The organism is Novosphingobium sp. ERN07 (genome assembly GCF_012641335.1).
Classification (GTDB): domain Bacteria; phylum Pseudomonadota; class Alphaproteobacteria; order Sphingomonadales; family Sphingomonadaceae; genus Novosphingobium.
Map to the genome: position 1 here is coordinate 345,440 of NZ_JABAID010000003.1, position 56,954 is coordinate 402,393.

The window sequence follows — 56,954 nt, forward strand, 5'->3', positions numbered from 1 at the left end:
GAATTCTCGCCCGCGTTCAATCTCTTCGGACAGTTCGCCTATAGCAAGTACAACGGGCAGAGCTTTTACCAGCAGACCCCGACCACCGGCGTGACGATCCAGCGCGACAACGCCTTTCTGCCGGATTCGGTGCGCGCAGCGATGGTGACGAACAATCTCACGTCGATCCAGATCGGCACCAGCAACATCTTCCTGCCGCCGCAGGGCAGCGACAACACGCGCGAAGTCTATCGCTATGTCGCGGGTGCCAATGGCGAATTCGGTGCGATGGGCGCCGAATGGAAGTGGGACGGCTATTACCAGCTTGGCAAGACCAAGACCAACGAACTGCTGACCAACGCATGGAACATCGCCCGCATGGCGGCGGCGACCGATGCCGTGGTGGCGCAGGCGGGGAACGTGGGCGGATATGCCGCAGGCACCATCGTGTGCCGCATCAACGTGGATACCAACACCGCCAACGATGACCGCGCCTGCGTTCCGCTCAACCGCATCGGCACCAATGGCGCTTCGCAAGCCGCCATCGATTATGTGCTGTACAATGGCCTGCAACCGCTGCGCAAACAGGAGCTGAAACAGGAAGTTGCCGCGCTGAGCTTTTCCACCAACAACCTGTTCGATCTGTGGGCAGGCCCGGTTTCGCTGGCGTTCGGCGGTGAATATCGCAAGGAATCGGTGACCGGATCGGTGGACGATCTGTTCCGCCCGCGTGTGGCCAATGGCGTGACGACGGGCACTTGGATCTATGGCAACTACCTGCCCACCGTCGGTTCCTATAACGTGAAGGAAGGGTTCATCGAAACCATTGTGCCGCTGATGGATGGCATGGACCTGAACGGCGCGGCGCGCGTGACCGATTATTCCACATCGGGCACCGTCGCCACGTGGAAGCTGGGCCTGACCTGGCAGATCAGCGATGATGTGAAGTTCCGCAGCACGGTTTCGCGCGATATCCGCGCGCCCAACCTTTCGGAACTGTTCGCGCCGGGAACGGGCCGCACCAACACGGTCAACGTGCCGCAGCCCAATGGCACCGTGGCGGCCAACCAGTTCAACGAATCCACCGTGGGCAATCCCGATCTGAAGCCCGAAGTCGCCAAGACTTACGGCGCGGGCTTTGTGCTGACGCCGCAGTTCATCCCCGGTTTTGCGATGTCGGTCGATTACTACAAGATCGACCTTTCGGGTTCGATCGACTCGCTGACCGCGCAGACGCTGACCGATCAGTGCTATCTCCAGCAGATCGCCAGTTCGTGTTCGTTCATCTCCACCACCGGCGGGCGCGGGGTGACCACGCCGGGGCTGGCGGTGACCAGCATCGAGATCAAGCCAACCAACTTCGTCAGCCTCGAAACCAGCGGGCTTGATCTGGAAGCCAGCTATCGCCGCCAGATCGGCGCGGGCAACTTTACCCTGCGCGCGCTTGCCAGCCATGCCATCGAACTGGTGACCAACAATGGGGTGACGCTGCAAACGGACGCGGCAGGGCAGAACACCGGCTCGCTTCCCAAGTGGACCTATCGCCTGACCGCAGCTTATGAATTCGATAGCGGGTTCAGCATTCAGGGCGTGGCGCGCGGCGTTTCGGGCGGGGTTTACAACAACAACTACATCGTCTGTTCGACCGACTGCCCGCTTTCCACTGCAGACCGGCGCACGGTGAACCTCAATTCCATCCCCGGCGCGTTCTACTTCGACATGAACGCCAGCTACACGTTCGAAGTGGCGGGCGTGAACACGCAGGCGTTCCTTTCGATCCGCAACCTCACCAACAAGGATCCGGTGCTGGTGGCCAACGGCCCGACCGGAAACAATACCCCCGCCTATCCGCAGACCAACCGTGCGCTTTACGATGTGCTGGGCCGGGTGTTCCGCATGGGCCTGCGCATCAAGATGTAAGGCAAACGACGTTGTAAGTTCCCCCTGGAAGCGAGATGTGATGATGAAGAAGGCGGCTCTTTCCACTCTGGCCCTGTTGCTGGCCAGCACCCCGTTGAGCGTCGAGGCAAAGGCCCCTGCCGCGCTGAAGACCGAAGCATCGGCCCTGATCGACGGCAATGCCAAGCTGGTGCAGGAAATGGTGGATTCGGTGTTCAGCTTTCAGGAGCCGGGCTTTCAGGAATTCCAGACCGCGGAATACCTGACCGGCATTCTGGCCAAGAACGGCTTTACCATCACCAAGGGCGTGGCGGGCATCCCATCGGCATGGACCGCGACGTGGAGCAACGGCGATGGGCCGGTGGTGGCGCTGGGGTCTGACGTGGACGGGCTGCTGGGCCTTTCGCAAGTGCCCGGCGTCCCGCAGATCAAGCCGCTGATCCCTGGCGCGCCAGGGCATGGCGAAGGGCACAATTCGGGGATGCCGCTGATCGTGGCCGCAGCCCTTGCCACCAAGGAAGTGATGACCAAGCACGGCATCAAGGGCAAGCTGATGCTGTGGCCGGGCGTGGCCGAAGAATTGCTGGCAACCAAGGCGTATTATGTGCGCGCAGGCCTGTTCAAGGACGTGGACGTTTCGATCTTCACCCACGTCGCGTCCAGCTTTGGCACCAGCTATGGCGATTCCGGCAACAACGGGATGGTTTCGGTCGAATACAACTTCAAGGGGATCACGTCCCACGCAGCGGGTGCGCCGTGGTCCGGGCGCAGCGCGCTGGACGGGGTGGAACTGATGAACGTGGCGTGGAACATGCGGCGCGAGCATCTGCCACTGACGCAGCGTTCGCACTATGTGATCACCAACGGTGGCGGCCAGCCCAATATCGTGCCGGGTGAAGCGACGGTGTGGTATTACTTCCGCGAACAGACCTTTGATTCCATCCGCAAGCTCTATGAAACCGGCAACGAGATTTCGGAAGCTGCAGCAAAGGCCACCGGCACCACCGTTTCGCGCCGCGTGCTGGGCTATGCCGCGCCAAACTATGGCAACAAGCCACTGGCCGAGGCGGCTTATGAAAACATCAAGCTGGTGGGGATGCCCAAGTGGTCTGCCGACGATCAGGCCTTTACCAAGGCGGTGCAGGAATCGCTGAAGTTCAAGATCGCCCCGCTGAAAACCGAAGTCGATCCGCTGTCATCGCCCGAGACGCGCGAGAAATCGATGGGCGGCGGGTCTGACGATATCGGTGATATCATGTGGACCGTGCCGACAATCACCATCCGGTTCCCGTCGAACATTCCCAGCATGATCGGCCACAACGTGACATCGGCCATCGCGATGGCGACTCCGGTTGCGCACAAGGGCGCGGTGGCAGGCGCAAAGGCTGTGGCGCTGACCGTGCTCGACGTGATGACCACGCCCAAGCTGGTGTCCGACGCCAAGACATACTTCAAGACGGTGCAGACCAAGGACCAGAGATACGATCCGGTGCTGACGCCGGAAGATCAGCCCGCGATCCATCTGAACAGGGATCTGATGGAACGCATCCGGCCTGAGTTGAAGAAATACAACTATGATCCGGCCAAGTACCCGACCTATCTGGACCAACTTGGGATCAAGTACCCGACGTTGAAGCCGACGTCGTGAGGGGGAACTACGTGTTCACGATAGCCTGAACCACCTGATCGTTGCCCCGGACTTGTTCCGGGGTGACGTTTCTGTGAGCAACGTCCAAAGCCCACCCCCAGCGCAAGAAATGTCAAATCTCGGAACAGCCCGGTCTAAAGCCTGCGCGCCGTTGCGCGGCTAGTCTTGGCCCAAGAGGCTTATAAAAGCCGGTTCTTGGGAGAGACATACAATGGCATCAAAGCCCTTCGCCTGTGCTTTTGCGCTGGCCCTTTCGTGCACCGTTTCACCGCTGGCATTGGCGCAGGACGCGCTGCCCGACGATGACGGCAATGCCGATATCGTGGTGACGGCGCAGCGGCGCGAACAATCGCTGCTGGACGTGCCATTGGCGGTAACCGCGCTGGGCGGAGACAGTCTGGCAGAGCGTGGGATCACCAATTCGGCGCAGCTGGGCGATGCGGTGCCGAACCTGCAGATCAACAGCCCTTATGGCAACACCCAGCCCAACTTCTCGTTGCGCGGGATCGGGGTGGCCAACGAATACAACAGCAATCAGGCATCGCCAGTGGGCGTCTATCTGGATGACGTTTACCTTGCGCCGCGCACCAGCCACGGCATGGGGCTGTTCGATCTTGACCGGATCGAAGTGCTGCGCGGGCCGCAGGGCACATTGTTTGGCCGCAATACCACGGGCGGCGCAGTGAACTTCATCACGAAGAAACCCGATCTTTCCGGCAGCAACGGCTATCTCCAGTTGGGCTATGCCAATTTCGATACTTTCACCGCGCAAGGTGCCGCCGAAACCACGCTGAGCGAGGACAAGCTGGGCCTGCGCGTGGCGGCGAACTATGCCAAGGGCGATGGCCAGATCCGCAATGTCTTTCCCGGCGGGCGCGATGCGGCATCGACCGATACGTTGCAGGGCCGCGTTGCGCTGCGCGCGAAGCCTGCCGAAACGCTGGACATAACGCTGCGCGCCTATGGCGGGCGGGACCGGGGTACGCAAGCGGCGGTGCATGGCCTTGGCGCATTCCGCACCGGGCTGGGCTTCTTCGAGATCAACGAAAACCGCGTTGGCGTGAACCGGACCGACGCCTGGGGCTTTTCCGCAAACGTGAGCCTAGAATTGAGCGATACCTTGAGCTTAACGTCCATCACCAGCTACGACGGGGGCAGCCAGAACCTGCAGCAGGCAGCAGACGGTGCGCCGCTGGATATCCTCGATATCAACTGGCGTTCGCAATACCGCCAGTTCAGTGAAGAACTGCGCGCCAATTATGACGGCAACGGCGTGAGCTTCGTCGGCGGGCTGTTCTATGGCTGGGACAGCAACATTACCGACAACACGTTCAACCTGCCGCTGCCGCCTGCGGGCGGGTTCTTCCAGCATTACCGGCAGGTGCGCAACAGCTATGCCGTGTTCGGGCAGGCGGATATCGATCTGGCCGACAAGTTGGTGCTGACGCTGGGCGCGCGCTATACGCATGATACGTCGCGCTATGGTGATGCCCATGCCAATCTGTTCATCGGTGCAGTGGGCGCAGCGCAGACGCCGATTGCCACGACGGTCCCTTGCGCGGGCGTGGCCGGAACCTGCGCCTATGATCCCACCGCGCGCTTTGCGCTGTCGGACAAGAACGATGCGCTGACCGGGCGCGTGGCGCTGAGCTATACCTTCGACAGCGGCACGCTGGTCTATGCCAGCTACAACCGTGGGTATCGCGCGGGCGCGGTCAACGGCGGTGGCTATACCTCGTCCGCCGGCATCGGCTACATCAAGCCTGAGCGGGTGAACGCTTATGAAGTGGGCATAAAGGGCAGGGCCGGGGGCCGGTTGCTGACGTATGCGGCATCGGCGTTCTATTACGATTACACCAACCAGCAATTGCAGGACACGCGAGCCGGGCCGGTGTCGTTCCTTGTCAACGCGCCGAAATCCGAAGTCTATGGGCTGGAACTGGAAACGACGCTGCGCTCGGTGGATGGGCTGCGTATCGACGCATCGCTGGGCCTGCTACATTCCAAGTACAAGCAGCTTACGCTGCAAGGCGCGAACCTTTCTGGCAACGATCTGCCCTTTGCCCCACGCATGACCGCGCAGTTCGGATTCGAATGGGACATGGCGGATGTGGGTGGCGGCACGCTGACTTTTGCGCCGAACATGGCCTATTCCAGCAGACAGTTCTTCTCCCCCTTCAACGAGGACAATGCGCCGGGCACCGGGCAGATCAACAGCGAATTGCAGCAGGGGGCCAATGCCCGCGTCAATGCGGCGCTAAGCTGGGCCAGCGATGCGATCACCGTGCGCGTTTTTGCCAACAACCTCTTCAATCGCAAACTCTATGGCTATGGCCTTGATCTGCGCGGGGCGGGGTTCCCTTACAACTTCCTCGTGCCCGCTGCACCGCGCACATATGGCGCCAGCATCCGTTACAGCTTCTGACATGGTGGCGGCATCGATGATCGATCTGAAGAACCCCGATCTTTATGTCGGCGCGATGCCCTATGCCGGGTTTGCGGCCATGCGCGCCGCAGGCCCGGTCCACTGGAACCCTGAGGTTGATGGCGCAGGGTTCTGGGCGGTGCTGGGCTATGACGAGATTATGGCCGTATCGCGCCAGCCCGATCTGTTTTCATCCGCTTATGAAAACGGCGGACACCGCATTTTCAACGAAAACGAGGTGGGGCTGACAGGCGCGGGGGAATCCGCCATTGGCATACCCTTCATCTCGCGCGATCCGCCCACACATACGCAATATCGCAAGTTCGTGATGCCCGCGCTTTCGCCCGCGCGGTTGCAGGGGATCGAGGAGCGGATTGCCGAGCGGGTGACGCGCCTATTCGCGCAGGTTCCGCTGGGTGAGGCGGTCGACATCCTGCCGCTGCTGACCGTGCCCCTGCCCCTGCTGACGCTGGCCGAATTGCTGGGCGTGCCTGCCGAGATGTGGCACGATCTGCACCGCTGGACCGACGCCTTCGTGGGCGAGGACGACCCCGACTTTCGCCAGTCACCCGAAGCGATGCAGGCGGTGCTGGGTGAGTTCATGGCCTTTGCCGCCGCCCTGTTCGAAGATCGCCGGGCCAATCCGGGGCCGGATATTGCATCCTTGCTGGCCAACGCGGAAATCCGGGGAGAGCCGGTGCCGCTGGGCGATTTCATCGGCAATCTGATCCTTGCGCTGGTGGGCGGGAACGAGACGACGCGCAATTCGATCAACCACTCCATCATCGCCTTCGCCGCAAACCCGGACCAATGGGACACCTTGCGCGCCGATCCGGCGCTGCTGCCTGGCGCGGTGAAGGAAATGGTGCGCCATGCCAGCCCGGTGATCCACATGCGCCGCACCGCGATGCGCGATACCGAGCTTGGCGGAAAAGCGATCCGCAAGGGTGACAAGGTGGTAGTGTTCTATCCCGCCGGAAACCGCGATCCTGCGGCGTTTGCCGATCCTGACCGGTTCGATATCACCCGGCCCGTGCGGCAGCATCTCGCCTTTGGTTCGGGCACGCACGTTTGCGTGGGGTCGCGCCTTGCTGAGATGCAATTGCGGCTGGCCTTTGCCGAAATGGCGCGTCATGTTCGGGCCTTCGAGATCGTGAGGGAGCCGCGCCGGGTGCGGTCGAACTTCATCAACGGTTTCAAGCGGCTGGAGGTAATACTGGTGCCGTGATGGGTGAGGCGAACTGGGACAACAAGGCAATCATCTGCGACGTTCTGGGCCGCTCCCCAGACGTTGAGATGGGGTCCATCGGTGATGGCTGGTCGCTATGCCGGTGGCGGCAATTCGTCGGCGCCTATACCCTGCCAGCCCTGCCGCAGCCGATCTTCACCGTGCACATCGCGGGCAAGCCGCAGGTAAAAACGTGGGACAACGGTAGCTGGACCGAAACAAGTTCCATCCCGGGCTGCGCCACCATCGTGCCTGCAGGAATGCCCACCGGCTGGCTGGTGGACGGCGAACTGGACGTGGTAACGCTGTCGATGTCGTCAGACGTGCTGGCAGGGCAGGCGCATACCGACCAGTTCAACCGGATGCGCTTTGCCTTTGCCGATCCACTGGGCGTGGCGCTGACCCGGCAGATACTGGCTGAACTCTATGCCCCGCAGGCCGAAGAGCGCACGGCCTATGTCTCGGCAATGGTCAACGCGCTGAAGGCGCACATCCTTTCCGGCCCGCCCGCACATGGCAATCCTCTCGATATTCCAGTGTCGGATTTCTCCGCCTATCGCCTGCACAAGATCATGAACGCTATTCTGGCCGATCCGGCGGGCGAACACAGCCTTGAAGCAATGGCGGGAGTAGCAGGGGTTACGCCTTCGCACTTCTGCCGCCTGTTCAAGAAGGCAATTGGCATCACGCCGCACCAATATGTCATGAAAGCCCGCCTCGACCGGGCGCAGCAGATGCTGGTACAAACCGACCTGAGCCTTGCCGCCCTTTCAGAAGCGGCGGGCTTTGCCAGCCAGAGCCATTTCAGCCGGGCGTTTCGCGGATGGTACGGCATGGCACCAAGCGATTTCCGCCATCAGGAGCGGCGCAATCAGGAACTGGGGCATCAGGGTTAGGGAGAGGATAATGACCGAGGCCGTTGCAGCCGTGGTGCGCGAACCCGGCGGGGCGTTTTCGCTTGAGACGATTGATGTGGACGCGCCCCGCGCGGGCGAAGTGCGCGTGCGCATTGCGGGCGTTGGCCTGTGTCACACCGACCTGATCTTTCGCGATCAGTTTGCGCCTTTTGCCCTGCCTGGCGTGCTGGGCCACGAAGGGGCTGGCGTGATCGAGGCGGTGGGCGAGGGCGTGGACGGCCTTGCCGTGGGTGACGAAGTGGTCGTAGGCTTTTCAAGCTGCGGGGCATGCCCGCGGTGCGATGAGCACCTGCCAAGCTATTGCCAGACCTTTGTGCCGCTGAACTACGCCGGGATGCGGCTTGAGGATGGATCGACCGCTTACGCCAAGGATGGCGAGCGGGTGACGTCGCACTTCTTTGGCCAGTCCTCGTTTTCCGCATTGACGATTACGCGCGCACGCAATGTTGTTAAGGTGGATACCTCGAAAGTGGCTCTGGAATTACTAGGGCCGTTGGGGTGCGGGTTCCAGACCGGGGCGGGCGGAGTGATCAATTCGCTGGCTTGCCCGGCGGGATCGAGCATCGCGGTGTTCGGCGGCGGGCCGGTGGGACTGGCCGCCGTGATGGGTGCGGTGATTCAGGGGTGTTCGACCATCGTGCTGGTTGAGCCCGTGGCCGCGCGGCGCGACATTGCGCTGGAACTGGGCGCAACGCATGTGATCGATCCGGGGGCGGTGGATAATCTGGCCGAAGCGCTGCGGGCGATCGTGCCTGCCGGGCTGGACTTCGCGTTCGACACTTCGGGCGTTGTGCCGGTGATCGAGGCCGGGCTTGCCGCGCTGGGCAGCCACGGCGCCATCGGTCTGGTCGGTGTTCCAGCCAAGCCGGAAGCGGCGATCAACGTCAACATCGCCGCGCTGATGACACCGGGCCACCGCATCATCGGCATTATCGAAGGCGACAGTGATCCGCAGGCCTTTGTCCCTGAACTGATCGCGCATCACGCAGCGGGCCGTTTCCCCTTCGACCGGCTGATCAAGACGTTTCCGCTGGCGCAAATCAACGAAGCGCTGGCCGCACAGGCCCGCGGCGAGTGCATCAAGGTGGTGCTTATTCCTTAGGCGGCGTGAGGAACTTGGCTTTCAATGCTTCGATCTCTGCCGGGGTGAGGCCAAGACCTTTCGTCGCATAAGCATCGAGCGAGCCGTAGACGCGCTCAACCGCGGCAAAGGCGGCGTTGATATAGGCGGGTTTGACGGTCAGTACCGGTTCGAGGAAAGCCGGGTTGATCGGGTGGCCCGATTTGGCGACCGCCGCCAGCGTTGCCGCGTTCTTGGCTTCGAGCCGGGCGTTGCTGAGCAGGTAGTCCTGCATCACGGTTTCACGCGGCACGCCAAGCAAGCCAAGGACGACCGCGCTGGCCCAACCGGTGCGGTCCTTTCCGGCGGTGCAGTGATAGATCACTGGCCCATCGGCGGCGATCATCGTGCGGATCAGTGTGGCATAGGCGCGGCGGGCGCTGGGCAGCGTCACGAATTCGCGGTTGGCGGCGATGAGCAGCGCCTCGCCCTGACCGCTGGCGATCTGCGCCATTGCCTGCCGCATGTCTCCGCCAAGGGATTCGGTGCTGTCTGCCGCCACATCGAGCACCAGATAGGCTGCCCCCGCAGGCACCCGATCAGGTTCGCGCGTGCGTTCGGTATCGGTGCGCAAGTCTGCTACGGCAGAGGGGCGCAGCGCCGCGATCCGGGCGAGATCGGCATCGCTGAGCAGGTTCATCTGGTCGGACCGGAAAGCGAGGCCGGGCTTTACCATGCGCCCATCAACCGTGCGGTATCCGCCGATATCGCGGAAGTTGGGCGCGGTGGGCAGGGCGAGCGCAGGCGCGCTGACGGCGGCAGACGGCTCTGCCACCATAGGCGCGCAGCATGCCAGCAGCGTTCCGAGCAGCAGGGCGCAGGCAAGGCGTTTCATGGTCATACCCTTTGCGATGAGATGTTCCCGCCATCCACCACCAGTTCGGCCCCGGTGATATAGCTGGCTTCTGCCGATAGCAGAAAGCGAATGGCGCGTGCGACTTCTTCCGGGCGGCCCAGACGTTCGAGCAGGATGCGCTTTTCGAACCAGCCATCGGGCAAATTGTCTATCGCCGGGCGCGTCATCGGGGTGACGATCTGGCCGGGCGATACCGAATTGATGCGAATCCCATCGCGCGCCAGACGATCTGCCAACGAGCGTACAAGCGACAGCAGCCCGCCCTTGCCAGCGGAATAGACCGGATTGATCGCGTTGCCCAAGGTGGCATTGATCGATGTGACCGCCACCACCGCCGAGCCTTGCTGCGCGGCCATATCGGCGCGCATTTCCTTCACCAGAAAGGCCAGCGCGCGCAGATGGATGGCGATGCCGCTGTCCCAGCTTTCGGGCGTCAGGCCATCAATCGAATCCGTATCTACTGTGCCCGCCGAATGAACGAGGCCGCCAGCGGGGCCAAGCGCGGTGCGCGTTGCCGCAAGCGCCGTGGGAATGGCCGAAAGATCGCGCAGGTCGATGGCGATGCCGCAAGCGCGCACGCCACGCTCAGCCTCAATTTGCTGCGCAGCATCGCGTGCAGCATTACCGTTGATATCCCACAACGCCACCGGTCGCTCCACGGCGGCGAGCGCCTGTGCGGTGGCAATGCCGATACCCGATGCCCCACCGGTTACGATCACCGGCGAGGACGGAGTGGAAAGCTGGGTCTGGAAAATGTCGGTCATGGATAGCCCTCAATATTCGAAGCGGAGTTCAAGGCCGTAGCTGCGCGGATCACCGAAGAAGGCCGCCGGAAGCCCGGCCGAGAAATGGGCGAGGTAATATTTGGTATCGGTAAGGTTACGCCCATAGGCCGCGAGTTGCCACTTGCCGAAGCCGAGCGGAATTTCGGAAAGCGCGATGCGCGCGCCCAGAATGCCATAATCGCCAATCACATAGCGCGCATCGGTGGTGGAGGAGAACTTGGCGCTTTGCATGTAGTAATCCACACTGGCGCTGGGCAGGCCAAGCGGCGTTTCCGGCAGCGTCCATTCCGCGCCAACGGTAAGCGTGTGGCGCGGCGCTTCGACGAAATTGAAACGCCCGGCAATGTTCGCGCCGGTGACCTGATCGGTGATCCGGCGATAGCCCGCATCAAGGAAAGCATAGCTGGCATTGAACGTCAGCGCGCGCGATGGCTTGGCCGTGATATCGAGTTCGAGGCCCTGAATGCGCGCCTCGCCCGCGTTGAAGATGTCGGTAACGGCGGGGTTGTTGGGATCGGACTGGATGTTGACCTGAATATCGCGATAATTGGCGCGGAACAGCGCGATATTGGCGCGCAGGCGATTGTCCAGCCAACTGGATTTGACCCCCACTTCAAACGAATCGAGCCGTTCGGGACCATAACCTTCGGCAAAGCGGGCGAGCGTACTGGCGCGCAAGTTGTAGCCGCCCGATTTATAACCGCGTGACCATTTGGCATAGAGGTTCACGTCACGGCTTGCCTCGTAGCCGAGGATCACGCTGGGGCTGTAATCGGTGAACGTGTTGTCGCCCCGACCCTGCGGACGGGTGGTGACGGTGCCGTTCAGCGCAATGCTGCTTTGATCCAGCGTGGCTTCGCGATTGTCTTGCGACCAGCGCAGGCCACCAGTGAGATAGAGGCCTTCCAGCATGGCGGGACGCCATGTGGCCTGCCCATAAAGTGCCCATGCGCGGTTGTGGACCGTGGCGGTGCGCAGCGATGTGGCGCGGCCCGCCGGCACCGAGCTATCGAAGCTGGAAGCCTTTTCATCGAAGAAATAGGCGCCCAACGTATATTCAAGCTGGCTGTCGAAGGCAGAGCCGACGAGTTGCAGTTCCTCGCTCCACTGCCGCTGCGTCTGCTGGAATTCGGTCAGGAAAACCGGGAAGGGACCGGCCACCCCGGTCAGGTAGTTCTGGTTGGTGTAGTTCGCCAGTTTGCGATAGCCGGTGATCGATTTGATGGTGAGCGCATCGGATACGGTCCAGCTTGCGGTAAGACCATGACCTTGCGCGGTCACATCATTGGCCTTGAGACCGCGCACGGCGGGCGATCCGGCAGTGGGGCGTTGTGCAACCAGCGGGTGGAATGGTGTCGAAACCATGAAGGCCGGCGTATCGGCAATGTCCGAGCGGTCATAAGCATAGCGCAGTTCGAACGCGGGCGACGGCTGCCACAGCACTGCGGCCCTGTAGGCATCGCGGCGCTGATCGCCAAAGCGCGCAACACCCGTGCCGAGGTTGCGGACGAAGCCATCCTTCTGGCTGTGCAGATAGGCGAGTTCCACCGCCAGCGTATCGCCCACCGGCACGTTCACGCTGGTGCGCGAACGGAACTGATCATAGTTGCCATAGGCCAGCGTCTGGCGGACATGAAATTCGCCCAGTTCAGGCTGGCGGGTGATATAGTTGATCGCGCCGCCGGTGGCGTTGCGGCCATAGAGCGAACCTTGCGGCCCGCGCAGAACCTCGATCCGTTCCACTTCTGCAATTTCGGCGGCAAGGCCCTGACCGCGCGCCACGTAGACCCCATCAAGATAGATCGCGACGCTGGGGTCCACCGTGATCTGATCGTCATTGTTGCCCACGCCGCGCAGGAATACGCGGGCCGTGGTGGCACTATTGGGATGCGGGGTGATCTGAAGCGACGGCACCTGGCTGCGCAAGTCGGTGAGATCGGCGATGCCTTTGCGGGCCAGATCATCAGAGGTCAACGCGACGATGGAAAGCGGGGTCTTCTGCAACGGTTCGGCACGCTTCTGCGCGGTGACGACGATTTCGGCAATGCCACCGTCCTGCACTTGTTGCGCATCATCCTGCGCGTGGGCGGTGGTAGCAAACGCCATAGCCAGCAGGCCCACGCTGCCAAGAATTGTCGATTGCTGCATGATTCTCTCCCTATCTGCGCCATTTTCTACGCTCTGTTAGATTTTCTACCTACGTGAAGGTAGAATTGCAAGAGGTCTTGTGCAAAGGTGGGCAGCGATGGCTTGGGGACGCGGTTGTGGCCCGCTATGAGTGGTCCATCATCGGTTCGTGATTTTTGGGGATGCCAGCTTGTCCAATGCCAATCCGCCACCCGTTTTGAAGCCCGTTGCACGGCAGACACGCGGTGATGCCACGCGACAGGCCATCCTCAATGCGGCAGAGCAGGTGTTCGCGGATGTAGGCTATGCAGCCGCCCGGCTTGAGGATGTGGCGCAAGTGGTGGGCATTCGCCGCCCTTCGATTGTCTACTACTTTCCCGGCAAGCAGCAGCTTTACGATGCGGTGGAAGCGGAAATCTTTGCCGCGATGCACGTTTTCGTGACCGAACGCATGGTGGGAACTGAAAAGCCGCACGACCGGTTGCTGGCGCTGTTCGACGCTTGGCTGGATTTTCTGGTGCAGCGCCCCACCGCGGCCCGGATCATCCAGCGCGTGGTGGCCGACCCTGCACCGCGCGGCGATAATCCCGTGCTGTTTTCCGACACCGCGCTACGCGATCTCGAAGCGATTCTGGCCGCAGGCGTTGCCGATGGAAGTTTCCGTGCAATTCCGGTCATGCACATCCTGAACAGCGTGGCGGCAGGGGCGCTGTTCTATGTCTGCAACGCAAGGCAGCTTGGCGAAGGGCGGCAATACGATCCCGCCGATGCCGATACGCTGGCGGCGTTCCGCGCGATCATCCACCTGCAGGCGCGCAGCGTTGTGAGGCCATAGCCCTATCGGGTTATGCAGCGCGCGCGTGCGCAAGATATCTTCGGCGGTGGAACGACAACACGCCCGTCAACAGGGCGGCAGCCGGAGAGCCTCATGAAATTGTCGATCATCTATGAAGCGCAGATGGTGGATACCAGTCGCGAGAACGAGCGCGCGGTATTCCTCCAGATCGTCGAGCAGGCGAAACATGCCGAAGCGCATGGGTTCGATTGCATCTGGTGCGTGGAACACACCGCGCTGACCCAATACGCGCACATGTCGGCGCCCGAAACGGTGCTGGCGTTCATTGCAGGGGCGACGAGCCGCATTCACATCGGCCACGGCGTGGTCTGCCTGCCGCCTGCGATGAACCATCCGGTAAAAGTGGCCGAACGCATCGCCACGCTGGACATTCTTTCGCAAGGGCGGCTGCACTTTGGCGTGGGCAAAGGCGGCACGCAGCAGGAAGCGGGGACGTTCGGCTATGATCTGAACGAATTGCAGCCGATGATCGATGAATCTATGTACCTGATACCCAAGATCATGGTGCAGGACGAAATCGAGCACGACGGCCAGTTCATCAAGATTCCCAAGCGCCCGATCCATCCCAAGCCGTATCAAGACCCGCACCCGCCGATGTACATGGCCTGCACGCGCGAAAACACGCTGCAGGCGGCAGGCGCACGCGGCATCGGCGCGCTGGTTCTGGGCTTTTCCGGCCCGGACGAGATCGCCAAGAAAAACGCGGTGTATCGCGAGGCTTTCCGCACCCGCAAGGCAGAGGATCAGGTGGGTTTCCGCCCGACCGAACATCTTGCCGCGCTCTGCGCCGCCACCGTGCTGGATGACCGCGACGAAGCGCGGCGCATTGGCCTTCGTGGCCAGCGCTTCTTTGCCGAAAGCATCGCCTACTGGTATCAGGGCGGGCCGAAGCCGACGGTGGATGACAATCTGACCGCCGAAGATCATGCCAAAGTGCTGGAAAGCGGCAAGCAGGCGACCATCGCCTATCTTTCCGAAGAGGCGATCCCGGTGGGGGACGAGCATCTTTCGAACTACACCGTGGCGCAGGACGCCTATGGCACGCCGGATGATTGCATCCGTTATGTCCAGCGATTGAAGGATGCGGGCGCGGACGAAATTCTCTTTATCTTCCAGATGGGCGGCATTCCGCACGATGTGATCATGGAGACGATCCGCAACATCGGTGAAAAGGTTATCCCGCACTTCCGCGCTATAGAGGCGGCAGAGGCGCAGGAGATGGAAGCGGCTGAATAGGGCGGAAGCAGCCAAGTCCGACGTTATGAAAGGGTGCCATTACGGCACCCTTTCTTTTTGGCGTCAGAACGAGAAGCCCACTTCCACCCCGTAAGTCCGCCCGCGTTCATAGCTGCCGGTGAACAGCAGCACCGGTGCGCCGAAGCTGATGTAGCGTTTGTCGAGCAGGTTGTCCCCGAAAGCGGCGATGGACAGGCGGGAGCCGCCCAGCGGCATGTCGGCAAGGCCCAGCCTGCCGTTGACCAGCCAATAGGCGGGCTGGCGGTTGCGATCTTCCAGCACGACTTGCCCCGCCAGATTGCGCAAGGGGGTTGAGGTGAGGAAGTAGGCACTGCGATAGCGCGCTTCGAGCAGCGCGGTAACGTGCCCGCCCTGACTGGTGAGGTCGGACGAACTATAGGTGGCCGCGGCACGCCCGGTCCAGTTCGAGAAGTAGGTCGGTCGGGCAAAGGCGGCAACGTCCTGCCCGTTGAGAACGAAGGTGTCGTAATCGAAATCGGTGTAGCCGATGCTGCCCGACAGGTTCAGCCCTGCCGCCGGCACCACATCCAGTTCCGCTTCGAAGCCTTTGATCTTGGCCTTGCCAGCATTGTCGAAGAACTGGCGGCCATTGATGAAGTTCTGCGTCTGCAGATCCTTGTAATCGTTGTAATAGGCCGCAACATTCAGCCGCACGCGATTATCAAGGAACTGGGTCTTGGCGCCCACTTCATAGCTGGTCAGGTTCTCTGGCCGATAGGGAATGCCGCTGAGAATGCCGCCGGAGACATAGCCGGTGGCGACTTTGGCGAAGATCGTGCTCTGTTCGTTCGGTCGCCATGTGGCGATGCCGGTATAGGTCAGCTTCTTGTAGGTCTGTTTATAGGTGCCAATGCCAAGCGAGCCACCCTGCGCACCGGAAATGGCCGAGATCTGCAATTCGCGATCATCAATCGTGCCGCGCAGGCCTCCAGTAATGTCGAAGCTTTCCGAAAGGTGGACCGTAAGCTGGGCATAGCCCGCCATCGAATCGTTCACCCCCACGGTGCGGGTGATCCCGCTGCCGAACACCGCATCGAGCGGGCTGGGCACGATGGTGGCCGAGGGCGTGGGCGAAAGGATGCCAAGCACTTCGGTGCCAGGCGAGTTTTCGTGGAAGTAGAACAGGCCTGCCGTCAACTGATAGGCATCGTTGCTGAGCTGGAATTGCAGTTCCTGGCTGAACTGCGTTTGCCGCGTGGCGCGAGCCGACAGCAGCGGGAAGAAATAGTCGTTGGCCCCCGGAATATTGGCCGGATTGAACAGCGCGGCCTGAATTTGCTGCGGCGTAAGCCCCGGCGTGATCAGCGCGCCCAACTGGCCAAAGGTAAAGCGCATTCCGCCCGCTGACCCCAGATCGAAGATCACCGGGTCTTGCCGGAACTTGCGATAGGCGGTGATCGACTTGACAGTGAAGGTGTCGCTTGCCTCCAGCGTCAGCGTCAGGCTGTGGCCCTGAGTGACGGTGTGTTCTTCGCTGGTGGCCGCTGCCACTGAAGAGAGCGGGCCGTTCAGCCCTTCGTTGGTGGTGCCGCCAAAGAACGGCTGCAAAGCCACGATGGGAGCAAGCAACTGGCCAGAGGCATCGGGGATCACGCCAAGGCTTTGCATCGCGCGGCCCGATGCGCGGGTGTCGGTGTAATCGAAGCGGTAATCGGCGGTCAGCGCGCCAAATTCACCGCGCACAGCAACCTGCCCGCCATCGACATTGCGATGGCCCAGCTTCTTCACAAAGCGCTGCGTGCCGAATTCGGGCGCGCGCAGGGCGATGTTCAGCCCCTTGCCTGCCATCGTATTGCTCACATCGCCATCGATCTGGTCATGAAGATAGGACAGGCGGACAGAGAACGGGCCGATCTGCGGCAGATCGAGCGAGACTTTGCCGCGCCACGCATCATAGTTGCCATAAGAGCCGGTCGCGCGCACGCCCCATTCACCCTTGGGCGCGGCGGTGACGATGCTGATCGCGCCAGATGTGGCATTGCGCCCGAACAGCGTGCCCTGCGGCCCGCGCAGCACTTCGACGCGTTGGATATCGCTGAAATCCAGCAACGAACCGACCGCGCGCCCGATATAGACGCCATCGATATAGATGCCGACCTTGGGATCGACCGAATTGCTCGACGTGCCCGAAGCCACACCGCGAATGATGATCGTGGGGTTCGATTGCTGGCCCTGCGCGTTGAACTGCAGGCTGGGAGCCAGCCCTGCCAGATTGCGAACGCTGGTGACGCGCAGGGCGGAAAGCTGTTCGGCCCCGATGGCGGTGACGGCAACCGGCACCTTTTGCAGGCTTTCTTCGCGGCGCTGCGCCGTGACGATGATTTCCTGAACCGATGTCTGGCCGCCAGCAGCAGCATCTTGCGCTTCGGGTTCCTGTTCCTCTGCCCGCGCGGCGCTCGTCAGCGCGAAGGCGCCTGCCGCCAGCATCGAACCGCGCAACAGCGTTGAGCGGATATACCGTGCTTTCATCATCATTCTCCCTCCATTGTGTTATTTTTTGGGCGGACCGGCGTTTTCCGCCGTGACACTGCGCGCGCGGCCGGACGCATTGCGCCAAGCCGCTCCGGCATTTCAGATCATGCTTTGATAAGTGGAGCCGCCATCATTCGGCCGCTTCCATCAAAGGTTCGCCGTAGTGCGGGTCATCCTCGTTGCAGAGGCGGTTGGTCAGATCCCAGCGATTGTCGATGACCGGCGTGATGCCCAGTTCGCGGCGGATATCCTCGATCTGCACATCGGCATATTCGCGCCAGTCGACCAGCATCAGCGGATATTTCCAATTGCGGCCCTGCTGCGCGCCGAGGTATTCGGCCTCAAGGTTCACAACCATCGCTTCGGGATAAAACAGGCCGTCCTTCATCACCGTCTTGGCCTTCAGGTAAAAGGCGATGCGGCTGAAGAAGTTGCTCAGTTCCGGGTGGAAATAGACCGACTTGGCGTGCATGTTGGCCGAAAGCAGCGCCACTTCGCCACCGTGGTTGGGACCAAAGCCGCTGACCATATGTTCGATATCGTGCGAAAGCGCGGTCTGGCGCAGGTAATAGGTGAAATCGTTCACTACCTGAATTTCCTGAAAGAACAGATCGAGCTGGTAACCCGAATTGGCCATGAAATCATGGATCGCCGCGCCCAGCGTACCCGGTGCGCAGTCCCTGGTTTCGGCCAGCGTAAAGTTTGAAAGGCTGCGGCGCTCCAACCAGCGCTTGAACAGCGGCAGGCGGGCCTTTTCCATCTCGAACAGTTCGATGATCCGCGGCATGTCTTCCAGATCGTGCAGGATCTGCGCCACTTCGGGGATATAGGCGGTGTTCGGCAGATCAGGCCCGTTGCGGCGCAGCATTTCCTGCGCGATCAACGTTCGCAACCCTGCGTGGTTGAGGTATTTTGATGAGCTGACGAGGACCGAGCTTTCCGTCTCGATCCTGCGGATTGCACCGTTGAAATAGGCGCGGTCGGCTTCACCGATTTTGGCTTCGCTCATAGTTCGGCATCCTTTTAAGGTCTGTCTTCTTCGCGGGAATGCACAAGCGGGGGCGCCCGGAGGGATGGGCGCCCCCTTCGAGGAAGCTGGTCAGCACTTCCTCAATGTTGTTCCGGCACGGATCATTCGGCGGCCTGTGCCAGCGCCCCCACATCATTGGCGGGCGAAAGGAACTGTCCCGGCATCGCCCCGGTGAACGCACCATTCTCAAACGTGGGCACGCCATTCACCAGCGTAATGCGGGTGGGCATGGCCTGACGGGTGAAGCGCCAGGTGGTGCCGCCCCGGCCATCGGGCACGTCGAAGGCTTTTTCCATTTCGCGGCGCTGGATTTCGTCCATGTTGAACACGGCGATATCGGCGCGCTTGCCCACGGCGATCACACCACGGTCATTCAAGTTGAAGTGCCCCGCCAATTTGCCGGTCATCACGTGGATGGCCTGTTCCAGCGTCAGCTTCTGCTCTTCACGCACATATTGCGTAAGAAGCAGCGCGTTTTCGCCGCCGCCGCACAGCATCTGCAAGTGCGCGCCCGCGTCCGAGATGTTGCCCACCGTGCGCGGGTCGTTCATCAGTTCCAGTGTCAGCGCCTCGTCCTTGGGGAAGGGGGCCATGTGGACGGTTGACCGGGTGCCGTTCTTGATGATCCAGTCTGCCATCGCATCGCTGCGGTGCAGGCCAAGGCTGTCGGCATATTCCTTCAGTGTGATGCCGACCGGCCCGGTGCCGTTTTCGCTGTCGAGCAGAAACAGTTCCTGCGGATTCTTCAGCGGCGAATGGTCCCACGCATTATTGTCCCAGCTTTCACGAGCGCGGGCGCGCCAATCGGCATCGGCCAGCAGCGCAGCCTTCTTGTGGTGATCATCTTCAAGCACGACTTCGTGCCAGACATAATCGTTGGACTGCGCAAAGATCAGCGATTTGACGAGGCTGAGCGTGGACGTGGGCGATACGTGGGCATAGCCCGGCCACACATCGACGCCCGCTTCGCGCATCTTGCGCACCGATTCCTGCATCGCGGGCAGGATTGGCTTCTGGAATTCCAGCGTGGGCACCGCCCCGGCGATCTGCACCTTGATCTTGCGCCCGGCCAGCAGTTTTGACAGGCGTTCAAGGTTCGCCGGGCCGGTCATCCGCATGAAGGTATCGACGATCACCTGATAGCAGGAGCCGGGATAGCGTTCCATCACCGCGAACAGCGCTTCGAATTCGGCGTCGTTGGCCTTGAGCGTCGGGACGGGGCGATCCTGCCCGTCGTGGTCGTGCATGTTGTCCGACATGCCCAGCGCACCTGCGGCCAGCGCATCGTCGAGCAGGTCGGCCATCTTGGCGATCTCTTCGGGCGTCGCTTCACGCTCCCACGCCTCCACGCCCATCGCGGCAAGGCGGATGGCGATGTGGCCGACATAGGCGGCGTAGTTCAGCGGCACCTTGACGTTGCGCTCCACCGATGCACGGTATTCGCTCCACGAATTCCAGTCCCACGGCAGGTTCTGCATGAACGGGCCTTCGGGGATATCTTCAAAGAACGAGAAGATGCCTATCATCTCGCGCTGGGCGGGCATGTATTTGTGCAAGGGCGCGGGCGAAAAACCGCAGTTGCCAAGGATCATCGTCGTCGCGCCATAACCGGGAAGCGGATCGAGATCGGGCTGCCACCACATCGTGCCATCATAATGGGTGTGGCTTTCGATAAAGCCGGGCGTGACATGGCAACCGCTGGCATCAAATACCCGCTCGCCATTGGGGGCAAGATTTTCGCCCACTTCGGCAATCAGGCCATCGCGCACACGCACATCCGCCTTGAACGCAGGCGCGCCGGTTCCGTCCACGACAGTACCGTTCCTGATAAGAATATCGGACATCTCTTTCTCCCAATCTTCCGCACCATCCAGTCATTCATGCTGCGATTTGTGCAGGCACCGGCGGGCGGGTTGGGTGCAGCATATGCCGGTGTTTGAGTCGGCCGAAGGAGAGGCTTGCCAAAGGGATCATTTCGTTATCTGATGCAGATCATGACGCGATACGAATCTAGCGCATCTGTGATGCTGTCCGTTTTACGCCGCCATTTGCGCAAAGATGGGTGGACAATTTTGCGCCTTTCGCGGGAATTGAGCGTGGGCGAGGCGACCGTGAAACGCTGGCTCGTGGGTAAGGGGCTGACCATCGATCGGCTGGAGGCGATGGCGCGGTTGTGCGGGCTGGTGCTGGGCGATCTTGCCCGCGAAGCCGAAGATGCGCCCGGCGAACTGGCGCACGAACTTACGCTTGCGCAGGAAAAGGCGCTGTCCAGCAACATCTTCCTGTCGTTCCTGTTCATGACCATCGTGAACGGGGTACAGCCCGCCGAAACCGCCGCCGATTTTGCGGTGCCGCTGCGCACGATGGAAGCTGCGCTTGCCCGGTTGGAACGACTGGCGCTGATCGACCGGTTGCGCAGCGGGCGGGTACGTGCGCTGGTGGACCGGACGATGGTGTTTCGGAAGCTGCCGCTGCGTTCGCTGTTCGAACAGCACATGAAGCGCGTGTTCTTCGAACTGGACTACAGCGCGCCGGAGACAATCTACACTTCCGAAGTGGTCAAGCTATCGCGCGCGGGCCAGGTGCAACTGGCCGAACTGATGGATCAGTTTCGTGGGCAGGTTCAGGCACTGGCAGACCGCGATGCACAAAGTGCCGCACCGGGCCGCGAATGGATCGGGCTGTTGACCGTCATGCGCCAACTCGATCTTTCTCCCATCCGTGAAGCGGATTGGGATCTTTCCTGAATTTATCTACGCAAATATTGTCGTATACATTTCTGGATCGATATTTGCGTAATTTTCTTGACTCAAAACCTGCACGTTCTGAAACTCGTCCCGTAATGTCTGCGCAGTGCAGCGAAAGGGAGAGATCATGAAAGCCAATTTCCCCGCAGGGGCAACGATCGTGTTCGGCGGCAGCGGTGGCATCGGGCGCGGCGTGGCGCTGGAATTCGCGCGTGAAGGCTCCGACGTGGCCGTGGTCTATAGGTCCAAGCCCGATGTGGCCGAAGCGGTTGCCGCGGAAATCCGCACGCTGGGCCGCAAGGCATCGATCCACAAGGCCGACGTGCGTGACCGCGCGCAAGTGGCGGATGCCTTCGCGCAAGCCGTGGCCGCGCATGGCCGCGTGCACACCGTGGTATGGGGTGCCGGGCCGGTCGTGCCGCAAGTGCCGATTGCGGATTGGACCGAACAGATGTTTCGCGATTCGATGGAGATCGAAGCGTTCGGCTTCAACAATGCCGTCCACACCGCGCTGCCGCACATGCGCACAAATGGCGGTGGCAGCTTCGTGCATCTTGGCTCCGCCGGGCATGACTGGTGGCCAAAGCTCGATGGTCTTTCGGTGGCACCCAAGGCCTGCAACGAAGCGCTGGTCAAAGGCATCGCCAAGGAAGAAGGCATCCACGAAATCCGCGCAAACTCCGTCCTTGTCGGCGTGATCGACGCCGGGCAGTTCAAGATCGGGCAGGAAGCCGGCACCTTCACACCGGAATGGGAAGCGGCGGTCAAAGCCATGTTGCCTCTGAAGCGTTGGGGCACCCCGCAGGACATCGGGCAAGCGGCAGTCTATTTCGCATCACACCGGGGCAACTACGTGACCGGGCAGACGATATCGGTCGGCGGCGGCTTCGGTGTCTGATCTTCCTTCTCTCGCACCGCGCGCCATCGGGCCGGACGAACTGTTGGCCCGCGAAAGCCTGCGCCATCTCGTCGCGGCCTATGGTCATGCGATTGACCGGCGTGACTGGCACCTGCTGCGCACACTTTATCATGATGACGGGATTGATGATCATACGCCCTATTACTTTGGGCCGGTAGATGGTTTCGTCGCGTGGCTGCCGAGCATGATGGCAAACTGGCGCGCCACGATGCACACCGCCATGTCCTGCCTTTTCGCCATCGATGGTGACAAGGCGCAAGGCGAGATTGTGGCGCGGGCTTGGCATCTCACGCTGGATGGTACGCGCCAGTTCGTGGCGTGGGGCCGCTATGCCGATCACTATGCGCAGGTTGATGGCATATGGCGCTTTGCACGGCGCTCGTTCATCCTCGATTTTGCCGAGGATATTCCTGTCTCCACGGGCGATGACTTCGGCAGCGATGGTGTTGGCACCGGATCTGCCGGAGCGGACGATCCGGTTTACACGCGGCTTTACCTGTTCGGTAGAAGATAAAGCTCAAGCGGCGGCAAGGCTCGCCTTGTCCCGCTCAAGCGACCGTACCGCCCGCCACGCCGCCCATACGCCGATATAGCCGGTGGGGATCGCCACACTCAATCCAAAGCGCAGGCCATACGGGCCAGCGCCGGCGATCCAGTCGCTCAACTGGCCTGCCAGCACGGGACCAAGCACGGTGGCGAACATGCTGGAAATCAGCAGGACCAGCGCGGTGCCGGTGGCGCGGTGGGCGTTGGACAGCATATATTGCAGGCCCGCCAGCACGCCAACAGACCAGCCTCCGCCCATCAACCCCGCAGGCACCGCCAGAATCCGCGCCAGTGCCAGGCTTTCGCTCCACGTCACCAGCAGGATCGCGGTCGTCGCGCCGCCCAGCGCCAGTGCGGTCAGCCGAAGCTGCACGGTTGCATCGCCCTTGCCCAAACGGTCCGCCAGAAAGCCGAAGCCGAGCACGCCCAGCAGACCGGGCATCCCGAACGACAGCGCAAAGGTGGCCCCCGCAGCCTGCGTGGAAAGGCCATAGGCGCGCTCGAACAAAGCCGGTCCCCACATGCCGAAGGTGACGCCCGAAAGCGATCCCAGCGCCATGACCGTGGCCAGCAGCCGAACCGAAGGCGTGCCGATCAGCAGCCGCATGGTCGGCCCCAGCGGCAGGACGGGGGCAGCGTGGGCCACCGGATCGCGCGCCGGTTCGCGCACGATCAGCCACGTTGCCAGCGCCACGATAATGCCGATCATGCCCAGCACATGAAACGCGGTCTGCCACGTGCTGGCAGCGGCAATGGCCGGGCCACCGGCAAGACCGCCCATCTGCCCGATGTATATCGCCGTACCCATCAGCGCAAAAGCGCGGCCACGCTCTGCCACCGGGAAGTATGCGGCGATGAGCGCGGCGGCCGGGGCCTGATAGGCCGCCTCACCAATGCCCACGCCCACCCGCGCCAGGGCGAGCATCGTTGGCGTCGTCGCCAAGCCTGAAAGCAGCGTGAAGAAGCTCCAGAAAGCGCAGCCCCCAGCGATGATCGCAATGCGTGAGCGGCGGTCTGCAAGTCGCGCGATGGGCAGCGTGAACAGGCTGTAGAGCAGCGCAAAGGCTGGCCCCATCAACAGCCCCATCATCGCATCGCTGATCGCAAAGTGGGCCTTGATCGGTTGAGCAAGGCCGGGGATGAGGAAGCGGTCGGCGTAGTTGAGGATGGCTACCAGCACCAGCAGGCTGAGCGCGACCCAGCGATTGGTCAGCGGGCGTCCACTTGCGGTCATGGTGGCGACGAAGGGGAGAGCGGGCGCACCATCAGCACAGGGCGCGGGCGCAGCGATAGCGCCGCCGTTTGGACGGTTCATCTGATCTCTCCCAAATTCGATATTTGCGTATTATATTTTGCTTTGTATTGTGCAAATGATGGGTTTGAAAGATGAATTTTCGCGCAATCAGAATTTTTGGCTATCCAGCCTTATCGAAACATTGAAACGAATCATCCCGGAGAGCAAAAATGGCCGCCACACTGGAAGACATCAGCGCCCGCCTTGCCAAGCTGGAAGACAAGGAAGCGATCCGCGCGCTCAAGGCACGCTATCTGCGAGCCTGCGATCTGAAGCAGCCCGATGTGGTGCGCGATTGCTTTGCACCGGGCGCGATCCGCATCGCCTACCAGAACTTCCCCGAATTTTCTGATCGGGACGCTTTCGTCGAAGTGTATCGCCAGATGGGTTGCCAGCCCGGCGTCTATGACATTCACCACGCCACCAACTGGGAAATCGACCTGACCGGCACGGACCGGGCAACGGGCAAATGGTCGCTCAATTTCCGCACGATCCTCACCGGGCCACGTCAGGTGGTGCGGCTGGCGGTCGAATATGATGATGTCTATGCCAAGCGCGATGGCCGCTGGTGGATCGTCGAAACGGTCAGCCGCGTCACCTCGATGCTGACCGAACAGGTGGCCGAGGACGGCAGCGTGACGGTTCTGGCACTGGCCGAACCGCCCGCTGCCTGACGCTAGACGGATACAGTCGCAACTGGTGCCCGCTGCATTCCCCGCACCACTTTGCCGGGGCGATGCGGCGTTGGACCGTCATTGCGCCGGATCACCTGCCCGCTAACCAACGTAGCGACATAACCGGTCGCGCTTTGATCCAGTCGCCGCCCGCCACCCGGAAGATCGTGCCGCACCACCGGCGCGTGCAAGGTCAGCGCAGCCATGTCGATCACGTTGACATCGGCCTTGTACCCCGCACGCAGCAACCCACGATCTTCCAGCCCGGCAACGCGCGCGGGCCGTGCCGCCAGCATATGCACGGTTTCTGCCAGACCGAGCCGTTCGCCCGCCCGGTCGCGCACCCAATAGGTCAGCATGAAAGTGGGATAGCTGGCATCGCAGATCGCCGCATAATGCGCGCCGCCATCGCCCAGCCCGATCACCGTATCCTTGCGCCGCACCATTTCCAGCAGCGCATCCAGCCTGCCTTCGTGAAAGTTGCCCAGCGTGTTGAGGATCATGCCAGAGCCATCGCGCTCCATAAGAACGTCATAAGCAACGTCTTCTGGCGCACGGCCCTGCGCGCGGGCAAGCGCGCCGATGCTCTGGTCAGCCGATGGTTCGTACTGCGGCGGATCGGCAAACGGGAACATCCAGTCCCAGTTGCGCGTCAGCATCGCCAGCGGATGGCCGGGCTGCGGCATTTCGCCAATCAGCTTTGCCCGCATGGCAGGATCGCGCAACCGTGGCAATTGCTGCTCAAGCGGCAGGTTCGCCAGCGGTTGATAGGATGGGCACAGACAGAACGGATGGGTCGACAGCGGCCAGCCCGAAACCATGCCAATCGGGCGCGGCAGCACTTGCGGCCAGATTTCAAGGCCACGTTCCCGCGCATCATCGACCATGCGCAAGGGCGCGTCCCATGTGTTGGGGCCGCTGTTGGCCAGGGCCAGCGTGAACGTTGCCGGGCGGCCAGATGCCTGCGCAACGGCAATCACGCGGGCCAGCTCATCCTCCCACGTTTCGAACGGGGCATCCAGCACGGCCTGAAAAATCCCCGTCTCCGCTTCGGCCAGCGCACCGGTGATGGCGATCAGTTCGCGCATGTCAGCGCCATAAGTCGGGATGAGTTCGCCCGCCTTGGTGCGGTGGATATTCAGCCGCGACGTGGCAAAGCCGATGGCGCCTGCATCCAGCGCCTCGCGCGCAAGGGCTCGCATCTGCGCCAGATCTTCGTCCGTTGCCGCTTCGCGCGCAATCGCCCGCTGACCCATCACCCAGACGCGCAAGGGGCTGTGCGGCAGCAGGCAGGCCACATCGATATCGCGCGGGCGCGCGGCCAGCGCATCCAGATATTGCGGGAACGTCTCCCAATCCCACGGCAGACCTTCGGCCATGACCACGCCGGGAATGTCCTCCACGCCTTCCATCAACCGGATCAGCGCATCGTGATCCGCCTTGCGGCAAGGCGCGAACCCCACGCCACAATTGCCCAGCACCGCTGTCGTCACCCCGTGCGATGAACTGGGTGAAAGCGTGTCAGACCACACCGCCTGCCCATCGTAATGGGTGTGGATATCGACAAAGCCCGGAGTCACGATGCACCCAGCCGCATCAATGATGTCCTTGGCCGTCCCGGAATAATGCGTGCCGACAAAGACAATGGCATCCCCGCGCAGGGCCACATCGCCCACGAACGGCTCGCCGCCCGATCCGTCGACGATCATGCCCCCTCTGATCAAAAGGTCTGCGCCAAGGCCCTGTCCGGTCATTGTTTCTCTCCACCGTTTGACCGAACGGTACTCCATCGTTCGGCTAAGGGCAAGCGCTATGCCGGATTATGTCACGATGAAAATTCGCATATTACATACAATTTGATTCATTAATCGCCATTTGCGTTATACCATCCAGCATAGACTACGAAACATTAGAGAGGATTCGCAGCAATGATCGATTATGGCCTTCACGGCAAAGTGGCGCTCGTCACTGGCGCAAGCGGTGGCATCGGGCGCGCCGCAGCGCTGGTTTTTGCGCGATCGGGGGCCAGTGTCCTTGTCAGCGATGTGAACGAGGCGGGCGGTGCCGAAACGGTGTCCATGATCGAAGCGGCAGGCGGAAAGGCCGCGTTTCAACGCTGCGATGTATCGAAGTCGGATGAGGTAAAGGCAATGGTCGCCGCTGCCATTTCTACCTTTGGCGGGCTGGATTGCGCGTTCAACAATGCCGGGATCAACCGTCTGGGCGATGACGAATATGACGATGCGATCTGGGAACGCAACATGGGCATCAACCTGTCGGGCGTGATGCGCTGTATGCGCGAAGAAGCCGAAGTGATGATGGCGCGCGGCGGGGGGGCCATCGTCAACACTGCCTCGATCAACGGCATCGTCGGCAATGGCGGCCAGCCTGCCTATGTCGCGGCAAAGCACGGCGTGGTCGGCCTTGCCCGGCACGGCGCGCTGCGGTGGGCGCAGGCGGGCATCCGCGTGAATGCGGTATGCCCAGGCGTGATCGAAACGCCGATGACCGCGCCGCTCGTCGCCAGCCCGGAAATGAAGAAGGTGATCGATGCGATGACCCCGATGGGCCGCATGGGCACCGCCGACGAAATCGCTGAAGCGGTGGTATGGCTCTGCTCGCCCGCAGCCAGCTTCGTCACCGGCCATGCTATGATCGTGGATGGCGGCGCGACTGCGGTTTGAGCTATCGCCGGGCAGCTTCCATGCGGGGCTGCCCGGCTTGAACTACGGTCAGGCCAGCGCCGCCTTCAACCTTGCACCTGCCCGCTCGATAAACGGCATGGCATCGGGCACCGCTTCGAACATCGAAAAGAAGCCGTGGATCATCCCCGGTGCTTCCTCGCTCTCTACTTCAACCCCCGCCGCTGTAAGAGCATCGGCATAGGCCAGTCCTTCATCGCGCAAGGGATCGTATTGCGCCACCAGCACCGTTGCGGGCGGCAGCCCGGCAAGGTCTTCATGGCGCAGCACCGCCGCATGGGGATGCGGCGCGTCCACATCGTCAACATAGTGCGCCCAGAACCACTGCATCATCGCGGTCGACAGGAAATAACCTCCGCCACCATTCGCGGCATAGGAATCCCGTTCGAAATCCGCATCGGCCACCGGATAGATCAGCAACTGGTGCGCCAGCTTCGGCCCGCCTTCATCGCGTGCGCGGATCGCCACCGCAGCGGCAAGGTTTCCGCCCGCGCTATCACCTGCCACCGCCAGTTTGGCCGGATCGATGCCCAGTTCGCCCGCATGGGCCACCGCCCACAGCAGCGCGTCATAGCAATCGTCCAGCGGGCCGGGGAACTTGGTTTCAGGCGCAAGCCGGTAATCGACCGAAAGCACCGCCGCCCCGCTCGCCCGCGCCAGCGCCCGCGCGGTGGCATCGTGCGATTCCAGATTGCCGATGACCCAGCCACCACCGTGATAGAACAGCACCAACGCCGGATTTTCACCCGCTCCTTCGGGCACATAGAACCGCGCGCCAACCGTGCGCGCCGGCAGATCCAGTGTCAGATCGCGCACCTCGGCCACCGCTGGCGGCGGTCCCATCTGCATCGGGCGGTTCGCCTCACGCAGCGCTTCCGGGGTAATCGTATCATAATCCACCGGGGGCATCTGCGCAAAAAAGCCCAGCAGCGCCTCGACCTGAGGGTTAAGCGTCATCTTGTCTCTCTCCCGGTTCAGCCAAATTGCGCGGCAATTTCTGCCACGGCAGCCGCCACATCGCCACGACGATAGCCGAGCAGCGCGGTTTCGCCAGCGTCGGGTTCATAACTGATCGTATTGCCGCGCCCCTGCGGGATCGCCACATCGGGCAGCAACGGCAATTCCGCGTCGCGCTCCTCCAGCACCAAGGCACTGCCAACGGCGTTGAAGAACAACTGAAAATATTCGCGGAACGTCAGGTTTTCGTCCCCCACCAGATAGGCCTTGCCCGGTTCCCCCCGCAGCAGCGCCCCCTCTATCGCTTCGGACAGCGAACGGAACGACATGAAGTTGGTGCCGCCCGTGGGCGCAAAGAACGGGATCGGGATATTACCCTTGGCCCACTGCACATAAGGATCGAAGATCGCGCTGGGCAGGCCGGGCACCGTGCCGACCATGAACGGCGCATTTACGCTCACCACATCAAAGCCGGGTCGCCCCTGCGCACGCGCACCTTCGCACGCGGCAAGGCGTGACTGGATATAGACATTGCCTGCGATTAGTTCCGGCGCAGCCTGCGGATAAAAGCTGCCAAGCTGCACCGCACGCGCCACGCCAGCTTCGCGCGCGGCGGCAAACAGCGCGGGCACAGCCACATGGTTGGCCTTGTGCAACCAGGCGCCAAAGTCCTCACCCACCGGCACGTGGCGCGGATCGTTACCCGCCGCGAACACCAGCCAGTCGAACCCGCGCAGCCGGTCCGAGGTTAAATCGCCCGCCACATAATCGCCCTGCATAAAGCCCAGCGTGTTCAGCGGCGTGCCTTCTGGCGCACCCGTCCCGCGCCCGGTGATCGTCACAACATGGCCCTGCGCGGCCAGATGCAGCGCCGCATGGCCGCCCAGCGCGCCAGTGCCGCCAATTACCAGAATTTTCATGCGATTATTCCCTTCAAGGGCCGCAGCTCTTCCCAATCGACGATCAGGGCGCGGCGTGTGAATTTCCAGTGCCCGCCCTCACGCCGCCATTGGTCCTGATAGCGGATGGCCCAGACCAGCAGCCTGTCGCCCTCTGGCGTTGTCATCCGGTGTTCGGCGGTGGAGCGGGTTTCACCCTCGGCACTGTCACCATCCACCCGCACATCCATGTCGTGAACAATGTGCCGCGTGGCGGTGAAGGCGTGGGCCAGATGATCGATAGAACCCAGATTGGCGTCGATCCCGCTGATCGCAAAGCCGGGGCCGATGATCTCAACATCATCGGCCAGCACGTCACGCCACAGCGCCTTGTCGCGCCGGTCCGCACCTAGGGCATAGCGTTCCGCCGTGCGGCGCAGCGTTGCAAGGTCGCTCATGCCACGGTGCCGGGAATGACCAGCCCGTTGCCGGATATCAGCGGCACGTTGGTCCATTCCCCCTGCGGCGTGCGATACCAGCCTGCCGCCGCCAGCGCCCCGCCATCGACATTGATCGACGTGCCGGTCACCCACGCAGCCAGCGGGCTGGCCAGATAGAGCGCCGCTCCCGCGCAATCGGATGGCTGGCCAAACCGGCCCAGCGGAATCCACCGTTCCTCATGCGCGCGGTTTTCGGGCGGGATCATGTAATCGAGCGCCACTTGCGGCGTGTCGGTCGTCTCTGGCGCGATGGTGTTCACACGGATGCCCTCAGGCCCCAGTTCCAGCGCAAGGCTCTTGGTAAAACCGGTCACAGCCCACTTTGCCGCAGCATAGACGCTGCAATAAGGGATGCCGCGATGCGCCTCTATCGATGTCACATTGATGATGCTGGCCCCCGCACCGCCCTTGCGCAGCAGCGGGATCATCGCCCGCGTGATGCGCAGCAACTGGCCCAGATTGGTATCGACGATCTCGTCCGCCTCATCATCCTCCAGCATGGCAAAGGGCCGCGCGTGGACGAAGTGGCCGACATTGTTGACCAGCACATCCAGCTTGCCCGTTTCGGCCGCAATCCGCTCTGCCAGCATCGCGCCAACCCCGCGCTGGCGCACATCGCAGCGGATCACCCGCGCACCGGGCATGGCCGCTTCGGCCTGATCGGCGCGCGCCGGATCGATTTCCGCAATCACCACCTGCGCCCCGGCGCTGGCAAAGGCTTCGGCAATGGCCCGCCCGATGCCAACCCCGCCGCCGGTAACCAGCACGGTCTTGCCGGTAAAATCCAGCGCTTGCGCAAAAGATGCAGGCTGCCCGTTCGCAGTCATGGGATGCGTTCCTCTCACCACTGATAATGCAGCGACAAATCTATATATTATTTACGCATAGTGGTGGCGATAAAACGGACTGTCAACAGGATGCGCAATAAAATTGCCGCAGTTCTGCTACACTCCGGGCTGCTCCGCCGGAATGTGGACCACCAGCCCGTCCAGTTCCTCGCCCAGTTGCACCTGGCACGAAAGGCGGGTTTCCGGGCGTATGTCCACGCCCTCTATCGCCTCAAGCATCGCGCGCTCATCCGGGTGCGCCGCCCCGGTGCGGTCGAGCCATTCGGGGTCGATATAGCAATGGCAGGTGGCGCACTGCATCATCCCGCCGCACAGCGCGTCGATCCCGTCCACCAGATTGCCCACGGCAAGCTGCATCAGCGTCATGCCCTCGAAATTCACGCAAGTGCGCGCCGTCCCGTCGGGCTGGACGAAGGTTACCTTGGCCATTCAGCGCACCTCACGCATGGGCCGGGCAACCCGCCGCCTTGGCCAGCGCGGCAACATCGGCGGCGGCCCCGCCATCCAGTTTGCGCCGCTTGTAACGCACGCGGCAGGGCTGGGCGGGCCAATAAGTCGATGCCCCGGCTACCGGTTTCACCTCATCGATCAGTTCCATGTCGAAGTTCTGCAACAGGATCGCCACCAGCGCCTTCATCTCCATCCGCGCAAAGTTCACACCCGCGCAGCGATGCACCCCGCCGCCAAAGCCGATCAGCGAATTACTGGTGGTCTGCGCATCGGGGTTGGCCGGATTGAAGCGTTCGGGATCATAGGCATCGGGATTGCGGAACGTCTCTTCCATGCGATGGCTGACAGAGGGCGCCAGCAGCACGAATTCGCCCTTGCGGATGGTATAACCCTCACGCTCGATATCGGCATTGGCCTTGCGCGAAAGCATATAGGCCACCGGATGCAGCCGCTCCGTCTCGCGCAGGGCAAGGTCCATCTTCTCCATCGCAATGGCGTGTTCCCACGTCAGGTTTTGGCCATTACTGCCGCCCAGCAAGCCGCTGATTTCATCGCGCAGCACTTGCGCATAGCCCGGATTTTGCAGCAGATCGGCCAAGGCCCAGCTCACCTGCCCCGCGGTCGTTTCATGCCCGGCCCACACCAGCAGCAGGATCAGGTGGCGGATGATCTCGTCCGGCACCGGCCTGCCATCGGGATACTTCGTGGCGATCATCGTCTGAAAAAAGTCCGGCGGATCGAGCGGCGCGGCCCGGCGCTTGTCGATCCACGATTGCAGGATGGCGTGCAGCTTTTTCTTCGCGCGCTGCGATTTCACCATCTTGGGCGTGGGCAGCCACAGCGGCAGCACGAATTCCATGCCGCCCGAAAAATCGCGGAACAGATCGAAGAATTCGTGCCCCAGCTTCTCGTGGAATTCGCGCCCCATGAAGCTGTGCGCGGCAATGTCCATCACCACCGGTCCCAGCGTGGGGATCAGGTCGAACTCGCCCTCATCGCCCAACCGCTCCACCAGATTGAGCGATTCCTCCACCATTACCGGCACATATTGCTTCATCGATGCCGCCTTGAACCGGGGCATGATGATCGCGCGCTGGCGCAGGTATTCGTCCATTTCCGCAAACGAATAGAAATCGGGCGAAAACATCTTGAGGAAGAACGGCATCGATTCCCGAATCGACAGCAGCTTGTCCGTCTCTTCAAAGAAGAAGCGGTTGTGCTCCGGCCCAAGCATCACGTTCATGCGCTGGCCCATGAAGTTCATCGCAAACATCCGCCCGCGCGATTTGTAGCCACGCTTGAGCACCGAAACCGGATCGCGGAAAAACTGCGCCAGATGTCCAAGGAACGGCGCGCCGCCATCAAGCAGTGGAAGACCGCCAGCGGCATTTGCAGCACTTGCCATGCCATTTCTCCCGTCAACCGCCGGTTGGCCCGGCTTGAACGCGGGAGATTATGCCCGAAGGATCAGGCGGTCACGCTTCGTCACATCAATGGTATCATCCGGCGATCCGCGATGGATCACCGGATGAACTGCACTCAATAAACCGCCGCCGGGTTCTTCGGACGCGGGCTGCCCAGCATTTCGCGGTGCGAAGGCCGCTCGTTGCCGCGATCAGTCACGCCCAGTTCCTTGGCAATTTCCGAAACGATCAGCGTTTGGCCCGAAAGGTCATCGCGGTTCGGGGCCTTGTCAATGGCGTCGATCACGTGGGCGGAAAACTCCGGGTTTTCGGCCATCGCCAGAAAGCCTTTATACTGTTCGGGATTGGTCTTAACCGCAATCTGCGAACGCTCGGTCACTTGCGGTCCCAGCCAGAGCGAGATAGCGGCAACGCCCGTGCCGCGGAAATCATGCTCCATATCGTGCGCCAGCTTGTCCAGCCCGGCCTTCTGCGCGCCATAGGCGGGGCCATGCATATAGCATGTCGCACCGAATGAAGACGTCATCGCGATGATGCCGGACCGCTGCGCCACCATGATCCGCGCAGCGTGCCAACTGGCGACATAGGCGCTGCGCAGACCCACATCGAGGATCTTCTGCGCGTCCAGCCCCTTCTCCCAGAAGGGCATCTTTTCAATGAGTTGGCTGTGCATATAGGCCGCATTGTTGACCAGCACATCCAGCCTGCCCTGTTCGGCCATGACCTGTTCGAACAGGCGCGCAACCGATGCATCATCGGCGTGATCGCACACCACGGGAATGCCCTTGCCACCATTTTCCGTCACGGCTTTCGCCGTTTCGGCCACCGTGCCCGGCAGCACCGTGCCGTCCCAGCCCTTGGCATCGCCCGGTGTCACCGTGCGGCCCGTGACATAAACGGTATAGCCCAGTTCGCCAAAGCCGCGCGCAATGCCTGCGCCAGCGCCACGGCTTGCCCCGGTAACGATGGCGACCTTTTTCTGCGTCATGGGGTGATCCTCTCTCTATGTGTTGCCTGCCTGCCTGAAGACTGGCGAAACGCCAGCGGCGTCTGGCCGGTGGTGCGCCGGAAGGCGCGCGTGAAGCTGTTCGGATGCGAAAAGCCGCAGGCCTGCGCCACCGCCTTGATCGGCTGCGCCCCGCGTTCCAGCAAGGCCTTGGCCTGTTCGATCCGCGTCGTTTCGATATAGTCGGCCACCGTCCTGCCGGTAAGGGCATGGAACTGCCGGTGCAGATGGCGTGGACTGATGCCGCACAGCGCGGCAAGTTCGGCCACGGCCGGCGGCGATCCGGGTTGGTCGAGCCTTTCGCGAATGCGGCGGAACTGCCACGGCGCAAGGCGGGCGGATATCGCGGGCGCAGCCTCGCGCCGGATCACGCGGGCCATCTCCACCGCCACCAGTTCCATCAATGCGGCAATCGCGGCTTCGGAACAGTCGGTCGTATTCTGCAATTCGCGCCTGATCAGCTCCAGCAGCGTCCGCAAGGTTTCGCTGCCCAGCGATAGCATGGACTGAAGAAACGCAAGGTCTGGTTCGGGGCGCAGGGCCATTAACCGCGCAGCGCGCTCCGGCCCGAACACACAGCGCACCACGCGAATATGTCCCGCTTCGGCCCGCCCGGAAACGAGCGCCCCCGGCCAGCGCGTGAACAGCGTTCCCATGAAACAGCGGCGTTGTTTATCTAGTTCGGGAAAACAGGCCGAAGCGTCTGCCGATGTTGGCGGCACCGACATTTCCACCATCAGTTCATCTTCGCGCCGGAGGAATTCGAACATCGCCGGCCAGCGCCATTCCACGATCTCCGCGCGGCCAAGCGGCGTTTCCACGCGGAAAAGAGGGGTGGGGGCATATTCGATCATCGCGGGCGCTCAGCCACAATCGAACTGGGATGTGGGAATGATATCGATTCGCGTAAAATCGATGAAGCCGTTGCAGCTTTCCATCATCGCTGCGGTGTTGGCCGCAAACTTGTCAGGCTGACCTACCGCATCGAAGAACACTTCCGGTTGGGTCAGCGCTTCCAGCGGGAAGCATTCCTCGACGAAAGCGTCATAGGCGGGGGCGTTTTCGGTCAAGGGACGAACGATCAGGTTCTGCACATATTCGAAGTTCGCTTGCGTCTCTATCGCCACGCGGGTGTGGTGCGAATGCCAGTGCGCAATGGCCTCAGCCCGCGTCATGTCGGCGCGGAATGAGATGAAGCTGGCCTGGCTCCAGCCCCAAGTGCGCTCTGGAATGTCGAAGTGTTTGGCTTCGCTGAACTCGCCTGCAGCTCGTTTCCCTGGGGAAACATTTCGTGAACATGAGTGCGCCGTGTTGGCGATGATCGTGGATTCGCACACCAGCCATGCGGCAAAAGATGCGCTGTGCGCGGCGAGCGCGGCGTCCACTTCACCGCGAAAGCGGGCGTTGGCCGATGGCATCCAGAACTGCGCTATGGCCGCCTGCTGCGGCGCTTGCCAGCGTTGCACCAGCCCATCGCCCGCTGCCACTGCCGCATCGCGCACGTTCAGCCGGATGTTATGCGCCCCTGCCGCCGCCAGCGCGGCGGGCAGGCTTTTCAGAAGGTGCGCGCCATATTCGGCGTGGTCTTGACCATCGGGTGCCCACAGCGCTGCGATGACTTTTTCCATGACCGTGGGCCCTCAATCGAAGTTGGCTTGCCCGCCATCCAGCGGGATCGTCGCTCCGGTCAGATAGGCCAGATCCTGCCCCGAAAGCGCCACCAGTGCGCGGCCAATATCGCCTTCCAACGATCCGACGCGGCCCAGCGGGATCGTGCGGAAAAACGCCTTGGCCTCTTCGGGATTGTTTTCGATCCACCACTTCAGGCCGGGCGATTCCGCATGAGGTGCGATGGTCAGCACCCGAATGCCTTCGCCCCCCCATTCCGCCGCAGCAGCGCGGGTAAGCGAGCGGATCGCCTGCTTTACCGCGCCATAGGCACCATAACCGGTCATGTCCCAACGGATGCCGGCGGAAGAGCAGAAGTTGAAGATCGTGCCGCCACCGCGCGCTGCCATGTGCGGGCGGGCCAGCTTCATCAGGCGCATCGTGGCCAGCGGGCCGGATTCAAAGCCTGCGGTAAAAGCCTCGTCCGTCACATCGTCAAGCGTGCCCAGCGGCACTTCTTGCGCATTGTTGACAAGGATATCCAGCCCGCCAAACTCTGCCACCGTGGCGTTGACCGCTGCGGCCAGATCGGCGGCGGATTTCACATCGCAGGCCAGCGCCAGCGCCTTGCCACCGCGTTCGCGCACCATCTGCGCGGTCGATTCAACCTTGGAAAGCGTGCGCCCGGTCACCGCTACCGCAACGCCCGCGCCTGCCATCGCCAGCGCAACGCCTTGGCCGATACCTTGCCCGGCACCGGTAATCAGCGCGACTTTGCCCGAAAGATCGGTCATCGTTATGTCCTTTATTTAGCGGATATAGCGCGCGCGGTAGGACGCGAACGCTTCGCGCACGTCAGCCTCGTTCAGGCCAAAGCGTTCGAGCGAATAATCGTGCATCGGGCGCTGTTCACGCTTGTTGCCCGCCATGAATTCGGCCAGCGCGGCCTCTATCGCATCGTCCAGCGGCACGCCGATATGGGCCAGAACGCGCTGCGCCTGCTTCAGTGGTTCTTTGGCCACTTCGCGGTAATCGATATCGATGAAGCGATCTTCGCCAATGCGGGCGCGGGCCGCTTCAAAGCGCTTCATCCAACTGGCAAGGCGCGGAAACCAGAAGCCGCCCACAGCCTCGTCCGAATGGACCGAGTTCAGCTTATAAAGCGCCGCTTCCATGCTGACATAGCTCGGCACAACCTCCAGCGGATCGCGGTGCGTCATCACCAGAACGGCCTGCGGGAAAGCATTGGCAATCACATCGGTATAGGGCAGGTTCTGCGGGCTTTTCAGCACCCACTTCTTACCGCGCCGGGTGGGGTCTTGCCATTGCAGGTACTTCAGGATCGTCTTGAGATCCTCGTACCCCTTCGACTGGTCATAATCATCGAGCCATTTGGCGAACGATGGGATGAAGGTCATCGCCTCGACCATCGTGGTGATGAACAATTGCCCCAGAATGATGATTTCCTCGTCCGGTGCTTCGGGATCGAGCGGGTGGATCGATGCGAGTTCGGGCGAAAGGTTCAGCCAGCCATCGATCATGCCCTGCGCATAGGCGCGGCGCGCGGCGGGGTTGCCGGGTTCGTCGCCGGGCAGCGGGGCATAGTTCTGCGCTTCGTACCAGCGGATCGCGGTCATCCCCGGTGCCGAGGCGAGCAGGCGGTGAAAGATCGTGCTGCCGGTACGCGGCAGACCAAGGATGATGGCGGCGACTTCGACCTGTTCGTCAAGAATTTCGGGGTGACGCTTGATATCGTCAACCATGCGCAACCGGCTGGCGAGGCCTTTGACCACCGATTCCGTCTGCCCGGCAAAGCCTGCTTCCGTCAGATTGCCTTCGGCATTGGCCGCCGCGATATAGCGGTCCATCGGTTCGAAAAACCACGTATCGCCAAAGTCCGAAAGGCCGGTGCGTTCACGCGCAGCGGCAAGCAGGACTTCACGATCGAACCGGGGGGCGCCGGGCATTGCAGTCTCCCAATATGCGTATGTTTATGACGTTATTGATACGCATATTGCGCGTTAAATCCACACAATATTGCACTAACGCAGATTATCGCGCTGCATCAGGCGAATTTTCGCCAATACGTGCGGCAATGGCATCGTGCAGGAACGCGATCAGGCGCAAAAGGCCGGGAGAGGGCGGAGCCTTGGCACGGCGAACCAGCCAGAGCGGGCTTTCGTGGCGCGAATCGGGCGGGGTGATGCGGTCTAGCGCCGGTTCGGCATCGGCGGCAAAGCACCACAGGCTGGCTTGGCCAATGCCGGCGACGACCGCGTTCTTCAGTTGGGTCCAGTCGTTGCAGGTCATCAACCCCTGCTTCTGCGCCGCTTCTCCTGCCGGATTGGCCAAAGCTCCTGCACCGCCGGGCAGGGCGGCATCGAATTCGTACCCCCAGCCAAGCGGGGGCAGTCCAGACGACCCGCGCCGGGCATAGACCGCCTGCGCCACCACGCCGACCTGCACGCCCGCAAGCCGCAGCGGCGGGGTGCGGACAAGCGCGATGCCAAGATCAGCGCGGCGCTGGCTGACCGCATCGAGAGGATCGAGTTCGCCCAGCAGTTCGATTGGCACATCAGGGTTGGCACGGCGGAACACGGCCAGTTCGGGGAGAAATTCGGCGGCCAGCCCGCCGCTGCCGACGATGCGGATCGGCGCTTCGGTGCCACGCTCTGCGCCGATATCCGCCAGCGCCGATGCCACTTCGCGTTCAATCGCTTCGGCCCCTGCAAGAAGACGCGCGCCGGCGCGGGTGGGGGCGGGGCCGTGGGGCGTCATATCGAACAACGACAGGCCCAGCGTACGTTCCAGCGCTTCGACCCGGCGACCGATGGTGGTGCGATTGACGCCCAGCGCGCGTCCGGCAGCAGTATAGGATCCGGTGCGCACGGCGGAGAGAAAGACTTCAAGGTCGCTCCATTCCATCAGGGCTTCCTTTGTAGGCCGTGCAAATTTGCACAAGCATAGTGCAACATTACAATCTTCGCAAATCCCGCCCGAACGGCGTAAATAGCCTAAGAATGCGCCGCTCGGCAAAGCAGGCGCAAAAGCAAACTGGCAAACAGGAGTGATGCAGATGGCAACGACCAAGGACTACGGTCTGGGAGAGTTCGATTTCCCGCGTGGCTGGTTCATGATCGGCGCCGCTGCCGATGCCAGCCGCACGCCCGCGCCAATCCGCTATTTCGGCAAGGATCTGGTGATCTATCGGGGGGAAAGCGGGACGCCCTATGTCGTCGATGCCTATTGCCCGCACATGGGCGCGCATCTGGCAAAGAACTCCACGTCGTATATCGTGCGCGATGGCGAACATGTGGAGGGGGAATCGATCCGCTGTCCGTTCCACGGCTGGCGCTTTGGCACCGATGGCGCGTGCAACCACATTCCCTATTCGGACTTCATCCCCAAGGCGGCCAAGCTGGGCACCTACCCTGTGATCGAGCGCGCCGGGATCATCTGGATGTGGCACGATCCCGAAGGTCTGGAACCGGACGTGGAACTGCCCAACTTCGGCGGCCACTATGGCGAACCGGGCTGGGTGGAATGGAAGATCGACTATATGGGCGATCTCAACAGCCACGGTATAGAGATCGTTGATAATATGGCGGATTTCGGCCACTTCGTGCCGATCCACGGGGCGACCGATTGGCAGTATTTCGCCAACGAGTTCATGGGGCCGCATCTCCACCAGTATTACAGCGCAGGCCACCGCACGCTCACCGCCAACCCGGAAGACGCGCTGGTGCTCGATACCTGGTACGAAGGGCCGGGCTTCCTGCAATCGGAAATGGCGGGCACGTTCGACAGCTTCATCATGATATCGAACACCCCCATCGAAGATGGTGTGACCCGTTCGTGGCACGCGCTGATGGTCAAAGTACACGACGGTAGCCGCGAGACCACCGACGCCGACCGCGAAATGGCGCTGGCCTATCAGGAAGGCAGCCGTCTGGCCTTTGCGCAGGACGTGGAAATCTGGGCCAACAAGCGCGCCTGCATCAACCCGCTCGCCATCCCCAAGGACGGCCCTTATGCCAAGGTCCGCCTGTGGTATCGCCAGTTCTTCAACCCGCGCGACAAGGCCCCCGAAATTCAGGGCCGCGTCAATGGCCTGCACGTTACACTCGATAAACGACCGGGGCAGAAGGTCGCCTGACGGCAGTAAATGGGGCAGGGCGGCGCGTTATGCCGCCCCGTGCATTCGTCAGGCGGGATTGCGCCCGAACGACACCACCGTGCGCAGCGATTCCCCGCGCTTCATCAATGCGAAGCCTTCATTCACGTCTGCCATCGGCAAGCGGTGCGTGACCAGATCATCCAGATTGAGCCGCCCCGCCGCGTAGTGATCGAGCAGGCCGGGCAACTGGCTACGGCCCTTTATGTTGCCCATGAACGAACCTTGCACGCGGCGGCCCAGTTGCAGTTCGAACGGCACCAGTTGCAGCCCCGCGCCATCGGGCGGCACGCCGAGCACCACGGTGCAGCCCCAGCCGATGCGGGTGGATTCAAAAGCCTGACGCATCAGGCTCGTGTGCCCGGCGCATTCGAACGCATAATCACAGCCACCGCCGGTCAATTCGCGGATGCGGGCAACGGCATCTTCGTGGCGCGCGTCGATGAAATCGGTCATGCCGAAATGCCGCCCCTGCGCATCGCGCGCCGGGTTGATATCGACCCCGATGATGCGTGATGCGCCCGCCAGCCGCGCACCCTGCACAACATTGAGGCCGATACCGCCAAGGCCAAACACCGCCACGGTCGATCCCGCCCCGACATGGGCGGTGTGCAGCACCGCGCCGACTCCGGTGGCGACGCAGCAGCCCGCCGTGCACGCCACGTCAAAGGCAATGTCGTTGCGGATCAGCGCGACATTGCGTTCGGGCATCACCACATATTGCGCCAGCGAACCGACGCCCGAATAGGCCGAAACCGGTTTGCCATTCAGCGAAAATGGGGTGGGTTGGGTGGCCATGTCGGCAAGGAACATCTCGCACAGGTTGGTCTGGTCCGACCGGCAATTGCGGCATGTACCGCATTCGCCAATGCCCAGCGGGATAACGTGATCGCCCACCGTCAGAGTGGTTACGCCGGGGCCGACTTCGCGCACCACGCCCGCGCCTTCGTGGCCGACGACGACCGGGAAAGGATAGGGCGCGGCCACGCCCTCCAACTGGCTGAGATCGGTATGGCACAGACCGCTGGCGAGAATTTCGATCAGCACTTCGCCCGTGGCGGGCGGGGCAAGATCGAGCCATTCCTCTACCAGAGGCGTGCCGGGAGCGTGGCAGACCATCGCGCGGGTCTTCATGTGAGTGTTCCTTTGCCAAGAATAAGATCGGCCGCCTTTTCAGCGATCATCGCCACTGGAATGGCAGTGTTGCCGCCGGGCAGGTGCGGCATGATCGAGGCATCGACCACGCGCAGCGCTGCGATGCCGTGAACGCGCAGACAATCGTCCACCACGGCCATCGGATCGTGGCCCATACGCGCGGTGCTGGTAGCGTGGTAATCCGCTTCAGCATGGGCGCGGATATAGGCGTCGATCGCCTCGTCGCTTTCGATGGCAGGGCCGGGAGCCAATTCCTCTCCGCGCACCTCATCGAAGGCTGCTTGCGCGAAGATGCGGCGCGCGATGCGAACGCCTTCGCGCATCACGCGGCGGTCGTTTCCGGTGGCGTTATAGGCCTGATCGATCAGCGGCGGCACATCAGGATCTGCGCTGGCGAGGCGGACGCTGCCGCGCGCTTCGGGCCGGGCGACATTGATGTGCGCATAGAAGCCATGCATCGGCACCATCTCGCGCCCGTTATGGCCGAACAGCGCAGAAACGAGCAGCATCTTGATATCGGGTTCATCCAGCGCAGGATCGGACCGCACGGCGCAGGCCACCGACATGCCGGGATCGGCCAGCGGACCTTTACGCGTCAAAAGGTATTGCGCCATCGCCAGCGCACCGCGCACCGGATTGAGATAGCGCAGCATCGACCACGGTTTGGTGGAACGATACTTTACATGCGCGGCAAGGTGATCCTGCAAACCCTGCCCAACACCGGGCAGATCGTGAACCGTGGCGATGCCGTGTTCGGCCAGATGGGCAGGATCGCCCACGCCCGAAAGCAGCAGCAGATGCGGGGTGTTTATCGCGCCCGCCGAAAGGATTACCTCGCGCCGGGCGGTGACGGTGAAGTCCGCGCCCTTGTGACGCAAGGCAACGCCGGTGGCGCGTTTGCCGGTGAAGACGATGCGCCGTGCCTGGGCTTGCGTCAGCACGCTCAGGTTGCGGCGTTTCAGCACGGGCCGCAAATAGGCCGCCGCCGCGCTTGATCGTTTGCCTTTGCCCATCGTCAGGTCCACCGCGCCGAAACCATCGCGCGTGGCGCCGTTGAGATCGTCGGTCAGGGGATATCCGGCCTGCGCACCGGCTTTCAGGAAAGCGCGGGCGAAAGGATGGTCCTGCGCGGCGCGGGTGACGGTGATCGGCCCGCCGCGCCCGTGCCATTCGTTCAAGGCGGGAAGGTAGTTTTCCAGCTTGCGGAAATAGGGCAGCACATCGGCAAACGACCAGCCGCGATTGCCCGCCTGCGCCCAGCGATCATAATCCGAATGGAATCCCCGGTCATAGACCATGCCATTGATCGCGGAGCCACCGCCCAGCACTTTGCCACGCGGCGAATAGAGCGGGCGCGCATCAAGATGCGCCTGCGGCACCGACATATAGCGCCAGGCATAGGCACCCGACATCATGATCGGCAGCAGTCCGCCCGGCGCGGCGATCAGCGGATTGCGCCCGGCCGGGCCAGCCTCGATCAGCAGCACATGCGTTGCCGGATCGGCGGAAAGCCGGTTGGCAAGGATGCAGCCCGCCACGCCGCCGCCGACGATCACGTAATCGAACTCGGTCCTTGTCATGCTCTCCCGCTCGTCACTTTGCGATCTTGTGCGGGCACGGTGGCGCGCAGGCGCAAGGCGCGCAACACACGCATGGCCCTGCGGCTGGATGACAGCGGGTTTGGTGGCGCAAATTGCGCGATACGGCGCGTTCGGCTGGCTCAGCGGGCTTGGGATTGGCGGTCATCACGGTTTAGCTGAAAGCGGAAGGATGCCGATATGCGAGTCTCAATATGCGAGTCATAGCCAACCGTGACCTGTGCCAGGGCCATGCCCGGTGCGAAGATCTGTGCCACGAAGTGTTCGCGACAGATGCCATCGAAGGCAAAGTGGTGATCGTGCAGGCGGATGTGCCGACAGCGCTGGAAGACAAGGCGCGCCTTGCGGTGCGCAACTGCCCCGAAGGTGCGCTGCGCGTAGGCCGGTCTGGCAAAGGGGACGACGCATGACGCTGCACTTTCAGCCGTCATCGCCCGATCATGTTCCCGCCGAACTGATGATCGATTTCGACATGTTCCACATCCCCGATGGGGTGAACGATCCGGTGGAGATTTGGCACGATCTGGTGCGCCGCGGCGTGCCGAAGATCTTCTATACCCCGCGCAATGGCGGGCACTGGGTGTTCCTGAACTACGACGATATCGTCGAAGGATATCGCAACCACGCGATATTTTCGACCTATCAGACTCCGGTGCCGCCGATAGAGCCGTTTCCGGTGGTGCAGCCGCAAGGCGTCGATCCGCCCGCGCACAACGTGTTCCGCCGCCTGCTAGCACCGATGTTCACCCCCATCGCGGTGCGCGGCATGGTTGGCGAGCTGGAGCGCCGCGCCGCCACGCTGATCGATGGCTTTGCAGCGCAAGGACAGTGCGATTTCATCACGGATTTTGCCGAACGCTATCCAACGGGCACGTTCCTGTATCTGTTCGGACTGCCCGAAGACCGGCTCGATGAATTTCTGGCGCTGGCCAACACGTTCTTCCGCAGCACCGATCCGGCAGCACGGGCGCAGAACATCACCGAAATCTATGCGCTGCTCGACACGCTGTTCCGCCAGAAAGAGCGCGAGCCGGGCAACGATATCGCCAGCGCCATCGTCAACGCGCGTGACGATGCGGGCAACCAGCATCCGTGGGAGGATATCCTCAACTGCGGGTTCCTGCTGTTTGTAGCGGGGCTGGATACGGTGACCAACACCTTGGCCTATGTCTGGCGCTATCTCGCCACCACGCCCGCCGCGCAGCAGCACTTCCGCGAAAGGCTGGACGATCCCGACGCTTTCCTGCGCGCGATAGAGGAACTGATGCGGATCAACGCGGTGTCGAACCTATTCCGCCGGGTGACGCACGATTGCGAATACAAGGGCGTGGCCATGCGCCGCAACGACCGGGTTGTGTTGCCCAATACCGTGGCAAACCGCGATCCGCGCGTGTTCCGCGATCCGCAGGTGATCGACCTTGATCGCGAAGTGAACGTGCACCTGACGTTCGGCGTCGGGCCGCACCGTTGCATCGGATCGTTGCTGGCCAAGCGCGAGGTGATGGTTTCGTTGCAGCAGTGGCTACGGCGTATCCCGGCGTTCGAACTGGCCGACGATCAGCCTGCGGGATCGGTGTTCGGCGGATCGGTAATGGGCTTTACCGCGCTACGACTGCGCTGGGACGTGTGACGATGCGTCTTGCGCTTGATCACATAACGGTTGTCGATACCGATCCGTTCGCACTCGCCCGTGCGGCGAGGGCGGCGGGGTTCGATGGCATGTGCCTGTTCCTGCATCCGATGGATGTGCTGCCCTTGATGCCCCGGTTTGAAATTCTGGCGGACCGTGCCGCGCGGCGCGATCTGAAGCGCGTGATGGACGATCTGGGCGTGGCGCTTGACGTGGCTTATCCGTTCACGCTGGCCGGACGCACCGATATTACCGCCTTCGCACCGGCGATGGAATGCGCCGCTGAACTGGAGGCCGGGCTGCTCAATGTGCTGCTCTATGATCGCGATCCAGCGCGGCGGGTGGATACCTTCGGGCGGTTTTGCGACATGGCGGCAGGATTTGGGCACAAGGTCGGGGTAGAATTCTATCCGCCCAGTCAGGTGCCTTCGCTTCAAACGGCGCTGAAACTGGTGCGCGTGATAGACCGACCGGGCATGGTGGGAATCAACGCCGACCTGCTCCACCTGATGCGGTCAGGCGGGACCATCGCGGAACTGGCGGCTGCGGCGGCAGAAGGAGCCATCCTCTATGGACAGGTGGCCGATGGCCCCGCGCTTGCGCCGGAAAACCTTGATCAAGAAGCATCGTCAGAACGGCTGCTGTGCGGCGATGGCGCATTCGACATCGCCGGGTTTGTGCGCGCGCTGCCGCCGGAATGCGGCCTCAGCATCGAAATCCCACGCAACCATGCGGTCGGCCCTGAAGATGCCCAGACGCGGGCGCTGCGCGCGGTCGAAGGGCTGCGCCGGGTGCTGCGGGACGGCTGAAGATCGGGCGGATCGACAGGCGTATCCGCTCCTCAGCCCGGCAGCAGCTTCTCGATAGCCTCGGCCATGTCTGCATCGCGCACGGACAGGCCATCGGCATCGTGCGTGGTGAGAAGAATGGTCACGCGATTGTAAACGTTGCTCCATTCCGGGTGGTGATCGGCCTTTTCGGCCAGCAGCGCCACGCGCGTCATAAAGCCAAAGGCTTCGACGAAATCGGCAAAGCGAAATTCGCGCACGATGGCATCGCGTTGAGGTTCGTGCGTCCATTGCGGAAACTGCGCCAGCAGCGCCGCGCGGTCTGCATCGGAAAGTTTGGTGATCATCGATATTATCGCCTTGCGGAAGGGCCGTGCGGAAGAGGGTTATGTAGCGTGCACCGGGCGGTAACGGATAGGAGATAGCGCGCCGACATTGCAACAATCGCTACGTGACTGGTTCCCATGCAACGTGGCACGCGCCCTTTCCGAGTAAGCTGTCGACTGTCAGCTTTCGACGACAGACAGGATGTGGCTGTCATAGCCGGGGAACACGTAATCGAATTCGAAATACATCCGATCACCCAACTGCCCTGAGGTGACGATATCGGTCGTCACGAAAACCTGCACACCATTGCGGCCATAAGCATAGCGTTTGCAGTCTCCAAAGATCGGAGACGCATCGAGTCGGGCATCGACGGCAGCTTCGCCAGCGCGGGCGCGGTTCATGGTGATGGCAAGGCGACCTTTGAGCTGCGGATCGCTTTCGTTCAGTTCGCGCAAGTGCAGCACCATGCGTTCAAGATCTTCGAGCGAATCCATAAGGAAGCCGAAGTGGAAGCTGCCTTCGGGATCGGATTCCAGCATGGCGTTATAGGCGGTGACGGCTTCATGCTGATCGGGCGTGCCGATCTTCAGCGCGGTGTGGATCGCATCGACCAGCGCGCGCTGCGGTTCGGGCAGCATCGACAGGTAGATGATGCCATCCCCGCGCGAAAGGTGATCGCTATCCACTACGAAGCGATAGAAATTGCTGCCGCTTGGCAGGTTGAGAACCTGCGTTTCAACCATGCCGAACACCTGAAGCAGGCGCGAGGCCACTGGCCCGTCTTCAACCTTGCCGTAATGCAGGGCAAGGTGGCCCATGCTGCGTTTGACGCTTTGCACAGCGGCGGGTTGTGATTCAAGCGTCGTAGCCATCCATCATCCTCTCATCAGGCGTCTGGCCGGAAATGCCGGACCTCGAAATATCGCTGCAGTAAGCCGTAAACTCAGCTTCCAGCGAGGCGCGCCAGATCGGCGGGCGATAGCTGGAGCGCGGCCGCTTTCACGCTATCGCGCACCTGATCGGGGCTGGAGCCGCCAAAGATCGGTACGGTCTGCTTGGGCTGGCACAGCAGATAGGCAAGCACGATCTCGTTGATCGACACGCCGCGTTCTTCGGCCAGCTCCTGCACGGCGGCGAAGCGCTTTTCGTTCGCCGGGTTGGCATAGCGCGAAGCGAGCGGTTCACCCACCGCGCCCTGCGCCAGCTTGGTGAAGTACCCGCCCGATTGCGCGGCGTAGGCCACGATGGGCAAACCTGCCGCGTGCAGCGCTTCGTATTCGCCTTCGTAATAGTGCTGGTATCCCTGCTGGGCAGCGGCAGCGGCATCGGGCACGGCGAGGCCCCAGAAGGTTTCCGAAGCGGCAAAGCCTGCCTTGCCCAGCGATGCGGCATAGGCGTTGGCCGCAACGATGCGGTCTGCCGCCCAGTTCGAGGCGGCGAAATGGCGGATGCGGCCCATTTCGCGATGAGCGATCAGTGCGTCAATGATCGGCTCCACCGGCGCTTCAGGGTTGTCCATGTGGACGAAATAGAGGTCGATGGCGTCGATGCCGAGATGATCGAGGCTCTGCGCGAGGTCCGCCGAGATATCGGCGGGCGTCACGCGGTTGCGATAATCGCCCACGCGCATGTCGAAGAAGCCGCCCTTCGTGGCAATCACGAAGTCTTCGCGCTTCTGGCCTTTCAGCCATGCACCGACAGCGCGTTCGCTGGCCCCTACCGGCGCTTCGGGCGACCAATCGCCATACGAGCGCGCGGTATCGATTAAATTCCCACCCAGTTCAGCGAACGTATCAAGGATCGCGTTCGACTTTTGCTGATCGAGCATCCAGCCCAGCATGTTCGTGCCATAACACAGACGGCTGACGGATAGGCCGGTATTGCCTAGAGTTATCTTCGAGAGCATCTGCGGATTCCTTTTTGTAAGTGCTGACTTATAATAAGCAGGTGCAGAAGCAAGCGCGTATTTCAGCGTCTCCGGCCGTTCAGCCCTGCGCCGCCTTGCGGCCTGCCTGTCGTCCGAAGAACGTGCAATCAGCTAGGCTGAGGCCGGATGAATAGCCGTGGCCCCACGCAGGCAGGCCCGATGTGCAGCGCCCTGCGGCAAAAAGACCCGCAATCGGCGCACCTGCGCGGTTCACCACCTCGCCATCGGCGCTGGTCTTAAGGCCCCCAAGGGTGAAGAAGCTGAAATAGCTGGTTTCGAAATTGAGTTCGAGCGCGATGAAAGGCGACTGGTCCAGCGCTTTCAGAATCGGCACCTGTTTATCAAACAGCGGATCGCGTCCTTCGCGCGCGTGTTCATTGTAAACTGCCATAGTGGCCGAAAGCGTGCCCTTGGGCATTTCGAGTTCGGCCTCGACTTCTTCCCAAGTTTCGCCAGTGGCGGCGATGGTGATCCCGGCAAGATCGAGCGGCTGCACGAAATGCGCCACGTCCAGCAGCAGGTAGACTTTGCCACCGGGCTGATCCACCGCGCAACGGGTGACGCGCCCGTGATAGCAATCCTCGTTGATGAACCGGTTGCCCTGCGCGTTTACGAATACACCATAGGCGTGGGCTTCGGGCATGGTCCAGGGACAGGTGGTGAAGAACTGGTCCATGTGGATGGCATCGCCGCCCACCGAAACGCCCAGTTCGATGCCGATGCCATCATCCTTGTCGCCAATCGGGCTGTTCACGCGGAAGCTGTCGGCGCAATACTTCGCGCGCATGGCATCGTTGAACACGAAGCCGCCCGTGCCAAGCACCACGCCTTTTGCCGCGCGCACGAAGCGGTCCTGATTGTCGATGCGCACCACAACACCAGCCACGCGATTGCCATCGACAATCAGCGCCACAGCGCGGGCATCGACATGGATCTGCGCACCAAGATCGCGCGCGCGCGCTTCCAGCAGATCGATCAGCGGGCGGCCGCCGCCCCAGCCCATGTGCTGGATCACATGCCCGCGTGGGGCAGGCGTGGCCTTGTGGCAAAAAGGCGCTGCGGCTTCGCTGCCCGACCAGATCAGGGTGGAATCGTCGGTTGGTTCGATATGTTTGCCGGGCAGGAAGTTGCCGCGATAAGGCACGCCCTGATCCTTGAGCCACTGATAGTGGTTCAGCGCTTCACGGCCATAGAGTTCGCACTTCGCATCGTCGGCGCACGGACCTCCGGCTAGCTTGAGGTAGGTGGTGAAGGCTTCGACGGTATCGTCAAAACCCGCCGCTTTCTGCGCGTCGGTGCCGCCGCCGATATAGATTTCGCCCCCCGAAAGCGCCGATGCACCGCCGCTGCCCGAAGACCGTTCAAACAGCATCACCCGCGCGCCGCCTGTGCAGGCTTCGATGGCGGCACAGGCGCCGGTCGCACCAAAGCCGATCACGGCCACGTCTGTTTCGAAATCCCACTGCGGCACGTCGGCCAGGGCAAGCGGCTGGTATTGTGAATATGCTGCCATTCAATCCACTCCGGGATGCCCTGTCATGCGCTGGCTTAGTGCAACGAGAAAAGGACAGGAACATTCTCTCCAAACGACTCATTAGCACAAAACTGCAAGGCATTCGTAATTTTCAATTGCATTAGATACGCAAATGGTCAATTGAAAAGCATGTTGGCTTTGGATGTTGACAAAATCCGAATCCAATGTGGTCGAAAGTTCAGCCTGCACTGCAGGCGTCAGGGGAGAGGCCCCGTGAAGGGCGCAAACACTATTGATCTGACCGGACAGGTCGGCATCGTAACGGGCGGAACGCGCGGGCTGGGGCGGCAGATTGCCGTGGCGCTGGCCGACGCGGGCGCGCGCGTTACCGTGTGCGGACGCACCGAGCCTGACGACCTTCCCGAAGGCGTGGATTTCCGCGCGGCCGACGTGCGCGACCCCGATCAGGCGGCAGCGCTGGTCGATGCGATTGCCGCGCAGCATGGTCGGCTCGATATTCTGGTGAACAATGCGGGCGGATCACCCCAAGCACCCGCCACAGCAAGCCCCCGCTTCTTTGACGCTATCGTCAGGCTGAACCTGCATTCGGCCATGTATATGTCGCAGGCAGCCTATGCACATATGGCACGGGCCGGATGCGGCAGCATCGTCAATATCGCCAGCGTATCGGGCATTCGCCCGTCTCCGATGACCGCCGCCTATGGCGCGGCCAAGGCGGGGTTGCTCAACCTGACGCAAAGCCTTGCGCAGGAATGGGGGCCGGACGGTGTGCGCGTGAACGCGATCATCGTGGGCCTGATGCAGACCGAAACGTCCGAGGAAACATATGGCGATGCCGAAGCGCAGGCGGCGGTGGGCCGATCCATGCCGCTTGGCCGCATGGGCACCGGACAGGACATCGCCGGAGCCGTCCTCTGGCTCAGCTCCAGCCTCGCCGCATGGGTCAGCGGGGCGCGCATCAACGTCGATGGCGGGGGCGAGCGCCCCTACTTCCTCGACCTCGTGAAAGGATCTTGACCGCTATGGGTATCAAAGCGCTCGGCTATGTCGTCGTAGAGACGGAAAAAGCGGCGGAATGGGACCGCTTCCTGACCGAATTCGTCGGCGCGATGCACGCAGGTGATGCGGCGGATGGAACCGCGCTCTATCGCGTGGACGACCGCGTGTTTCGTCTGGCCATCAAGCCCGGCACGCGCGAATGGTTCGTCGCGGCGGGCTATGAAGTGGAAAGCCGCGCCGCGCTTGATGCGCTGGCGGAAAAGGTTGCGGCAGCAGGCCGCTCGGTGGAGTGGGCCAGCGCCGACGATGCGCGGGCGCGGGGTGCCGATGCGCTGTTCCGCACCAGCGATCCGGCGGGCAACGGGCTTGAGCTTTATTGCGGCGATGCGCGCACGGCGGAACCGTTCGTGTCCCCCATTGGCGTGCCGTGCTTCATCACCAGCGACATGGGCATGGGCCACGCGGTGTTTTCCGCGCCGAACTTTGACGAAACCATCGCGTTCCATTGCGACGTGCTGGGCTTCCGCCAGACCGATATGCCGCGCTTCGAACTGTTCGGCCCGGACGGTCCATCGATGGGCTTTGCCTTCCTTCACGCCGACAATGGCCGCCATCACTCCATCGCCTTTGGCGAAGGGCCGGTGCCGCCTTCGGGCGCGGTGCACATCATGCTGGAATACCCCACGCTGATCGAGGTGGGCAAGGCGCACGACCGGATGAAGCGCTTCGGATATCCTGAAAGCGCCACGCTGGGCCGCCATGTCAACGATCAGACCACCGGCTTTTATGTCCAGACGCCATCAGGCTTCGATCTTGAAGTGGGCTGCGACAGCCTGGTGATCGACCCGGCCACCTGGGAAACCACCCGGCACGAGGCGATCAGCACCTGGGGCCACGAATGGGCCTGGCAGAAAGCCCTTAAAGAACAACAAGGAGAACAGGCGTGAGCGCTGGAAGCGTGAAGCCCGACAAGCGGATGAGCGCTGCGGATATGGTCGCGCAGCTTTCCGATGGCATGACCATCGGGATCGGCGGATGGGGTCCACGGCGCAAGCCCATGGCGCTGGTGCGCGAGATCCTGCGTTCGGACCTGAAAGACCTGACCGTGGTGGCCTATGGCGGCGCGGACGTGGGTATGCTGTGCGCGGCGGGCAAGGTGAAGAAAGTGGTCTTTGCCTTCGTCAGCCTTGACGCGATCCCGCTGGAGCCGTGGTTCCGCAAGGCCCGCGAAAGCGGCACGCTGGAAGTGCTGGAACTGGATGAAGGTATGTTCCAGTGGGGCCTTAAGGCCGCCGCGTTCGGCCTGCCGTTCCTGCCCACCCGCGTCGGCCTCGGCACCGACCTTGCCGAACTGGGCGGGCTGAAGACCGTGCAATCGCCCTATGCCGATGGCGAAACGCTGGTCGCCATGCCCGCCTTGAAACTCGACGCCGCGCTGATCCACGTCAACCGCAGCGACTGGCGCGGCAACGTGCAGGTGTTCGGCCCGGACGTCTATTACGACGAATGGTTCGCCAAGGCGGCGGCCAAGACTTTTGTTTCGTGCGAAGAACTGGTCGACCGCATGGAGGACCATTACGCCGACAGCGCGCAGGACAACCTGTTCGAACGCTGCTTCGTCAGTGGCGTGGTCGAAATGCCCGGCGGCGCCCATCCCAGCTCGATGCCCCCGCACTATGGCTGGGATATGAAGGCGTTCAAGGCCTATGCCGACAGCGCGAAAGACCCCGGCGACTGGGATGCGGTGAAGGACCACTTCGTCGGCGCGAGTGAAGCCGAATACCTTGCAAACTTTGGCGGAAAGGAGGCGGTGGCGGCTCTCCCGCTCCCGATTTTCTGATGAGCGATACCATCACCAAGCCATCACTGGCCGAACTCTGCATCGTCGCCTGTTCCGAAGCGTTTCGGGGCAATGGCGAGATCGTGGCGACCGGGGTCGGCCCCGTGCCGCGCCTTGCCGCCAGCCTCGCCAAGCTGACTCACAGCCCCGAACTGATGATGACCGATGGCGAATGCTATCTGGTCGAACAGCCGGTGCCCATCGGCCCGCGCAAGTATGAAGACCGCAAGCCTGCCGGTTACCTGCCGTTCTCGCGCTTTTTCGACAGTGCGGTGTGGACTGGCCGCCGTCATGCGATGGTGACGCCGACGCAGCTTGACCGTTTTGGCCAGATCAACCTGTCCTACATGGGCGGCACGTATCAGAAGCCGAAGACGCAGATGCTGGGCGTGCGCGGTTTTCCGGGCAACACCATCTATCACGCCAATTCGTTCTTCTTCCCCGCACACGGCCCCCGCGTGTTCGTGCCAGGTGAGGTCGATATGATCTCAGGCGTGGGATACAACCCGGCCAAGCGTGTTGCGGGCGGCAACTATTCGGGCCTCGACCTGCGGGTGATCGTTACCAACCTGTGCGTGATGGACTTCAATGGTCCCGACAACGCCATTCGCGTGATTTCGCTGCACCCCGGCGTAACCTTTGACGAAGTGCAGGCCGCAACCGGCTTTGAACTGCACAAGGCCGATACCATCGCCACGACCGCACTGCCGGATGCAGAAGCGCTGGAGATCATCGCGCAGCTCGATCCGCACAACATCCGTGCCAGCGTGATCAACGACAACCCGCCCGCCGTGCGGGAAGCCTGAGGGAGGCAGGACAATGAACGACCTCGTCGAGCCGAAAAGCGTTGAAATAACGTATGAAACGGATGAACCCGTCCGTTACGCGGTGGAAGGCGCGGTGGCATGGATCACCATGAACCGCCCGCAGTTCAACAATGCCCAGAACGGGCAGATGACCTATGCGCTCGACGATGCGTTCAATCGCGCGGTGCAGGATGATGCGGTGCGTGCCATCGTGCTAGCGGGCGAGGGCAAGCACTTCTCCGCTGGGCACGATATCGGCACGCCGGGGCGCGATCTGCACCACGAGTTCGACAAGCGCCTGATGTTTCCGCCGCACACCAACAAACCGGGTGCTGAACTGCTCTACACGCGCGAGCAGGAACAGTACCTCGGCATGTGCCGCCGCTGGCGCGACATTTCCAAGCCGACCATCGCGATGGTGCAGGGCGCCTGCGTTGCGGGCGGGCTGATGCTGGCATGGGTTTGCGATCTGATCGTGGCGAGCGAGGATGCGTTCTTTCAGGATCCGGTCAATCCACTGATGGGCATTCCGGGCGTGGAATACTTCGCCCACGCCTTCGAACTGCCGCCGCGCGTGGCCAAGGAATTTCTGCTGCTGGGCGAACGCATGGGGGCCGCGCGTGCCTATGACTTCGGCATGGTCAACAAGGTCGTCCCCCGCGCCGAACTGCGCGATGCGGCGGCCACGTGGGCCAACAAGCTGGCGGGGCAGAACCGTCTTGGCAACTGGCTGACCAAGCAGGCGATCAACCACGTCGAGGAACTGCGCGGCAAGCGCACGGCGATGGATGCGGCCTATCACATGCACCACTTTGCCCATGCACAGAACGATCTGGTCACCGGCAATTCGATTGCAGGCGTCAGCGGCAAGTCGGCGGCCTCTGCCAACAAGCAGGGAGCGGGACAGGGCTGATGGCAGATGCGCTTCACACCGTACTGACCGAGCGGCTTGGCTGCAAGGCACCGATCATCCAGACCGCGATGGGCTGGGTGGCGGAGCCGAGCCTTGTCATCGGCAGCAGCAATGCCGGGGCCTTTGGTTTCCTTGGCGCGGCGGTGATGACGCCCGATGAATGCCGGGAAAAGATCCTTGCCGTGCGGCGGGGCACCGACCGGCCCTTTGGCGTGAACTTCCATTCGTTCCAGCCCGGCGCGGACAAGATTGTCGATCTGATCCTTGCCAACCGCGACCAGGTGCGCGCGGTCAGCTTCGGGCGCGGGCCGAACGCCAAGATGATCGGCCGGTTCAAGGACGCGGGCATACTGTGCATCCCCACCGTGGGCGCGGTTAAGCACGCGCAGAAGATGGTGGAACTGGGCGTCGACATGGTCAGCGTTCAGGGTGGTGAAGGCGGCGGGCATACCGGCTCGGTGCCAACGACGGTGCTGTTGCCGCAAGTGCTGGACGCGGTGAACGTGCCGGTCGTCGCCAGCGGCGGCTTTGCCGATGGTCGGGGCCTTGTGGCAGCGCTCAGTTATGGCGCGGTCGGCGTGGCTATGGGCACGCGCTTTTTGCTGACGCGCGAAAGCCCGGTGCCTGATAGCGCCAAGGCCGAATACCTGAAGGCGACGACCGACAAGATCATCGTCACCACCAAGCTCGACGGCATTCCGCAGCGGATGATCCGCACCCGGCTGATGGACCGGATCGAACGGTCAGGTTCGCTGGGCATGTGGCTGCGCGCGTTCGAAGCGGGCGCGGCGATGAAGCGGCAGACCGGCGCTTCGTGGCTGCACTTCATCAAGGCCGCGCGCGGGATGACCGGCCACGGCGATGTGCCGCTGAAACAGGCGATGATGGCCGCGACCATGCCCATGCTGATCCAGAAGGCCGTGGTCGACGGCGATATCGAAAACGGCGTGATGGCCACCGGCGTCGTCGGCGGGCGCATCGCTGAAATTCCGACCTGTGCCGAACTGGTAGACCGCATCATAGCCGAGGCGCGCGCCCGGCTCGCCGCGCTCTGCGCCGGCTGATCGAGAAGGATACGAACCCCATGCCCATCACGCTCACCGTCAAGGACCGCATCGCAGAGATCGTGTTCGACGTGCCGCCTGTGAACGCGTTCGACAGCGAAACGTGGATGTCGCTGCCCGCGATCATCAAGGAAGCAGCCGCCAATCCCGAAGCCAACGTGATCCTGATCCGCGCGGCGGAGGAATCGCGGGGCTTTTGTGGCGGGGTCGACATCAAAGAGATGCAGGCCCACCCGGAGCGTATCACCGTGCTCAACCGCGGCAACTTCCTGACGTTCAAAGCGATCCACGAGGCCGAGATTCCGGTCGTGGTCGCGGTGCATAAGTTCGTGATCGGCGGCGGCATCGGCATCTGCGGCGGGTCGGATGTGATCATCGCGGCGGACGATGCGTTCTTTTCGCTGCCCGAAGTGGATCGCGGCGCGATGGGCGGGGCCAGCCACATGTCGCGCATGTTGCCGCTGCACAAGGTGCGCGCCGCGTTCTTCACCGGCGGCAATATCCCGGCGCAGGAAGCCTACCGGCTTGGCGCGGTTGAGAAGGTGGTGCCCCGTGCGGACCTTGTGACCGAAGCGCACGCCTTCTGTTCGGTCATCGCATCCAAGAGCCGCAAGGCGCTGGTCATCGCCAAGGAGGCGCTGAACGGCCTTGAGGCGCGCGACGTGGACCGGGGTTACCGCTGGGAACAGGGGTTCACGCTGGAAATGTACATGCACGAAGACAGCCAGAAATCGCGCGATGCCTTTGTGGAAACCGGCAAGGCGGCGAAGTTCTGATGGACCTTACCTATACCCCCGAACAGCAGGCCTTCCGCGCCGAAGTGCGCGCATGGCTTGAAGCGCATGTTCCCGCGCAACCGCTGGAACACTATGACGCCACGCGCGAAGGTTTTGAAGCGCATCGCCAGTGGGAAGCCACGCTGAAGTCTGGCGACTGGGGCATGGTGACATGGCCCAAGGAATATGGCGGGCGCGGGCTGGACCTGATCCAGTGGCTGATCTTCGAGGAGGAATACTACCGTTCGGGCGCGCCGGGCCGCGTAAACCAGAACGGCATTTTCCTGCTTGGCCCCACGCTGATGGAGTTTGGCACGCACGAGCAGAAGCAGCGCTTCCTGCCGCCGATGGCCAGCGGTGAGGAAATCTGGGCGCAGGCATGGTCCGAACCGCAGGCTGGCAGCGATCTTGCGGGCGTTCGTGCCACTGCGGTTAAGGATGGTGACGAGTATGTGCTGAATGGGCACAAGATCTGGTCGAGCCGCGCCGCCTTTGCCGATTGGGCATTCGGCCTGTTCCGCGAACCGGGGAGCGAACGCCACAAGGGCATGAGCCTGATCTTCTTCCGGCTCGATCAGCCCGGCGTCACGCGCAACCCAATCCGCAAGATCAACGGCCATGTCGGCTTTGCCGAAATCTTCCTCGATAATGTGCGCGTGCCTGCCTTCAATCGTCTGGGCGATGAAGGGCAGGGGTGGCACATCTGCATGGCCACCGCCGGGTTCGAACGCGGTCTGATGCTGCGGTCCCCTGCGCGCTTTCAGGAAGCCGCCGCCGCTCTGGCCGCGCTGTGGCAGGAGCGTAAAGGACAGTGCGATCCGGCCATCGAGGCTGACGTGATCCGCGCGCACATGAACGCCGATGCCTATGCCCTGTCGATCTACCAGACCGCATCGCGCCTGATGGCGGGGGCGAAGATCGGGCCGGAGGCTTCGACCAACAAGATCTTCTGGTCGGAAATGGACATCCACCTGCACGAGACTGCGCTGGCGATCCTTGGTGCGGAAGCCGAACTCATTCCACCCACGGGTGAGCATGAATGGCTCGACGATTACATCTTCTCGCTCGCCGGGCCGATCTATGCCGGGTCGAACGAAATCCAGCGCAACATCATTGCCGAGCGTATGCTTGGCCTGCCGCGCTGAGGGAGGACGGACATGGATTTCACGCTCTCCGATGAACAGCAGATGTTCGCCGAAACTGCCCGCACCCTGCTGGGCGATACTTGCACGCCCGACCACTGGCGCAAGATGATGGAACAGGGCGTGGCGTTTGACGCTGCGCGCTGGGGCCAGATTGTCGAGAATGGCTTTACCCTGCTGCTCCTGCCCGAAGCGGCGGGCGGCATGGGCCTGACCGAACTGGACTTTGCGCTGATTGCGCGCGAGGCGGGCTATGTCGCGCTGCCCGAACCGCTGGCGGAAAGCGCGGGCGTTGGCGCGCCGATGCTGGCCGCGCTGGCGCCCGATCATCCGGCACTCGCCAATCCTGGCGCGATCATCGCGGTGACTCCGGCAATCAACCCAGTTGTCGCCAATGCCGAAATTGCCGCCGCGATCCTGATCGAGAAGGACGGCCATGCCTTCGTCACCACGCCCGACAAGGTGCGGCTGACGCCTGCCGAAACCATCGATCCCTTCCGCCGCCTGTTCCGCATCGAATGGGACGAAAGCCAAGCGCAAGACCTTGGACCTGCCGACTGGACGCTGGCGTTGGATCGCGCCAGCCTGTTCGCGGCAGCGCAAGGGCTTGGCCTTGCCCAGCGCTCGGTCGATCTGGCCGTCGCCTATGCACAAGAACGCACCCAGTTCGGCAAGCCGATTGGGTCGTATCAGGCGGTCAAGCACCACCTTGCCAGCGCGCAGGTGGCCATCGAATTTGCCCGGCCCGTGGTGCTGACAGCAGCAGCAGAGATTGCCAATGGCGATGTGCAATCGCGCGCTCGCGTGTCCGAAGCCAAGATCGTGGCACTGGAAGCCGCCGAAAAGGCCGCGCGCGCATCCATCCAGGTGCACGGCGCGATGGGCTATTCGTGGGAAGTGGACGTCCACCTGTTCCTCAAGCGCGCTCTGGCGCTGAAGCAGGCGTGGGGCACCCCGGCCTTCCACCGCAATCGTATCGCCACCCGTGTCTTCACCCAGCCCGTCGGGGCTGACAAGACCTTTGCCCGCGAGATGACCCATGCCTGAAGCCTATATCGTCGATGCTGTCCGGTCGCCTGTCGGGCGCAAGAAGGGCAGCCTTGCGCATCTGCACCCCGCCGATCTGGCCGCGCATCCCATCCGCGCGCTGATGGCGCGGCACGATTTC

General features: G+C 62.4%; 53 protein-coding genes (2 of these 53 running past the window's edge). 27 read left to right on the top strand and 26 right to left on the bottom strand.

The features are described from left to right. The 6 genes from HGI47_RS06980 to HGI47_RS07005 form a co-directional block, all read left to right on the top strand. Positions 1–1,899, top strand: the 3' portion of a protein-coding gene (locus HGI47_RS06980; RefSeq protein ID WP_240950037.1) for a TonB-dependent siderophore receptor. 1,005 nt of this gene lie to the left of the window's left edge; the window shows 1,899 of its 2,904 coding nt (coding positions 1,006–2,904); its start codon lies beyond the left edge, outside the window; the stop codon is at positions 1,897–1,899. 43 nt (positions 1,900–1,942) lie between these two features. After that, entirely contained in the window at positions 1,943–3,526 is a 1,584-nt protein-coding gene (locus HGI47_RS06985; RefSeq protein WP_168852077.1) for an amidohydrolase, read from the top strand. 211 nt (positions 3,527–3,737) lie between these two features. Further along, on the top strand, positions 3,738–5,951 hold the full coding sequence (locus HGI47_RS06990; RefSeq protein ID WP_168852078.1) for a TonB-dependent receptor: 2,214 nt from the start codon (positions 3,738–3,740) through the stop codon (positions 5,949–5,951). Next, complete coding sequence (locus HGI47_RS06995; protein WP_240950038.1) at positions 5,923–7,179, top strand: cytochrome P450; 1,257 nt, start codon at positions 5,923–5,925, stop codon at positions 7,177–7,179. Before HGI47_RS06990 ends, HGI47_RS06995 begins: the two co-directional genes overlap by 29 nt. Next, positions 7,179–8,075 (top strand): AraC family transcriptional regulator, encoded by an 897-nt coding sequence (locus HGI47_RS07000; protein WP_168852080.1) that lies wholly within the window; start codon positions 7,179–7,181, stop codon positions 8,073–8,075. Before HGI47_RS06995 ends, HGI47_RS07000 begins: the two co-directional genes overlap by 1 nt. Positions 8,076–8,085: 10 nt before the next feature. Then, a complete protein-coding gene (locus tag HGI47_RS07005; RefSeq protein ID WP_168852081.1) occupies positions 8,086–9,198 on the top strand; it encodes an NAD(P)-dependent alcohol dehydrogenase in 1,113 nt (370 codons plus the stop codon). Here the strand turns inward: HGI47_RS07005 and HGI47_RS07010 are convergent. Genes HGI47_RS07010 through HGI47_RS07020 form a run of 3 tightly spaced genes read right to left on the bottom strand, consistent with a single transcriptional unit; the run spans position 9,188 to position 13,005 of the window. After that, positions 9,188–10,051 (bottom strand): tyrosine-protein phosphatase, encoded by an 864-nt coding sequence (locus tag HGI47_RS07010; RefSeq protein WP_240950039.1) that lies wholly within the window; start codon positions 10,049–10,051, stop codon positions 9,188–9,190. The two genes, HGI47_RS07005 and HGI47_RS07010, sit on opposite strands and share 11 nt — an antisense overlap. Positions 10,052–10,053: 2 nt before the next feature. After that, on the bottom strand, positions 10,054–10,836 hold the full coding sequence (locus HGI47_RS07015) for an SDR family NAD(P)-dependent oxidoreductase (RefSeq protein ID WP_168852083.1): 783 nt from the start codon (positions 10,834–10,836) through the stop codon (positions 10,054–10,056). A gap of 9 nt (positions 10,837–10,845) precedes the next feature. Beyond that, a complete protein-coding gene (locus tag HGI47_RS07020; RefSeq protein WP_240950040.1) occupies positions 10,846–13,005 on the bottom strand; it encodes a TonB-dependent receptor in 2,160 nt (719 codons plus the stop codon). 196 nt (positions 13,006–13,201) lie between these two features. Between HGI47_RS07020 and HGI47_RS07025 the strand changes: the two genes are divergently transcribed. Then, a complete protein-coding gene (locus HGI47_RS07025; RefSeq protein WP_240950041.1) occupies positions 13,202–13,819 on the top strand; it encodes a TetR/AcrR family transcriptional regulator in 618 nt (205 codons plus the stop codon). 93 nt (positions 13,820–13,912) lie between these two features. Then, a complete protein-coding gene (locus HGI47_RS07030; protein WP_168852085.1) occupies positions 13,913–15,076 on the top strand; it encodes an LLM class flavin-dependent oxidoreductase in 1,164 nt (387 codons plus the stop codon). A gap of 63 nt (positions 15,077–15,139) precedes the next feature. Here the strand turns inward: HGI47_RS07030 and HGI47_RS07035 are convergent, their stop codons facing one another. The 3 genes from HGI47_RS07035 to HGI47_RS07045 form a co-directional block, all read right to left on the bottom strand. Then, complete coding sequence (locus tag HGI47_RS07035; RefSeq protein WP_240950042.1) at positions 15,140–17,566, bottom strand: TonB-dependent receptor; 2,427 nt, start codon at positions 17,564–17,566, stop codon at positions 15,140–15,142. Between the two features lie 133 nt (positions 17,567–17,699). Further along, on the bottom strand, positions 17,700–18,578 hold the full coding sequence (locus tag HGI47_RS07040) for a Coq4 family protein (protein WP_168852086.1): 879 nt from the start codon (positions 18,576–18,578) through the stop codon (positions 17,700–17,702). A 122-nt stretch (positions 18,579–18,700) separates the two neighbouring features. Beyond that, positions 18,701–20,443: a D-aminoacylase gene (locus HGI47_RS07045; protein WP_168852087.1), complete on the bottom strand. Its 1,743-nt coding sequence runs from the start codon at positions 20,441–20,443 to the stop codon at positions 18,701–18,703. A gap of 150 nt (positions 20,444–20,593) precedes the next feature. On the opposite strand from HGI47_RS07045, the gene HGI47_RS07050 reads away from it, so the two are divergent. From HGI47_RS07050 to HGI47_RS07060, 3 genes are all read left to right on the top strand, one after another. Further along, positions 20,594–21,346 carry a helix-turn-helix domain-containing protein gene (locus HGI47_RS07050; RefSeq protein ID WP_240950043.1) on the top strand — a complete coding sequence of 251 codons (753 nt, stop codon included), beginning with the start codon at positions 20,594–20,596 and terminating at the stop codon, positions 21,344–21,346. A gap of 127 nt (positions 21,347–21,473) precedes the next feature. Beyond that, positions 21,474–22,244 (top strand): SDR family NAD(P)-dependent oxidoreductase, encoded by a 771-nt coding sequence (locus HGI47_RS07055; RefSeq protein ID WP_168852088.1) that lies wholly within the window; start codon positions 21,474–21,476, stop codon positions 22,242–22,244. Beyond that, positions 22,237–22,779 carry a nuclear transport factor 2 family protein gene (locus HGI47_RS07060; protein ID WP_370521655.1) on the top strand — a complete coding sequence of 181 codons (543 nt, stop codon included), beginning with the start codon at positions 22,237–22,239 and terminating at the stop codon, positions 22,777–22,779. Before HGI47_RS07055 ends, HGI47_RS07060 begins: the two co-directional genes overlap by 8 nt. A gap of 3 nt (positions 22,780–22,782) precedes the next feature. Here HGI47_RS07060 and HGI47_RS07065 read toward each other — a convergent pair whose 3' ends face one another. Beyond that, entirely contained in the window at positions 22,783–24,126 is a 1,344-nt protein-coding gene (locus HGI47_RS07065; RefSeq protein ID WP_168852089.1) for an MFS transporter, read from the bottom strand. A 149-nt stretch (positions 24,127–24,275) separates the two neighbouring features. On the opposite strand from HGI47_RS07065, the gene HGI47_RS07070 reads away from it, so the two are divergent. Continuing rightward, positions 24,276–24,779, top strand: a complete 504-nt coding sequence (locus HGI47_RS07070; protein WP_168852090.1) for a nuclear transport factor 2 family protein — start codon at positions 24,276–24,278, stop codon at positions 24,777–24,779. 2 nt (positions 24,780–24,781) lie between these two features. On the opposite strand, the gene HGI47_RS07075 is transcribed toward HGI47_RS07070, so the two are convergent. Further along, on the bottom strand, positions 24,782–26,533 hold the full coding sequence (locus HGI47_RS07075) for an amidohydrolase family protein (protein ID WP_168852091.1): 1,752 nt from the start codon (positions 26,531–26,533) through the stop codon (positions 24,782–24,784). Positions 26,534–26,707: 174 nt separating this feature from the next. On the opposite strand from HGI47_RS07075, the gene HGI47_RS07080 reads away from it, so the two are divergent. Further along, positions 26,708–27,463, top strand: coding sequence for an SDR family NAD(P)-dependent oxidoreductase (locus HGI47_RS07080; protein WP_168852092.1), 756 nt, complete (start codon positions 26,708–26,710; stop codon positions 27,461–27,463). 48 nt (positions 27,464–27,511) lie between these two features. Here the strand turns inward: HGI47_RS07080 and estDL136 are convergent, their stop codons facing one another. From estDL136 to HGI47_RS07140, 12 genes are all read right to left on the bottom strand, one after another. After that, positions 27,512–28,438: a chloramphenicol hydrolase gene (gene estDL136, locus HGI47_RS07085; protein ID WP_168852093.1), complete on the bottom strand. Its 927-nt coding sequence runs from the start codon at positions 28,436–28,438 to the stop codon at positions 27,512–27,514. A 17-nt stretch (positions 28,439–28,455) separates the two neighbouring features. Then, positions 28,456–29,358, bottom strand: a complete 903-nt coding sequence (locus HGI47_RS07090) for an NAD(P)-dependent oxidoreductase (RefSeq protein ID WP_168852094.1) — start codon at positions 29,356–29,358, stop codon at positions 28,456–28,458. Continuing rightward, on the bottom strand, positions 29,355–29,774 hold the full coding sequence (locus HGI47_RS07095) for a nuclear transport factor 2 family protein (RefSeq protein ID WP_168852095.1): 420 nt from the start codon (positions 29,772–29,774) through the stop codon (positions 29,355–29,357). Before HGI47_RS07095 ends, HGI47_RS07090 begins: the two co-directional genes overlap by 4 nt. Next, positions 29,771–30,643 carry an SDR family NAD(P)-dependent oxidoreductase gene (locus tag HGI47_RS07100; RefSeq protein WP_168852096.1) on the bottom strand — a complete coding sequence of 291 codons (873 nt, stop codon included), beginning with the start codon at positions 30,641–30,643 and terminating at the stop codon, positions 29,771–29,773. The genes HGI47_RS07095 and HGI47_RS07100 overlap by 4 nt, the downstream gene beginning before the upstream one ends. A 117-nt stretch (positions 30,644–30,760) precedes the next feature. Beyond that, positions 30,761–31,093, bottom strand: a complete 333-nt coding sequence (locus HGI47_RS07105) for a 2Fe-2S iron-sulfur cluster-binding protein (protein WP_168852097.1) — start codon at positions 31,091–31,093, stop codon at positions 30,761–30,763. A gap of 10 nt (positions 31,094–31,103) precedes the next feature. After that, the gene (locus HGI47_RS07110) at positions 31,104–32,519 is read right to left on the bottom strand and encodes a cytochrome P450 (protein WP_168852098.1); all 1,416 of its coding nucleotides are present in this window, start codon (positions 32,517–32,519) and stop codon (positions 31,104–31,106) included. Positions 32,520–32,653: 134 nt separating this feature from the next. Continuing rightward, positions 32,654–33,526, bottom strand: coding sequence for an SDR family NAD(P)-dependent oxidoreductase (locus tag HGI47_RS07115; protein WP_168852099.1), 873 nt, complete (start codon positions 33,524–33,526; stop codon positions 32,654–32,656). Beyond that, entirely contained in the window at positions 33,523–34,398 is an 876-nt protein-coding gene (locus HGI47_RS07120) for a helix-turn-helix domain-containing protein (protein ID WP_168852100.1), read from the bottom strand. The genes HGI47_RS07115 and HGI47_RS07120 overlap by 4 nt, the downstream gene beginning before the upstream one ends. Before the next feature lie 9 nt (positions 34,399–34,407). Next, the gene (locus tag HGI47_RS07125; protein WP_168852101.1) at positions 34,408–35,172 is read right to left on the bottom strand and encodes an EthD domain-containing protein; all 765 of its coding nucleotides are present in this window, start codon (positions 35,170–35,172) and stop codon (positions 34,408–34,410) included. A gap of 12 nt (positions 35,173–35,184) precedes the next feature. Continuing rightward, positions 35,185–35,946 (bottom strand): SDR family NAD(P)-dependent oxidoreductase, encoded by a 762-nt coding sequence (locus HGI47_RS07130; protein WP_168852102.1) that lies wholly within the window; start codon positions 35,944–35,946, stop codon positions 35,185–35,187. 15 nt (positions 35,947–35,961) lie between these two features. Beyond that, entirely contained in the window at positions 35,962–37,119 is a 1,158-nt protein-coding gene (locus tag HGI47_RS07135) for a sulfotransferase (protein WP_168852103.1), read from the bottom strand. Between the two features lie 85 nt (positions 37,120–37,204). Next, a complete protein-coding gene (locus tag HGI47_RS07140; RefSeq protein WP_168852104.1) occupies positions 37,205–38,077 on the bottom strand; it encodes a LysR family transcriptional regulator in 873 nt (290 codons plus the stop codon). Between the two features lie 151 nt (positions 38,078–38,228). Here HGI47_RS07140 and HGI47_RS07145 point away from each other — a divergent pair, with 151 nt between their 5' ends. After that, the gene (locus HGI47_RS07145; RefSeq protein ID WP_168852105.1) at positions 38,229–39,308 is read left to right on the top strand and encodes a Rieske 2Fe-2S domain-containing protein; all 1,080 of its coding nucleotides are present in this window, start codon (positions 38,229–38,231) and stop codon (positions 39,306–39,308) included. A 48-nt stretch (positions 39,309–39,356) separates the two neighbouring features. Here the strand turns inward: HGI47_RS07145 and HGI47_RS07150 are convergent, their stop codons facing one another. Further along, positions 39,357–40,460: a zinc-binding dehydrogenase gene (locus HGI47_RS07150; RefSeq protein WP_168852106.1), complete on the bottom strand. Its 1,104-nt coding sequence runs from the start codon at positions 40,458–40,460 to the stop codon at positions 39,357–39,359. After that, positions 40,457–42,061, bottom strand: coding sequence for a GMC family oxidoreductase (locus HGI47_RS07155; RefSeq protein ID WP_168852107.1), 1,605 nt, complete (start codon positions 42,059–42,061; stop codon positions 40,457–40,459). Before HGI47_RS07155 ends, HGI47_RS07150 begins: the two co-directional genes overlap by 4 nt. Before the next feature lie 212 nt (positions 42,062–42,273). Here HGI47_RS07155 and HGI47_RS07160 point away from each other — a divergent pair, with 212 nt between their 5' ends. Genes HGI47_RS07160 through HGI47_RS07170 form a run of 3 tightly spaced genes read left to right on the top strand, consistent with a single transcriptional unit; the run spans position 42,274 to position 44,518 of the window. Beyond that, a complete protein-coding gene (locus tag HGI47_RS07160; protein WP_168852108.1) occupies positions 42,274–42,489 on the top strand; it encodes a ferredoxin in 216 nt (71 codons plus the stop codon). Further along, complete coding sequence (locus tag HGI47_RS07165; protein ID WP_168852109.1) at positions 42,486–43,709, top strand: cytochrome P450; 1,224 nt, start codon at positions 42,486–42,488, stop codon at positions 43,707–43,709. Before HGI47_RS07160 ends, HGI47_RS07165 begins: the two co-directional genes overlap by 4 nt. Positions 43,710–43,711: 2 nt before the next feature. Further along, complete coding sequence (locus tag HGI47_RS07170) at positions 43,712–44,518, top strand: sugar phosphate isomerase/epimerase (protein WP_168852110.1); 807 nt, start codon at positions 43,712–43,714, stop codon at positions 44,516–44,518. Positions 44,519–44,550: 32 nt separating this feature from the next. Here the strand turns inward: HGI47_RS07170 and HGI47_RS07175 are convergent, their stop codons facing one another. The 4 genes from HGI47_RS07175 to HGI47_RS07190 all read right to left on the bottom strand — a co-directional run bounded on the left by HGI47_RS07175 (position 44,551) and on the right by HGI47_RS07190 (position 48,264). Next, the gene (locus tag HGI47_RS07175; RefSeq protein WP_370521659.1) at positions 44,551–44,850 is read right to left on the bottom strand and encodes a 4a-hydroxytetrahydrobiopterin dehydratase; all 300 of its coding nucleotides are present in this window, start codon (positions 44,848–44,850) and stop codon (positions 44,551–44,553) included. Between the two features lie 153 nt (positions 44,851–45,003). After that, positions 45,004–45,696, bottom strand: a complete 693-nt coding sequence (locus tag HGI47_RS07180; protein ID WP_168852112.1) for a hypothetical protein — start codon at positions 45,694–45,696, stop codon at positions 45,004–45,006. Between the two features lie 71 nt (positions 45,697–45,767). Then, entirely contained in the window at positions 45,768–46,730 is a 963-nt protein-coding gene (locus tag HGI47_RS07185) for an aldo/keto reductase (protein ID WP_168852113.1), read from the bottom strand. 79 nt (positions 46,731–46,809) lie between these two features. Then, on the bottom strand, positions 46,810–48,264 hold the full coding sequence (locus tag HGI47_RS07190) for an FAD-dependent oxidoreductase (RefSeq protein ID WP_168852114.1): 1,455 nt from the start codon (positions 48,262–48,264) through the stop codon (positions 46,810–46,812). Between the two features lie 234 nt (positions 48,265–48,498). Here HGI47_RS07190 and HGI47_RS07195 point away from each other — a divergent pair, with 234 nt between their 5' ends. The 10 genes in view from HGI47_RS07195 to HGI47_RS07240 are tightly spaced (at most 20 nt apart) and all read left to right on the top strand, a layout consistent with a single transcriptional unit that may run on beyond the window. Continuing rightward, positions 48,499–49,263: an SDR family oxidoreductase gene (locus tag HGI47_RS07195; protein ID WP_370521656.1), complete on the top strand. Its 765-nt coding sequence runs from the start codon at positions 48,499–48,501 to the stop codon at positions 49,261–49,263. A gap of 5 nt (positions 49,264–49,268) precedes the next feature. Then, positions 49,269–50,192: a VOC family protein gene (locus HGI47_RS07200; RefSeq protein WP_168852116.1), complete on the top strand. Its 924-nt coding sequence runs from the start codon at positions 49,269–49,271 to the stop codon at positions 50,190–50,192. Further along, positions 50,189–51,085 (top strand): CoA transferase subunit A, encoded by an 897-nt coding sequence (locus HGI47_RS07205; protein WP_370521657.1) that lies wholly within the window; start codon positions 50,189–50,191, stop codon positions 51,083–51,085. Before HGI47_RS07200 ends, HGI47_RS07205 begins: the two co-directional genes overlap by 4 nt. Next, positions 51,085–51,891, top strand: a complete 807-nt coding sequence (locus HGI47_RS07210) for a CoA-transferase subunit beta (RefSeq protein ID WP_168852117.1) — start codon at positions 51,085–51,087, stop codon at positions 51,889–51,891. Before HGI47_RS07205 ends, HGI47_RS07210 begins: the two co-directional genes overlap by 1 nt. A 13-nt stretch (positions 51,892–51,904) precedes the next feature. After that, the gene (locus HGI47_RS07215; RefSeq protein ID WP_168852118.1) at positions 51,905–52,804 is read left to right on the top strand and encodes an enoyl-CoA hydratase; all 900 of its coding nucleotides are present in this window, start codon (positions 51,905–51,907) and stop codon (positions 52,802–52,804) included. Continuing rightward, on the top strand, positions 52,804–53,868 hold the full coding sequence (locus HGI47_RS07220; protein WP_168852119.1) for a nitronate monooxygenase family protein: 1,065 nt from the start codon (positions 52,804–52,806) through the stop codon (positions 53,866–53,868). The genes HGI47_RS07215 and HGI47_RS07220 overlap by 1 nt, the downstream gene beginning before the upstream one ends. Positions 53,869–53,888: 20 nt before the next feature. Continuing rightward, positions 53,889–54,644 (top strand): enoyl-CoA hydratase family protein, encoded by a 756-nt coding sequence (locus HGI47_RS07225; RefSeq protein ID WP_168852120.1) that lies wholly within the window; start codon positions 53,889–53,891, stop codon positions 54,642–54,644. Next, a complete protein-coding gene (locus tag HGI47_RS07230; RefSeq protein ID WP_168852121.1) occupies positions 54,644–55,789 on the top strand; it encodes an acyl-CoA dehydrogenase in 1,146 nt (381 codons plus the stop codon). The genes HGI47_RS07225 and HGI47_RS07230 overlap by 1 nt, the downstream gene beginning before the upstream one ends. A 12-nt stretch (positions 55,790–55,801) precedes the next feature. After that, positions 55,802–56,833 carry an acyl-CoA dehydrogenase family protein gene (locus tag HGI47_RS07235; RefSeq protein WP_168852122.1) on the top strand — a complete coding sequence of 344 codons (1,032 nt, stop codon included), beginning with the start codon at positions 55,802–55,804 and terminating at the stop codon, positions 56,831–56,833. Next, positions 56,826–56,954, top strand: partial view of an acetyl-CoA C-acetyltransferase gene (locus tag HGI47_RS07240; RefSeq protein ID WP_168852123.1) — the start only. 1,023 nt of this gene lie beyond the right edge of the window; only the first 129 of its 1,152 coding nucleotides appear in the window; it begins with the start codon at positions 56,826–56,828; its stop codon lies off the right edge, out of view. The genes HGI47_RS07235 and HGI47_RS07240 overlap by 8 nt, the downstream gene beginning before the upstream one ends.

Bases quoted from the DNA above. Each gene is read 5' to 3' on its own strand.
- HGI47_RS07170 (WP_168852110.1), top strand. From the start codon at position 43,712: ATGCGTCTTGCGCTTGATCACATAACGGTTGTCGATACCGATCCGTTC.
- estDL136 (WP_168852093.1), bottom strand. From the start codon at position 28,438: ATGACGCTTAACCCTCAGGTCGAGGCGCTGCTGGGCTTTTTTGCGCAG.
- HGI47_RS07030 (WP_168852085.1), top strand. From the start codon at position 13,913: ATGAAATTGTCGATCATCTATGAAGCGCAGATGGTGGATACCAGTCGC.
- HGI47_RS07215 (WP_168852118.1), top strand. From the start codon at position 51,905: ATGAACGACCTCGTCGAGCCGAAAAGCGTTGAAATAACGTATGAAACG.
- HGI47_RS07135 (WP_168852103.1), bottom strand. From the start codon at position 37,119: ATGCCCGGCGCCCCCCGGTTCGATCGTGAAGTCCTGCTTGCCGCTGCG.
- HGI47_RS07035 (WP_240950042.1), bottom strand. From the start codon at position 17,566: ATGAAAGCACGGTATATCCGCTCAACGCTGTTGCGCGGTTCGATGCTG.
- HGI47_RS07210 (WP_168852117.1), top strand. From the start codon at position 51,085: ATGAGCGATACCATCACCAAGCCATCACTGGCCGAACTCTGCATCGTC.
- HGI47_RS07180 (WP_168852112.1), bottom strand. From the start codon at position 45,696: ATGGCTACGACGCTTGAATCACAACCCGCCGCTGTGCAAAGCGTCAAA.
- HGI47_RS07220 (WP_168852119.1), top strand. From the start codon at position 52,804: ATGGCAGATGCGCTTCACACCGTACTGACCGAGCGGCTTGGCTGCAAG.
- HGI47_RS07230 (WP_168852121.1), top strand. From the start codon at position 54,644: ATGGACCTTACCTATACCCCCGAACAGCAGGCCTTCCGCGCCGAAGTG.
- HGI47_RS07125 (WP_168852101.1), bottom strand. From the start codon at position 35,172: ATGGAAAAAGTCATCGCAGCGCTGTGGGCACCCGATGGTCAAGACCAC.
- HGI47_RS07100 (WP_168852096.1), bottom strand. From the start codon at position 30,643: ATGACTGCGAACGGGCAGCCTGCATCTTTTGCGCAAGCGCTGGATTTT.
- HGI47_RS07070 (WP_168852090.1), top strand. From the start codon at position 24,276: ATGGCCGCCACACTGGAAGACATCAGCGCCCGCCTTGCCAAGCTGGAA.
- HGI47_RS07010 (WP_240950039.1), bottom strand. From the start codon at position 10,051: ATGAAACGCCTTGCCTGCGCCCTGCTGCTCGGAACGCTGCTGGCATGC.
- HGI47_RS06995 (WP_240950038.1), top strand. From the start codon at position 5,923: ATGGCGCCAGCATCCGTTACAGCTTCTGACATGGTGGCGGCATCGATG.
- HGI47_RS07005 (WP_168852081.1), top strand. From the start codon at position 8,086: ATGACCGAGGCCGTTGCAGCCGTGGTGCGCGAACCCGGCGGGGCGTTT.
- HGI47_RS07130 (WP_168852102.1), bottom strand. From the start codon at position 35,946: ATGACCGATCTTTCGGGCAAAGTCGCGCTGATTACCGGTGCCGGGCAA.
- HGI47_RS07155 (WP_168852107.1), bottom strand. From the start codon at position 42,061: ATGACAAGGACCGAGTTCGATTACGTGATCGTCGGCGGCGGCGTGGCG.
- HGI47_RS07040 (WP_168852086.1), bottom strand. From the start codon at position 18,578: ATGAGCGAAGCCAAAATCGGTGAAGCCGACCGCGCCTATTTCAACGGT.
- HGI47_RS06990 (WP_168852078.1), top strand. From the start codon at position 3,738: ATGGCATCAAAGCCCTTCGCCTGTGCTTTTGCGCTGGCCCTTTCGTGC.
- HGI47_RS07190 (WP_168852114.1), bottom strand. From the start codon at position 48,264: ATGGCAGCATATTCACAATACCAGCCGCTTGCCCTGGCCGACGTGCCG.
- HGI47_RS07000 (WP_168852080.1), top strand. From the start codon at position 7,179: ATGGGTGAGGCGAACTGGGACAACAAGGCAATCATCTGCGACGTTCTG.
- HGI47_RS07105 (WP_168852097.1), bottom strand. From the start codon at position 31,093: ATGGCCAAGGTAACCTTCGTCCAGCCCGACGGGACGGCGCGCACTTGC.
- HGI47_RS07185 (WP_168852113.1), bottom strand. From the start codon at position 46,730: ATGCTCTCGAAGATAACTCTAGGCAATACCGGCCTATCCGTCAGCCGT.
- HGI47_RS07090 (WP_168852094.1), bottom strand. From the start codon at position 29,358: ATGAAAATTCTGGTAATTGGCGGCACTGGCGCGCTGGGCGGCCATGCG.
- HGI47_RS07020 (WP_240950040.1), bottom strand. From the start codon at position 13,005: ATGCAGCAATCGACAATTCTTGGCAGCGTGGGCCTGCTGGCTATGGCG.
- HGI47_RS07110 (WP_168852098.1), bottom strand. From the start codon at position 32,519: ATGGCAAGTGCTGCAAATGCCGCTGGCGGTCTTCCACTGCTTGATGGC.
- HGI47_RS07055 (WP_168852088.1), top strand. From the start codon at position 21,474: ATGAAAGCCAATTTCCCCGCAGGGGCAACGATCGTGTTCGGCGGCAGC.
- HGI47_RS07065 (WP_168852089.1), bottom strand. From the start codon at position 24,126: ATGAACCGTCCAAACGGCGGCGCTATCGCTGCGCCCGCGCCCTGTGCT.
- HGI47_RS07165 (WP_168852109.1), top strand. From the start codon at position 42,486: ATGACGCTGCACTTTCAGCCGTCATCGCCCGATCATGTTCCCGCCGAA.
- HGI47_RS07115 (WP_168852099.1), bottom strand. From the start codon at position 33,526: ATGACGCAGAAAAAGGTCGCCATCGTTACCGGGGCAAGCCGTGGCGCT.
- HGI47_RS06985 (WP_168852077.1), top strand. From the start codon at position 1,943: ATGAAGAAGGCGGCTCTTTCCACTCTGGCCCTGTTGCTGGCCAGCACC.
- HGI47_RS07145 (WP_168852105.1), top strand. From the start codon at position 38,229: ATGGCAACGACCAAGGACTACGGTCTGGGAGAGTTCGATTTCCCGCGT.
- HGI47_RS07120 (WP_168852100.1), bottom strand. From the start codon at position 34,398: ATGATCGAATATGCCCCCACCCCTCTTTTCCGCGTGGAAACGCCGCTT.
- HGI47_RS07045 (WP_168852087.1), bottom strand. From the start codon at position 20,443: ATGTCCGATATTCTTATCAGGAACGGTACTGTCGTGGACGGAACCGGC.
- HGI47_RS07150 (WP_168852106.1), bottom strand. From the start codon at position 40,460: ATGAAGACCCGCGCGATGGTCTGCCACGCTCCCGGCACGCCTCTGGTA.
- HGI47_RS07225 (WP_168852120.1), top strand. From the start codon at position 53,889: ATGCCCATCACGCTCACCGTCAAGGACCGCATCGCAGAGATCGTGTTC.
- HGI47_RS07075 (WP_168852091.1), bottom strand. From the start codon at position 26,533: ATGACCGGACAGGGCCTTGGCGCAGACCTTTTGATCAGAGGGGGCATG.
- HGI47_RS07050 (WP_240950043.1), top strand. From the start codon at position 20,594: ATGACGCGATACGAATCTAGCGCATCTGTGATGCTGTCCGTTTTACGC.
- HGI47_RS07095 (WP_168852095.1), bottom strand. From the start codon at position 29,774: ATGAGCGACCTTGCAACGCTGCGCCGCACGGCGGAACGCTATGCCCTA.
- HGI47_RS07015 (WP_168852083.1), bottom strand. From the start codon at position 10,836: ATGACCGACATTTTCCAGACCCAGCTTTCCACTCCGTCCTCGCCGGTG.
- HGI47_RS07235 (WP_168852122.1), top strand. From the start codon at position 55,802: ATGGATTTCACGCTCTCCGATGAACAGCAGATGTTCGCCGAAACTGCC.
- HGI47_RS07080 (WP_168852092.1), top strand. From the start codon at position 26,708: ATGATCGATTATGGCCTTCACGGCAAAGTGGCGCTCGTCACTGGCGCA.
- HGI47_RS07160 (WP_168852108.1), top strand. From the start codon at position 42,274: ATGCGAGTCATAGCCAACCGTGACCTGTGCCAGGGCCATGCCCGGTGC.
- HGI47_RS07200 (WP_168852116.1), top strand. From the start codon at position 49,269: ATGGGTATCAAAGCGCTCGGCTATGTCGTCGTAGAGACGGAAAAAGCG.
- HGI47_RS07140 (WP_168852104.1), bottom strand. From the start codon at position 38,077: ATGGAATGGAGCGACCTTGAAGTCTTTCTCTCCGCCGTGCGCACCGGA.